General features: G+C 72.3%; 49 protein-coding genes, 1 pseudogene and 1 riboswitch (1 of these 51 running past the window's edge). Of the genes and pseudogenes, 12 read left to right on the top strand and 38 right to left on the bottom strand.

Translation table 11 applies throughout. From position 1 onward, the window contains the following. The 5 genes from ACZ5NW_RS03940 to ACZ5NW_RS03920 form a co-directional block, all read right to left on the bottom strand. On the bottom strand, positions 1-1109 hold the 5' portion of the coding sequence (locus tag ACZ5NW_RS03940) for a glycine C-acetyltransferase (protein WP_468742107.1). 85 nt of this gene lie to the left of the window's left edge; 1109 of the gene's 1194 nt are visible here — the first part of the coding sequence; its start codon is at positions 1107-1109; its stop codon lies beyond the left edge, outside the window. A gap of 57 nt (positions 1110-1166) precedes the next feature. Then, positions 1167-2195, bottom strand: a complete 1029-nt coding sequence (tdh, locus tag ACZ5NW_RS03935; RefSeq protein ID WP_468742106.1) for an L-threonine 3-dehydrogenase — start codon at positions 2193-2195, stop codon at positions 1167-1169. Between the two features lie 185 nt (positions 2196-2380). Beyond that, positions 2381-2767: an SgcJ/EcaC family oxidoreductase gene (locus ACZ5NW_RS03930; RefSeq protein ID WP_468742105.1), complete on the bottom strand. Its 387-nt coding sequence runs from the start codon at positions 2765-2767 to the stop codon at positions 2381-2383. Between the two features lie 82 nt (positions 2768-2849). Then, the gene (locus ACZ5NW_RS03925; protein WP_468742104.1) at positions 2850-3587 is read right to left on the bottom strand and encodes an SDR family NAD(P)-dependent oxidoreductase; all 738 of its coding nucleotides are present in this window, start codon (positions 3585-3587) and stop codon (positions 2850-2852) included. 139 nt (positions 3588-3726) lie between these two features. Continuing rightward, on the bottom strand, positions 3727-4647 hold the full coding sequence (locus ACZ5NW_RS03920) for a LysR family transcriptional regulator (RefSeq protein WP_468742103.1): 921 nt from the start codon (positions 4645-4647) through the stop codon (positions 3727-3729). Positions 4648-4885: 238 nt separating this feature from the next. Between ACZ5NW_RS03920 and ACZ5NW_RS03915 the strand changes: the two genes are divergently transcribed. Further along, on the top strand, positions 4886-5515 hold the full coding sequence (locus ACZ5NW_RS03915; RefSeq protein WP_468742102.1) for a GOLPH3/VPS74 family protein: 630 nt from the start codon (positions 4886-4888) through the stop codon (positions 5513-5515). A gap of 16 nt (positions 5516-5531) precedes the next feature. On the opposite strand, the pseudogene ACZ5NW_RS03910 reads toward ACZ5NW_RS03915, so the two are convergent. From ACZ5NW_RS03910 to ACZ5NW_RS03880, 7 genes and pseudogenes are all read right to left on the bottom strand, one after another. After that, a pseudogene (locus tag ACZ5NW_RS03910) lies at positions 5532-6127 on the bottom strand (TetR family transcriptional regulator). A gap of 63 nt (positions 6128-6190) precedes the next feature. Then, a complete protein-coding gene (locus ACZ5NW_RS03905) occupies positions 6191-6757 on the bottom strand; it encodes a GAF domain-containing protein (RefSeq protein ID WP_468742101.1) in 567 nt (188 codons plus the stop codon). Positions 6758-6817: 60 nt separating this feature from the next. Further along, positions 6818-7450, bottom strand: coding sequence for a GTP-binding protein (locus tag ACZ5NW_RS03900; RefSeq protein WP_468742100.1), 633 nt, complete (start codon positions 7448-7450; stop codon positions 6818-6820). After that, the gene (locus ACZ5NW_RS03895; protein ID WP_468742979.1) at positions 7428-7799 is read right to left on the bottom strand and encodes a DUF742 domain-containing protein; all 372 of its coding nucleotides are present in this window, start codon (positions 7797-7799) and stop codon (positions 7428-7430) included. Before ACZ5NW_RS03895 ends, ACZ5NW_RS03900 begins: the two co-directional genes overlap by 23 nt. A gap of 2 nt (positions 7800-7801) precedes the next feature. Continuing rightward, positions 7802-8236 carry a roadblock/LC7 domain-containing protein gene (locus ACZ5NW_RS03890; RefSeq protein ID WP_468742099.1) on the bottom strand — a complete coding sequence of 145 codons (435 nt, stop codon included), beginning with the start codon at positions 8234-8236 and terminating at the stop codon, positions 7802-7804. 56 nt (positions 8237-8292) lie between these two features. Beyond that, positions 8293-10353: a sensor histidine kinase gene (locus ACZ5NW_RS03885; protein ID WP_468742098.1), complete on the bottom strand. Its 2061-nt coding sequence runs from the start codon at positions 10351-10353 to the stop codon at positions 8293-8295. Between the two features lie 391 nt (positions 10354-10744). After that, positions 10745-11932, bottom strand: coding sequence for an MBL fold metallo-hydrolase (locus ACZ5NW_RS03880; protein ID WP_468742097.1), 1188 nt, complete (start codon positions 11930-11932; stop codon positions 10745-10747). A gap of 187 nt (positions 11933-12119) precedes the next feature. Here ACZ5NW_RS03880 and ACZ5NW_RS03875 point away from each other — a divergent pair, with 187 nt between their 5' ends. Both ACZ5NW_RS03875 and ACZ5NW_RS03870 read left to right on the top strand, forming a co-directional pair. Then, positions 12120-13298, top strand: coding sequence for a Glu/Leu/Phe/Val dehydrogenase dimerization domain-containing protein (locus tag ACZ5NW_RS03875; protein ID WP_468742096.1), 1179 nt, complete (start codon positions 12120-12122; stop codon positions 13296-13298). Between the two features lie 30 nt (positions 13299-13328). After that, positions 13329-13949: a TetR family transcriptional regulator C-terminal domain-containing protein gene (locus ACZ5NW_RS03870; protein ID WP_468742095.1), complete on the top strand. Its 621-nt coding sequence runs from the start codon at positions 13329-13331 to the stop codon at positions 13947-13949. A 578-nt stretch (positions 13950-14527) separates the two neighbouring features. Here the strand turns inward: ACZ5NW_RS03870 and ACZ5NW_RS03865 are convergent. The 3 genes from ACZ5NW_RS03865 to ACZ5NW_RS03855 form a co-directional block, all read right to left on the bottom strand. Next, a complete protein-coding gene (locus ACZ5NW_RS03865) occupies positions 14528-15313 on the bottom strand; it encodes an SGNH/GDSL hydrolase family protein (protein WP_468742094.1) in 786 nt (261 codons plus the stop codon). 211 nt (positions 15314-15524) lie between these two features. Next, the gene (locus tag ACZ5NW_RS03860; protein ID WP_468742093.1) at positions 15525-16448 is read right to left on the bottom strand and encodes a M23 family metallopeptidase; all 924 of its coding nucleotides are present in this window, start codon (positions 16446-16448) and stop codon (positions 15525-15527) included. 4 nt (positions 16449-16452) lie between these two features. Next, positions 16453-16610, bottom strand: a riboswitch (cyclic di-AMP (ydaO/yuaA leader). A 318-nt stretch (positions 16611-16928) separates the two neighbouring features. Next, a complete protein-coding gene (locus tag ACZ5NW_RS03855) occupies positions 16929-19001 on the bottom strand; it encodes an alpha-galactosidase (RefSeq protein ID WP_468742092.1) in 2073 nt (690 codons plus the stop codon). 230 nt (positions 19002-19231) lie between these two features. Between ACZ5NW_RS03855 and ACZ5NW_RS03850 the strand changes: the two genes are divergently transcribed. Then, positions 19232-20029, top strand: a complete 798-nt coding sequence (locus ACZ5NW_RS03850; protein WP_468742091.1) for a tyrosine-protein phosphatase — start codon at positions 19232-19234, stop codon at positions 20027-20029. A gap of 27 nt (positions 20030-20056) precedes the next feature. On the opposite strand, the gene ACZ5NW_RS03845 is transcribed toward ACZ5NW_RS03850, so the two are convergent. From ACZ5NW_RS03845 to ACZ5NW_RS03750, 20 genes are all read right to left on the bottom strand, one after another. Next, entirely contained in the window at positions 20057-20179 is a 123-nt protein-coding gene (locus tag ACZ5NW_RS03845; protein WP_468742090.1) for a DUF6126 family protein, read from the bottom strand. Next, positions 20176-20808: a helix-turn-helix domain-containing protein gene (locus tag ACZ5NW_RS03840; protein ID WP_468742089.1), complete on the bottom strand. Its 633-nt coding sequence runs from the start codon at positions 20806-20808 to the stop codon at positions 20176-20178. Before ACZ5NW_RS03840 ends, ACZ5NW_RS03845 begins: the two co-directional genes overlap by 4 nt. A gap of 73 nt (positions 20809-20881) precedes the next feature. Then, a complete protein-coding gene (locus ACZ5NW_RS03835) occupies positions 20882-22267 on the bottom strand; it encodes an aspartate aminotransferase family protein (protein ID WP_468742088.1) in 1386 nt (461 codons plus the stop codon). Continuing rightward, on the bottom strand, positions 22264-24165 hold the full coding sequence (gene dxs / locus ACZ5NW_RS03830; protein WP_468742087.1) for a 1-deoxy-D-xylulose-5-phosphate synthase: 1902 nt from the start codon (positions 24163-24165) through the stop codon (positions 22264-22266). The genes ACZ5NW_RS03835 and dxs overlap by 4 nt, the downstream gene beginning before the upstream one ends. Positions 24166-24202: 37 nt before the next feature. Further along, entirely contained in the window at positions 24203-25336 is a 1134-nt protein-coding gene (gene ispG, locus ACZ5NW_RS03825; protein ID WP_468742086.1) for a flavodoxin-dependent (E)-4-hydroxy-3-methylbut-2-enyl-diphosphate synthase, read from the bottom strand. 4 nt (positions 25337-25340) lie between these two features. Further along, on the bottom strand, positions 25341-26363 hold the full coding sequence (gene hpnH / locus ACZ5NW_RS03820) for an adenosyl-hopene transferase HpnH (protein ID WP_468742085.1): 1023 nt from the start codon (positions 26361-26363) through the stop codon (positions 25341-25343). Positions 26364-26368: 5 nt separating this feature from the next. Next, on the bottom strand, positions 26369-27013 hold the full coding sequence (locus ACZ5NW_RS03815; RefSeq protein WP_468742084.1) for a phosphorylase family protein: 645 nt from the start codon (positions 27011-27013) through the stop codon (positions 26369-26371). Then, entirely contained in the window at positions 27013-29094 is a 2082-nt protein-coding gene (gene shc / locus ACZ5NW_RS03810; protein WP_468742083.1) for a squalene--hopene cyclase, read from the bottom strand. Before shc ends, ACZ5NW_RS03815 begins: the two co-directional genes overlap by 1 nt. A 119-nt stretch (positions 29095-29213) precedes the next feature. Further along, positions 29214-30278 carry a polyprenyl synthetase family protein gene (locus ACZ5NW_RS03805; protein WP_468742978.1) on the bottom strand — a complete coding sequence of 355 codons (1065 nt, stop codon included), beginning with the start codon at positions 30276-30278 and terminating at the stop codon, positions 29214-29216. 68 nt (positions 30279-30346) lie between these two features. Further along, on the bottom strand, positions 30347-31777 hold the full coding sequence (gene hpnE, locus ACZ5NW_RS03800; RefSeq protein ID WP_468742082.1) for a hydroxysqualene dehydroxylase HpnE: 1431 nt from the start codon (positions 31775-31777) through the stop codon (positions 30347-30349). Next, positions 31774-31926 (bottom strand): DUF6380 family protein, encoded by a 153-nt coding sequence (locus tag ACZ5NW_RS03795; protein ID WP_468742081.1) that lies wholly within the window; start codon positions 31924-31926, stop codon positions 31774-31776. Before ACZ5NW_RS03795 ends, hpnE begins: the two co-directional genes overlap by 4 nt. Then, positions 31926-32876 (bottom strand): presqualene diphosphate synthase HpnD, encoded by a 951-nt coding sequence (gene hpnD, locus ACZ5NW_RS03790; RefSeq protein ID WP_468742080.1) that lies wholly within the window; start codon positions 32874-32876, stop codon positions 31926-31928. The genes ACZ5NW_RS03795 and hpnD overlap by 1 nt, the downstream gene beginning before the upstream one ends. Next, positions 32873-33775, bottom strand: a complete 903-nt coding sequence (gene hpnC / locus ACZ5NW_RS03785) for a squalene synthase HpnC (RefSeq protein ID WP_468742079.1) — start codon at positions 33773-33775, stop codon at positions 32873-32875. The genes hpnD and hpnC overlap by 4 nt, the downstream gene beginning before the upstream one ends. A gap of 377 nt (positions 33776-34152) precedes the next feature. Then, positions 34153-34941, bottom strand: coding sequence for an ABC transporter ATP-binding protein (locus ACZ5NW_RS03780; RefSeq protein WP_468742078.1), 789 nt, complete (start codon positions 34939-34941; stop codon positions 34153-34155). Then, positions 34934-35863, bottom strand: a complete 930-nt coding sequence (locus ACZ5NW_RS03775) for an ABC transporter permease (protein WP_468742077.1) — start codon at positions 35861-35863, stop codon at positions 34934-34936. The genes ACZ5NW_RS03780 and ACZ5NW_RS03775 overlap by 8 nt, the downstream gene beginning before the upstream one ends. 96 nt (positions 35864-35959) lie before the next feature. Then, the gene (locus ACZ5NW_RS03770) at positions 35960-36832 is read right to left on the bottom strand and encodes a glycosyltransferase family 2 protein (RefSeq protein WP_468742977.1); all 873 of its coding nucleotides are present in this window, start codon (positions 36830-36832) and stop codon (positions 35960-35962) included. Positions 36833-36840: 8 nt separating this feature from the next. Further along, complete coding sequence (locus ACZ5NW_RS03765; RefSeq protein ID WP_468742076.1) at positions 36841-37620, bottom strand: CDP-alcohol phosphatidyltransferase family protein; 780 nt, start codon at positions 37618-37620, stop codon at positions 36841-36843. Continuing rightward, positions 37598-38659 carry an iron-containing alcohol dehydrogenase family protein gene (locus ACZ5NW_RS03760; protein WP_468742075.1) on the bottom strand — a complete coding sequence of 354 codons (1062 nt, stop codon included), beginning with the start codon at positions 38657-38659 and terminating at the stop codon, positions 37598-37600. Before ACZ5NW_RS03760 ends, ACZ5NW_RS03765 begins: the two co-directional genes overlap by 23 nt. Further along, positions 38647-39399, bottom strand: a complete 753-nt coding sequence (locus tag ACZ5NW_RS03755; RefSeq protein ID WP_468742074.1) for a phosphocholine cytidylyltransferase family protein — start codon at positions 39397-39399, stop codon at positions 38647-38649. Before ACZ5NW_RS03755 ends, ACZ5NW_RS03760 begins: the two co-directional genes overlap by 13 nt. Continuing rightward, complete coding sequence (locus tag ACZ5NW_RS03750) at positions 39396-41189, bottom strand: DUF5941 domain-containing protein (RefSeq protein ID WP_468742073.1); 1794 nt, start codon at positions 41187-41189, stop codon at positions 39396-39398. Before ACZ5NW_RS03750 ends, ACZ5NW_RS03755 begins: the two co-directional genes overlap by 4 nt. Before the next feature lie 302 nt (positions 41190-41491). On the opposite strand from ACZ5NW_RS03750, the gene galE reads away from it, so the two are divergent. From galE to idi, 3 genes are all read left to right on the top strand, one after another. Further along, a complete protein-coding gene (galE, locus tag ACZ5NW_RS03745; protein WP_468742072.1) occupies positions 41492-42457 on the top strand; it encodes a UDP-glucose 4-epimerase GalE in 966 nt (321 codons plus the stop codon). Between the two features lie 168 nt (positions 42458-42625). Further along, entirely contained in the window at positions 42626-43567 is a 942-nt protein-coding gene (locus ACZ5NW_RS03740) for a cation diffusion facilitator family transporter (RefSeq protein WP_468742071.1), read from the top strand. A 191-nt stretch (positions 43568-43758) separates the two neighbouring features. Next, positions 43759-44352, top strand: a complete 594-nt coding sequence (idi, locus tag ACZ5NW_RS03735) for an isopentenyl-diphosphate Delta-isomerase (protein ID WP_468742070.1) — start codon at positions 43759-43761, stop codon at positions 44350-44352. Between the two features lie 6 nt (positions 44353-44358). On the opposite strand, the gene ACZ5NW_RS03730 is transcribed toward idi, so the two are convergent. After that, entirely contained in the window at positions 44359-44877 is a 519-nt protein-coding gene (locus ACZ5NW_RS03730; protein WP_468742976.1) for an ATP-binding protein, read from the bottom strand. A 268-nt stretch (positions 44878-45145) separates the two neighbouring features. Between ACZ5NW_RS03730 and ACZ5NW_RS03725 the strand changes: the two genes are divergently transcribed. The 3 genes from ACZ5NW_RS03725 to ACZ5NW_RS03715 all read left to right on the top strand — a co-directional run bounded on the left by ACZ5NW_RS03725 (position 45146) and on the right by ACZ5NW_RS03715 (position 49743). Continuing rightward, positions 45146-45901: an enoyl-CoA hydratase/isomerase family protein gene (locus ACZ5NW_RS03725; RefSeq protein ID WP_468742069.1), complete on the top strand. Its 756-nt coding sequence runs from the start codon at positions 45146-45148 to the stop codon at positions 45899-45901. A 129-nt stretch (positions 45902-46030) separates the two neighbouring features. Further along, on the top strand, positions 46031-48391 hold the full coding sequence (locus ACZ5NW_RS03720) for a Tex family protein (RefSeq protein ID WP_468742068.1): 2361 nt from the start codon (positions 46031-46033) through the stop codon (positions 48389-48391). 164 nt (positions 48392-48555) lie between these two features. Next, on the top strand, positions 48556-49743 hold the full coding sequence (locus ACZ5NW_RS03715; RefSeq protein WP_468742067.1) for a serine hydrolase domain-containing protein: 1188 nt from the start codon (positions 48556-48558) through the stop codon (positions 49741-49743). Here ACZ5NW_RS03715 and ACZ5NW_RS03710 read toward each other — a convergent pair. Beyond that, positions 49740-51380 carry an ABC-F family ATP-binding cassette domain-containing protein gene (locus tag ACZ5NW_RS03710; protein WP_468742066.1) on the bottom strand — a complete coding sequence of 547 codons (1641 nt, stop codon included), beginning with the start codon at positions 51378-51380 and terminating at the stop codon, positions 49740-49742. The genes ACZ5NW_RS03715 and ACZ5NW_RS03710 overlap by 4 nt on opposite strands. A 72-nt stretch (positions 51381-51452) precedes the next feature. On the opposite strand from ACZ5NW_RS03710, the gene ACZ5NW_RS03705 reads away from it, so the two are divergent. Then, a complete protein-coding gene (locus ACZ5NW_RS03705) occupies positions 51453-52418 on the top strand; it encodes an FAD-dependent oxidoreductase (RefSeq protein WP_468742065.1) in 966 nt (321 codons plus the stop codon). A gap of 13 nt (positions 52419-52431) precedes the next feature. Here ACZ5NW_RS03705 and ACZ5NW_RS03700 read toward each other — a convergent pair whose 3' ends face one another. Next, the gene (locus ACZ5NW_RS03700; RefSeq protein WP_468742064.1) at positions 52432-54375 is read right to left on the bottom strand and encodes a Xaa-Pro dipeptidyl-peptidase; all 1944 of its coding nucleotides are present in this window, start codon (positions 54373-54375) and stop codon (positions 52432-52434) included. A 199-nt stretch (positions 54376-54574) separates the two neighbouring features. Here ACZ5NW_RS03700 and ACZ5NW_RS03695 point away from each other — a divergent pair, with 199 nt between their 5' ends. Beyond that, positions 54575-56086 carry a M1 family metallopeptidase gene (locus tag ACZ5NW_RS03695; RefSeq protein WP_468742063.1) on the top strand — a complete coding sequence of 504 codons (1512 nt, stop codon included), beginning with the start codon at positions 54575-54577 and terminating at the stop codon, positions 56084-56086. The last annotated feature ends 111 nt before the right edge of the window (positions 56087-56197 follow it).

The following is a 56197-nucleotide window of genomic DNA, read 5'->3' as shown; positions in this document are numbered from 1 at the left end:
ACGCGGATGCGGGCCTGGCCCTGCGGGACGACCGGATAGGAGAAGCCGATCACGTAGACGCCGCGCTCCAGCAGCAGTTCCGCCATCCGGCCCGCCTTCGCCGCGTCACCGATCATGACGGGGGCGATCGCGTGGTCGCCGGGGAGGATGTCGAAGCCCTCCTCGGTCATCCGGCGGCGGAAGAGCGCCGTGTTCTCCCGGAGCCGGACGCGCAGGTCGTCGGCGGACTCCAGCAGGTCGAGGACCTTCAGGGAGGCGGCCGCGATCACCGGGGCGAGGGTGTTGGAGAACAGGTACGGGCGGGAGCGCTGGCGCAGCAGGGCGACGATCTCCGCACGGGCCGCCACATAGCCGCCGGACGCGCCGCCGAGCGCCTTGCCCAGCGTGCCGGTGATGATGTCGACGCGGTCCATCACGCCGTGCAGCTCGGGGGTGCCGCGGCCGCCGGGGCCGACGAAACCGACGGCGTGCGAGTCGTCGACCATGACCATCGCGTCGTAGCGGTCGGCGAGGTCGCAGATCTCCCGCAGCGGAGCGACGTAGCCGTCCATCGAGAAGACGCCGTCGGTGACGATCAGGCGGCGGCGCGCGTCGGACGCGTCCTTCAACTGCCGCTCCAGGTCCTCCAGATCACGGTTGGCGTACCGGAAGCGGCGGGCCTTGGACAGGCGGATGCCGTCGATGATGGAGGCGTGGTTGAGGGCGTCGGAGATCACCGCGTCCTCGGGGCCGAGCAGCGTCTCGAAGACACCGCCGTTGGCGTCGAAGCAGGAGGAGTACAGGATCGTGTCCTCCTGGCCGAGGAACGCCGAGAGCCGCGCCTCCAGTTCCTTGTGCACCTCCTGCGTGCCGCAGATGAAGCGCACGGACGCCATGCCGTAGCCCCAGCGGTCCAGGGCGGCGTGGGCGGCGGCGATCACCTCGGGGTGATCGGCGAGACCGAGGTAGTTGTTGGCGCAGAAGTTGAGGACCTCGCCCGGGCGGCCGCCCGCGGTGACGGCGACGGTCGCGGACTGCGGGGTGCCGATGACCCGCTCGGGCTTGTGCAGGCCGGCGGCGCGGATCTCGTCGAGGGTGGCGCGCAGGTCGTCGCGCACGGAGTCGAACATTCCAGAAGCTCCTCGGAGTGCGGAGTGCGGATACGGAAGGTGGCGGACGCGGTCGTCCTACGCGGTCCAGTCCAGGATGACCTTGCCGCCCTTGCCGCTCGCGGCGTCGGCGAACGCCGCCTCGAAGTCGCGGTAGCCGTACCGGCCGGTGATCACGGGGGCGAGGTCGAGGCCGCCCTCCAGCAGCACCGACATCGCGTACCAGGTCTCGAACATCTCGCGGCCGTAGATGCCCTTGATGGTGATCATCGAGGTGACGATCCGGGCCCAGTCCACCGGGAACTCCTGGGCGGGCAGACCGAGCATGGCGATCTTGCCGCCGTGCGTCATGTTGGCGATCATGTCGCGCATCGCGGTGGGGTTGCCGGACATCTCCAGGCCCACGTCGAAGCCCTCGCGCAGGCCCAGCTCGCGCTGGCCGTCGGCGATCGAAGAGCGGGAGACGTCGAGCGCGAGGCTGACGCCGATCTTGCGGGCCAGCTCCAGCCGCTCCTCGCTGACGTCGGTGACCACGACGTTGCGGGCGCCCGCGTGCCGGGCCACGGCGGCGGCCATCAGGCCGATCGGTCCGGCGCCGGTGATCAGGACGTCCTCACCGACCAGCGGGAAGGACAGCGCGGTGTGCACGGCGTTGCCGAACGGGTCGAAGATCGCGGCCACATCGAGGTCGACGGGGACGCGGTGCACCCAGACGTTGGACGCGGGCAGGGCGACGAACTCGGCGAAGGCACCGTCGCGGCCCACGCCCAGGCCGACCGTCGCACGGCACAGGTGGCGGCGCCCGGCGAGGCAGTTGCGGCACTTGCCGCACACCAGATGGCCCTCGCCGCTGACCCGGTCGCCGACGGCGATGTCGGACACGTCACGGCCGGTCTCGACGACCTCGCCGACGAACTCGTGGCCGAGCACGAGCGGGGTGGTGATCGTCTGCTGCGCCCAGCCGTCCCAGGACCGGATGTGCAGGTCGGTGCCGCAGATGCCGGTGCGCAGCACCTTGATCAGCACGTCACCGGGGCCGATCTCCGGCTCGGGGACGTCCGTGAGCCAGAGCCCCGGCTCCGCCTTCTCCTTGACCAGCGCCTTCAACGCTACGGCTCCCGTGGTGAGGTCCCGGGCGCGGGCAGGCCGAAGCGGCCCGCAGCCGGAAAGAGGGGTGGATTCGGGAGCAATCTTGCGCACCCGGTCCACCCCGGTCCATCGAGGATTTCTTAAGCCGCGCCGCAGCTTTCCTTCACACCCCCCGTAACCACCCCCGCAACTCCCGCCGCACCTCAGGCCGTAGAGGGCTGGTCGGGGCGGGAGACCTGGTAGTGGCGGATGAGCCAGTCGTCCCCCGTACGGCCCACCAGCACGGCGAGTCGGGCGTCCAGCGGGGGCCGGTCGGTGAACGAGAAGGTGACGTCGAGATAGCCGAGGACGAGGTCGTCGGCCAGGCGTCGGGTCTCCAGGAAGCGGTAGGCGACGGTCAGGCCGAGCGGCTGGGCGTCGTAGTAGGCGGCGACACCCGCCCGGCCCACGCTGTAGGGGCGCAGGCCCTGGAAGACGGCGTCCTCGGCGAAGACTGCGGCGATGTCCTCCGGCCGGTGTGCGGCGATACCGGCCTGCCAGCGGTCCAGGACGCCGCGCAGGATCTTCTCGTCGTCGGTGGTGGTGGTCATGAGTGCTCCTCGGGTGGTGCGGTGATGAGGGCGGGCCGGGCCAAGGGGCGACGGGTTGCCGATGTCCGGAGGTGACGGGGCGTCAATGTCCGGCGCTCATACCGCCGTCGACGTGCAGGATCTCCCCGGTGACGAAGGGGGCCGTCTCCAGGAAGAGCACCGCGTCGACGATGTCGCTCACCTCGCCCATGCGGCGGACCGGGTGCAGGGCGGCGAGGAACTCATGGGTCTCCTCGGGGTGCATGGGGGTCTTGACGGTGCCCGGCGACACCGCGTTGACCCGGATGCCGCGGGTGGCGTACTCGATGGCGAGGGACTTGGTGGCGGACTGGACGCCGCCCTTGGTCAGCGAGGCCAGTACGGACGGGACGTGGGAGTCCGCGTGGTCGACCAGGCTGGTGGTGATGCTGACGATGTGCCCGCCGCCCTGGGCGAGCAGGTGCGGGACGGCCCGCTGGGTCAGCTGGAAGACGCCGGCCAGGTTGACGCCCGTCACGGCGGCGTAGTCGTCGGACGTGTAGTCGGTGAAGGGCTTGGCGATGAAGATGCCCGCGTTGTTGACCACGGTGTCGATCCGGCCGAACCGCTCCACGGCCGCGGTGACCACCCGCTCGGCGGTGGCCGGGTCGGCGATGTCGCCCTGGACGGCCAGGACATCGGCGTCCTCGGCGGGGGCGATCGTGCGCGAGGTGGCGACGACGGCGTGACCGAGCTTGCGGTAGCCGTCGACGAGGGCGGCGCCGATGCCCTGTGAGGCGCCGGTGATGATCGCGACCTTCTGGCTCGGCGTGTTGATGCCCTGAGTGCTCTGGGTGCTCATGGTGGTGCCCTTCTCTCAAGGAGGTGCCGGTCGAGCTACTAGCCGACCGGTCGACTATGAGAGGACGCTAGGTCGGCCGGGCCCGGCGGCGCCAGGATCTGCTTCCTTACGTCTGGGAGGTCCCGGCTCCCAGCGCAGGTCAGCCGTGGAGTGCGTGCGGGTCGTCGGCGGGCAGCCAGGCGCCCGGGTCGTTGACGCAGAGATCCCCCACGCCCGCGCAGAGGGCGTCGACCACCGCGAGGACGCCGGCGCGCCCCTCGCTCTCGCGCCACACCAGCGACCAGGTCCAGTAGGTCTTCGGCGCGACGATCTCGCGCCGGACGAGGTCGGGCGGCAGCGGACTGGTCTGCCCCTTGGGGCAGTTGACGATGGGCCGTCCGCCGCGGCGGACGTGGTCGAAGAAGGCGGGGCCGGTGACACCGCCGTCTGAGATCCGCTCGGCGCGGGAGCCGGTGGCCTCGGAGAACTCCTCTGCGTACACGTTCCAGGACCACCAGGAGGTGGTGTCGCCGTCGAGGAGGATCGCGGTGTCCCGGGCCGCGACGGGGCCGGTGTCGGGTCCCTTGGCCACGGCGTACAGCCGGTCGGCGCCGAGGAGCCCGGCCCGCAGCCCGTGGCGCTTCAGATCCTCCGTGCGCACCCAGCACACAGCGAGGTCCAGGCTGCCGTCGGCGACTCGGGCGGCCTGTGTGTGGGAGGGCGCCACCCAGGCGTCGAGGTGCACCTGGGCGATCGCCGCGGTGCGCGAACTCAGGTCCGGGGGAAGCCAGTTGACGTAGCCGAGCCGTACGGTCTCCGAGCCCGAGAGCCGTCCGGCGCGGCGCCGCAGGTCGTCGGCCCGGTCCAGCAGGGCCCGGGCGTGCGGGAGCAGGTCGGCGCCGGCCGGGGTGAGGGAGACCGAGTGGCGGTCGCGCTCGAACAACCGCACCCCCAGGTCCCGTTCGAGCGCCTTGATCTGCTGGGAGAGCGAGGGCCCGGCGATCAGGAGCCGCCGGGCGGCCCTGCCGAAGTTCAGCTCCTCGGCGACGGCGACGAAGTACCGCAGTTGGCGCAGCTCCACGCGGCCATGCTACGCACGTGAGAGGCCGCGCCCATCAGCACCGGGAGGCACGGACCGGCACACGGACGCCGCCCGCCCATCGACACCGCAGACACGGACGGAACGCCCATCGGCACGAACAGGCCCCGTCGGACAGCGCCGGTGCCTCATGACCGTAAAACGCGGCGCCGGGCGCGAACCGCGGCGAGAATCGATCAGGGGCGCGTATCGCGCCCGGACGAGGGACAGGGAGCCGCTCATGAACACCGCACGGGATCTCGCGATCGTCGCCCTGGACGCGGCGCCCGACCACCCGCTGGAGCACGGCGATCTCTCGCTCGCCCTCGCGGGCGCCGAGGTGCTGGACCTCGTCGACGCCCGGGCGGTCTTCGTGGACGGCGACCGGGTGGTGCCCGCCGCGCAGTCGGCGACGGGCGACCGGCTCCTGGACGAGGCCGCGGCATCGGTCGTACGCGAGGAGCCGTACGAGTCGGTCGAGGACTGGCTGTGGCGCAGGGGTCGCGGGCTGTCCTCGGCCTACACCGCGGACATGGAGCGGGAGGGACTGACGGCCCGGCCGCGCGGCCGCCGGATCCCGCTGCGGACCGGCCGGGCCGTCCCGGTCGACTCGCCCGCCCGGCAACGCGCCGAGGACCGCTGGGCCGCCGGCGAGCCCGTCCTCGCGGCCCTGGCCGACGCCGCCGGGATCCACGGCGGCCCGAGCGGGACCGACGCCGACGCCGAGGCCGACGCCGTCCCGGGCGAGATCGACGAGACCGTCACGACCGTGCTGGCCGCGGTCGGCCACGCGGTGATGGAACTGGAGGCCGTGCGCCAGCGACGCGCCATCGAACAGGCCGCCTTCGACAACGTCTGGCGGGGCTACTAGGGGCAGGGCCTCGCCGTCAGCGGGCGCCCAGCAGGGCGCGGCAGTTGTCCCACAGCGGGCTGAGCCGCTCGGTGGTGTTGTAGAGCTTGGCGAACATCACCTGGCCCTCCAGCTGGGCCACCACGGCCCGGGCGGCCTCCCGCGGGTCGGTGACGGTGACGTCACCGCGCTCCCGGGCCTCGCGGACGACCGCCTCGACCATGTCCACCTGGGCGTCGAAGATCTCCTTCAGCCGCGCGCGGACGGCCTCCGTCTGGTTGCTCAGCTCCAGGGCGAGGTTGCCGAACAGACAGCCCGACACCGTGCCGCAGTCCTGCCGGCCGAGGAGCTGGGCCGCCTCCGTCTCCTCGAAGAGCTGCCGCAGCCGCTGCAAGGGTTGCGCGGTGCCGCCCAGGACCCGGCCCCAGTCGCCGCGCTGGGCGGCCCAGTGTGCTCGTCGACGACGGCGAGCGCGAGGGCCTCCTTGGACTCGAAGAAGTAGTAGAAACTCCCCTTCGGCACGCCCGCCGCCTTGCAGATCTCCGCCACGCCGAGGGCCGAGTAGCCGCGCCCCTCGATGAGGGTCCGCGCGGCGGCGAGAATCCGCTCCCTGGCGTCACTGGTGCGTCCCATGCGGCCAGTGTACGGAGGTACTAGACCGGTCGGCCGAGAAAGCGGCCCCAGGGAAACCCGCCGTCACAACGCCGGAAGTCCGTCCGCCTCGCGGCGTTCGAGGCGGCGCGCCAGCTCCGCCGCCGACGCCTTGATCGCCTCCAGCCCGGCCTTCCCCCAGGGCCGGGGTGCGAGGTCCGCGGCGCAGACGGTGCCCAGCACCATGCCCCCGCTGTCGACGAGCGGGGCGCCGAGGTAGGAGCGGATGCCGTACTCGTCGACGATCGGGTTGCCGGCGAAGCGCGGATAGTCGCCCACGTCCTCCAGGACGAGGGCCCGGCGGCGCACCACGACATGCGGGCAGTAGCCGTGGTCGCGCGGCAGCGAGCGCCCCACCTCGGGCTTGCCGCGGCGCGCGGCGGGGGCCGCGGTGTGCAGTCCGGCGAAGAACTGCCGTTCCTCATCGATGAAGTTGACCATGGCGTAGGGCGCCCCGGTGAGCTCGGCGACCCGGTCGGCGAAGATGTCGAGGGCGGGCTCCGGCTGGTCCCCGAGGCCGAGTCGGCGCAGCCTCAGGGCGCGGGCGGGAGCGTCCTTGTCCTCCGGGGTGAGCAGCAGCCGACCGGCCGGGCGCGGCGGGTCGTAGCTCATGTCCGGGCTCCTGCCCTGTGGTCGTGGGTCATGTGCGGCTCCATGAACGGTGGTCGGTGGTCACATATGGGCGCCGCGGCTCGGCTGGACCGCGGCCGGCGCGTGCGCGATGAGATGGCGGACGAGGGTGAGCAGGGTCTGCACGCCGGAGGCGGAGATCCGGGCGTCGCAGCGCACCACCGGGATCGCCGGGTCGAGGTCGATGGCGGACCGCACCTCCTCGGGGTCGTAGCGGTGGGAGCCGTCGAACTCGTTGATGGCGACGATGAATCCGAGGCCGCGCTCCTCGAAGAAGTCGACGGCGGCGAAGCACTCCTCCAGGCGCCGGGTGTCGGCGAGGATGACCGCGCCGAGCGCGCCCTCGCACAGCTCGTCCCACATGAACCAGAACCGCTCCTGCCCGGGCGTGCCGAACAGGTACAGCACATGGCGCGGGTCGAGGGTGATCCGGCCGAAGTCCATCGCGACGGTCGTCTCGACCTTGTTCTCGATGCCGTCGAGGCTGTCGGTGGCGGCACTGACCGTGGTGAGCAGCTCCTCGGTGCTGAGCGGGGCGATCTCGCTGACGGCACCGACGAAGGTGGTCTTGCCCACGCCGAAGCCCCCGGCCACGAGGATCTTCAGGGCGGTTGGGAAGGGGTCGGAGCCGCCCTCGTCGTGCTCGCCGTACTCAGAGCTGTCGTCGTAGTCCATCGAGTACTGCCTCCAGTAGCGCCCGATCGGTGGGGTTGTGGTGGAACACGGGGGGCTTGGTGGTGAGCGCCCCGCAGTCGACGAGGTCGGACAGCAGCACCTTGGTGACCGCCGCCGGCAGCTTCAGGTGGGCGGCCACCTCGGCGACCGATACGGGAGCGCGGCACAGGTCCAGGGCCTGCGCGTGTTCCGGGCCGAGATAGCCGAGGGGGGTCACCCCGGTGGCCATCACCTGCGACATCAGGTCGAGGGCGACGCTGGGCTCGGTGCGTCCGTTGCTGACGGTGAAGGGGCGCACAAGGCGTCCGGCCGCGTCGTCCAGCCAGGGTCCGTCGCCGGCCGCCGCCACGCTCAAGGCCTCATCACCGGGGGTTCGACGGCGTGCTGCCGGGGCGCGGTCACCAGATAGGGGCGCACGCTCTTGACCAGCATCGCCATCTCGTAGCCGAGGACGGCGGCGTCGGCCTCGCGGCCCGCGAGCACGGCGAGGCAGGTGCCCGATCCGGCGGTGGTGACGAACAGCAGGGTCGAGTCCAGTTCGACGACGACCTGCCGGACGTCGCCGCCGTCGCCGAAGCGGACGCCGGCGCTGCGGCCGAGGGAGTACAGGCCGGAGGCCAGCGCGGCCATGTGGTCGGCGCTGTCGGGGTCGAGGCCGTGGACGGACTTGACCAGGCCGTCGCAGGAGAGGAGGACCGCGCTGGACGTGTGCGGTACGCGCTGCACGAGGCCGCTCATCAGCCAGTCGAGATCGGATACATGGCCGGTCGGCGCATCGCTCGCCATGGTGGATCGACTCCTTGGGGTACGAAGGTCAGCGGGAGCGCTGGGGGGTGGGGTGGTCATCCGGCGGGTGCGCTCCCGTCCTGCCGGGCGGTGGGACGGTCGGTGCCGGGCGCGGCCGGCAGATCGCGCGCGCCGTACGTCCCGTTGGGCGCGGGCGGGTGCGCGGAGTGCGGCTCACCTATGCGGGAGGGGTCCGCGACCGGCGGGGGCGCCGGGAACGCGGCGGGCGGGTCGAGTGAGGTGAGCGGGTCGAGCGGGTCGGCTTCCAGGCTCTGCTGGGCCTCGGCGAGCCCGACGCCCCGCTGGAAGGCGGCCATGAGGCCGGGGTCGTGCCCGACGGGCTGCTCGGCGGCGTCGTGGCGGGGCAGCGGACCGCCGCGCAGCTGGGGTGCGATGTGCTCCTGGGCGCGTCGGCGCGGCAGTTGCGGCTTGCCCATGGTCCCGCGCACGGCACTCGCCCGCGGCACGGGCGTCTGTCCCGCCCGCTCCTCGACCAACTTCCGTTCGTCGGCCCGGATCCCGGGCAGGGCGTCGGCGGGATTGGGCCGCTCCTGATGCGCCCCGCGCACCGGCAGCGGCGCGGGCCGCCCCGCGCCCGGGGCCGTCTCGTGCGCGCCGGTTCGATCCTGCGCGTGCTCCGCTACGACGGTCCCGTGCGCGCTGGCCGAGTCGTGCGCCCCCGCGGGATCCTGGGGGTGCGGCGGTACGGCGGTCCCCCGCACGTCGGTCGCACCCTGGACGTGCGCCCGTACGGCGGTCCCGCGCGCCGGTGTCGTGTCCCGGCCCCGCTCCGTTCGGGGCGGTGGTACGGGCGCCGGGGCCGGGGTGCTGGGGGCCTGCGGTGCGGTGGCGGGGGTCGCGGTCTGCGGCACGCCCGGTGCCGAGCCCAGCACGGCCTGTGGCACGCCCGGTGCCGAGCCCAGCACGGCCTGCGGGACGACGAGTACGGCCTGGACGCCGCCGTAGATGTTGGTCTGGAGGCGGACCCGGATGCCGTGCCGGCGGGCGAGCTGGGAGACCACGAAGAGGCCGATGCGGCCGTCGGCGAGCAGCCGGCCGACGTTGACCTGGTCGGGGTCGGCGAGCAGGGCGTTCATCCGCTGCTGTTCGTCGACGGGCAGGCCGAGCCCGCGGTCCTCGACCTCGACGGCGAGCCCGGAGGTGACCAGGTTGGCGCGCAGCAGCACCTGGGTGTGCGGGGCGGAGAACACCGTGGCGTTCTCGATGAGTTCGGCGAGGAGGTGGATCACGTCGGCGACCGCGTGACCGCGCAGCTCCCCGTCGATCGGCGGCACCAGCTTGACCCGGGAGTACTGCTCGACCTCGGCGATGGCGGAGCGCAGCACCTCGGTCATGGAGACGGGGTTGCTCCACTGCCGACGGGAGACGGCCCCGCCGAGCACGGCGAGGTTCTCGGCGTGGCGGCGGATGCGGGTGGCGAGGTGGTCGACGTGGAAGAGGCCCTTGAGCAGTTCGGGGTCCTCGATCTCGTTCTCCAGCTCGTCGAGGATGGAGATCTCGCGGTGCACCAGCGACTGGAGGCGGCGCGCGAGGTTGACGAACACCTCGAGCTTCTGTTCGCTGCCGGCCTGGCTGGAGAGCTGTGCGGCGCGGACGACCGCGGCGACGGCCCCGTCGTGGGCGCGGGACAGATCGGCGGCGAGGAGTTCGAAGTCGTCGGCGTTTCCGGGCGGTCCGCCGCGCGTGGGGCGCGGGGGCGGCGCCTCGCCGCGCCGCAGCGCCTCGACGAGGGCCCTCAGCTCGGTCTCGCCGCGCGCACTGCCGCGGCGCAGCGCGTGGATGCGGTCGCTCACCGAGCGGGCGGCGCGGTCGGCGGCCACGGCGGCGATGACGATGCCCGCGCCGGTGACGACGACCGTGCCGGTCAGCACGGCGTACAGGGTGAGGCTGGGGCGGACGCCGGTGGAGCGGAGGGTGAACAGGACGGCGGCGCAGGCGCCGAGGGCGACGGCGACGGGCGGGAGCACGGCGAGCCTCAGCAGCTGAGGCCGTATGTGTGTCTCGGCCGGCGCGGGGGCGGTGCGGGCGACCGGTCGCCCGTGCCGCCCGCCCTCGCGGCGGTCTGCGCGTGCGGCCGGTGCGCGGAGGTGAGACATCGGTGTCCTCGTACTGGATCCGTCGGGCCTGGCTGCTCACGCGTGGGGCGCGAGCGACGGACACTCACAGTAGTCGCCAACCCATCATGTGCGGTGGGCAGTTGACAAAGTCACCCGGCGAGCGTCCCGCTCTGGTATGAGGCCTCGTACGACAGACCGATAAGGCGGTGGACTGCACGACCGGAAACCGAAAGAGATCGATCGGACCTGCTCAGAGGCGGTCACGTGGCACGGCGTGAGGGCGCGCGAAACGGCGCGAGGGCCGGGGAGTCCACGCTCCCCGGCCCTCGTCACGTCGGTCCGGCCGCCCCGCCGGAACGGCCGCCGGCGCCTCGGCGCCCGCCGCCCCTACCGCCGGAACATCACTCAGCGTATCGGCTTTGGCCCCGGCTCAGTGCTCCCCCGCCAGGTCCAGGTCCTCCTGGACGGGCGGCACGGCCTCCGGCCTCGGGGTCGCGCGCCAGGGGTGCGCGAGCGGCGCGGACACCGGCCGCCACCACGGCTCCGCGGGCAGCTTCCCGGCCGGCTCGAAGGGCTCGCCGGGCCGGGGGAAGGCGACGGCCTGACCGGCCTCCTCCGCCACGTCCTTGGTCCACTCGCCGGGCTCCGCCCACGGGTGCGGCGCCAGATTGAAGGTGGCCCAGTGGATCGGCAGCAGCACGCCGCCGGGCCCGCCCTGGAGGTCGAGGTGGGCGCGCAATGCCTCCTCCGGCGTCATGTGGATGTCGGGCCAGAACTCGCTGTACGCGCCGAGCTGGATCATCGTGGCGTCGAACGGCCCGTGCTCGGCGCCGATGTCCCGGAAGCCCTCGAAGTACCCCGTGTCTCCGCTGTGGTAGATCCGGTGCTCCTCGCCCGCGACGACCCAGGACGCCCAGAGCGTGTGCTGGGTGTTGCGCAGGCCGCGGCCGCAGAAGTGGCGGGCCGGGGTCGCGGTGAGGGTGAGGCCGCCGACCTTCGTCGCCTCGTTCCAGTCCAGCTCGCGCAGCCGGCTCTCGGACACGCCCCAGTGCTCCAGATGGGCGCCGACGCCGAGCGGGACGGCGAACACGGTGTCGGTGCCGGCCAGCTCCTTGATCGTGGGCAGGTCCAGATGGTCGTAGTGGTCGTGGGAGATGACGACGACGTCGACCGGGCCGAGCGCGGCCAGCGGCAGCGGGGCGGGGTGCAGCCGCTTGGGCCCGACGAAGGCGAAGGGCGAGCAGCGCGACCCCCAGACCGGGTCGAACAGCACCCGCCGCCCGTCCATCTCGGCGAGCACGCTGGAGTGGCCCATCCAGGTCAGCCGCAGGCCCGTCGCGGGCGGCTTGGCGAGGTCGGCGAGGGTGGTGGCGTGCACCGGGACCGTGCCGGTGGGGGTGCGGCGGAGCCGGGATTCCTTGTCGAGGAACGTCCTGGCCAGTTCGCCCGCGGAGCCCGAGGGCCGGGTCCGCGCCGAACCGCCGGGGTTCCGGAAGACCCCGTCCTTGAAGTGGGGGGATCTGCGGATGCGCGCGAGGCGCTCGCCGCTCGGGTCCGCGCCGAAGGCCTCGGGCTGCAGCGCGCGGAGCCCGGGGCTCAGGGAACGGGATCCGGCCACGGTACCTCCAGGTGGAGTCGTCGAGGCATTCCATTATGGTCGGCCCGCCCGACAATCGGGTTTCACCCGTCGTCCGGCCGGGCGTGCGGCTCCGCCGGTTACTGACCCGCCGTTCAGTAGGCGATACTGATTGCCCTGTTCAGCGCCGAGGGGGCCGCCCGCTCCCGTCCGCCCCCGAGGAGCCCGTATGACCGCGCCGCTGCTGTCGCTCACCTGGACCGACCATGTCACCGGCCGCCGGGGCTACCTCGTCGTCGACACGCTCGTACGGGGCGTGTGCAGCGGCGGGCTGCGGATGCGGGAGGGCTGCACCGCGGAGGAGGTCGCGGGCCTGGCGCGCGGCATGAGCATGAAAGAGGCGCTGCACTACGACCCCGAGGCGCGCTACGTCCCCCTGGGCGGGGCCAAGGGCGGCATCGACTGCGACCCCCGGGACCCGGAGGCGTACGGGCTGCTGGTGCGCTATCTGCGGGCCGTGCGGCCGTACGTCGAGAGCTGCTGGACCACCGGCGAGGACCTGGGGCTGACCCAGGACCTGGTCGACCGGGCGGCCGCCGAGGCGGGGCTGGTGTCGTCGATCCAGGCGGTCTATCCGCTGCTCGACGACGAGGCGGCGGCCCGCGCGAGGCTCGCGGACGCCTTCGCGGTCGAGGTGGCCGGGATCGGTCTGGACGAGCTGGTCGGCGGCTGCGGGGTGGCCGAATCGGTACTGACGGCCCTCGACCGGGCGGGGGTGCCGTACGCCGGGACGCGGGTCGCGGTGCAGGGCCTGGGCACGATGGGCGGGGCCACCGCCCGCTTCCTCGCGCGCGCGGGCCTCACGGTCGTGGCCGTGGCGGACGTCAAGGGCACGATCGCCAACCCGGCCGGTCTCGACGTGGAGGCGCTGCTCGCCGCCCGCGACGGGCACGGGACGGTGGATCGCTCGGTGCTGCGGTCCGGGGACCGGGAACTGCCCGGGGACGCGTGGTCGGCGGTGGACGCGGAGGTCCTCGTCCCGGCGGCCGTGTCGTACGCGATCGGCGTGGCGGAGCAGGGGCGGATACGCGCGCGGTGGATCGCCGAGGCGGCCAACATCCCGGTCCTGCCGGAGGCGGAGGCGCTGCTGCACGCGCGCGGGGTGCGGGTGCTGCCCGACGTGGTGGTCAACTCCGGGACGAACGCCTGGTGGTGGTGGACCCTGTTCGGCGACATCGGCCCCGCCGCGGACGAGGCGTTCGCGCAGGTCCGCCGGTCGATGCGGGCGCTGGTGGAGCGGGTGCTGGACCGCTCCGAGGCCGACGGGACGACGCCCCGGGCGGCCGCGCACGCCCTCGCCGCGGAGCGGCTGCCGGTGATCGCGGAGCGGTTCGGCCGGTACCGGTGACCTGTTGGGGGCCGCTGTTAGGGTGACGGCGTGGCGAGGGTCCGGTTGAGTGTGGCCGAGCGGCGCGAGGAGCTGCTGCGGGCGGCCATCGAGCAGATCGAGGCGCGCGGTGCGGCGGCGGTCCGCGTCGCCGACGTGGCCGCCGCGCTCGGCGTCAGCAGCGCGCTGGTCCTCTACCACTTCTCGACGAAGGAGAAGCTGGTCGCCGCCGCGTTCGCCCACGCCGCCGAGGACGACCTCGCGCATCTGCGCCGTCTGCTGGGCCGCCGTACGTCCGCGGAGCGCCGGCTGCGGTCCGCGGTGCGCTGGTACGCGCCCACCGGGCAGGCCAAGGGCTGGCGGCTGTGGATCGAGGGGTGGGCGGTGTCGCTGCGCGAGCCCGCGCTGCGGGAGGTCGCCCGCGACCTGGACCGGGAGTGGAAGGCGGCGCTCGCCGGGGTCATCGCCGAGGGCGTGGCGGCGGGCGAGTTCCAGTGCCCGGACCCGGACGGCACGGCACTGCGCCTGACGGCGCTGCTCGACGGTCTGGCCGTGCAGCTGACGTCCTACGCGGGCACGGTGCCGCGCACGCGCGCCCAGGCGTGGGTGGACGAGGCCCTGAACCGGGAACTCGGGCTGGCCGCCGGAGGGTCGACCGCACGGGAGAGCTGAGCGGGCCGCCGGACCGAAACCCGGCGGCACCCCTCCTGTGCGGCCGCCCTACGCGCGCGGTCGCCGTTCCCGTGCGGTCGCCCCCACCCGTGTGGTCGCCCCACATGCTCGGTCGCCCAAGCTGCGCGGTCACCCCGCGTGCCCGGTCGCCATTCCCGTGCGGTCGCCCCACCTGCCCGGTCGGCCCCACGTGCCCGATCGCCCAAGCTGCGCGGTCACCCCAGCCGCCCGGTCGGCCCACCTGCCCGGTCGCCTCTCCCGTGTGGTCGCCCCACGTGCCCGGTCGCCCAAGCTGCGCGGTCACCCCAGCCGCCCGGTCGGCCCACCTGCCCGGTCGCCTCTCCCGTGCGGTCGCCTCACCTGCCCGGTCGGTCCCACGTGCCCGATCGCCCAAGCTGCGCGGTCACCCCAGCCGCCCGGTCGGCCCACCTGCCCGGTCGCCTCTCCCGTGCGGTCGCCCCACCTGCGTGGTCGCCCCACATGCCCGGTCGGCCCCACCTGCGCGGTCGCCGTTCCCGTGCGGTCGCCCCATCTGCCCGGTCGGCCCCACCCGTGTGGTGGCCGGAGGCCGGGTGTGCTCAGGCCACTGCCGCGATCCGCATCTTGATGTCGTCCGGGGACAGTGCGCCCTTGGCGGTCACATGGTCGCCGGAGGACTCCCCACGCAGCCGGCGCCCGATCCACGGCACCAGGTATTCGCGCGCCCAGTGCACGTCGTCCTTGCGGACCTCCAGGGTGCCGCGCGGCGGGAGCGGCGGCCAGGGCTGCTCGGGGTCGGCCGGGACCTCCAGGCCGAGGGCCTGGCCGGCGCGCAGCGCCACGCGCGTGTGCCCCTCCGGGGAGAGGTGCAGGCGGTCGTCGTCCCAGGCCCGGCGGTCCTGGACGGACTTCAGGGACCACAGGTCCAGGACGGGACAGCCGTACCGGTCGGCGATGGCGCGGACGTGCCCGTTGTAGGTGGCGATCCGGCCGCGCAGGTGCTTGAGCACGGGGACGCCACGGGTGTCGAAGCCGGTGGTCACCAGGACCGTGCCGGCCACCTCGGTCAGGGACGCGATCGCGCGCTCGAAGCGCTCGGCGACCTCGTCGGGGTCGGTGCCGGGACGGATGATGTCGTTGCCGCCCGCGCAGAAGGACACGAGGTCCGGCGCGAGTTCGAGCGCGCGCGGGAGCTGGTCGGCCATGATCTGGTCGAGCAGCTTCCCGCGCACGGCGAGATTGATGTATTGGAAGTCGCCTTCGGGCCGCCGGTCGGCGAGAAGCACCGCGAGCCGGTCGGCCCAGCCGACGAACGCCCCGTCGGGGCCGGGGTCGCCGACGCCCTCGGTGAAGCTGTCCCCCACCGCCACGTACGACCCGATCACTGATCTGTTGTCACTCTTCGAATCGTCTGCCACAGCGGTTCATGATTCCCCTTCGAATGTGACCTACGCGACCGTAGGCGAGGGTTGACGGACGGTGAGATAGGCCACTGCCAAAGAGTTGCCAAGGGGGGAATACACCGAAGGCCGGACCCAGGGGATGGAGTCCGGCCTTCGGTGGCGTGGGTCGGGCCCGAGCGGCCCGGGGGGTGGGTCAGCCGACGCTGACGCCGTGCGCGCGGAGGTAGGCGACCGGGTCGACGTCGGAGCCGTAGTCGGGGGTCGTACGGATCTCGAAGTGCAGGTGCGGGCCGGTCACGTTGCCGGTCGCGCCGGACAGGCCGACCTGCTGGCCCGCGCTGACCGTCTGGCCGGCCGAGACGGAGAGCTGCGAGAGGTGGGCGTACTGCGCGTAGTAGCCGTCGGCGAGCTTGATGACGACCTGGTTGCCGTACGCGCCGCCCCAGCCCGCGGAGACGACCGTGCCCGCGCCGACCGCCTTGAGGGAGGTGCCGGTCGGGACGACGAAGTCGACGCCGGTGTGGTAGCCGCTGGCCCACATGCTGCCCGGGGTGCGGTAGGCGGTGCCGACGGTGGCGCCGGAGACGGGGGCGGTGAACCCGTTGGAGACGGTTTCGGCCGCCGCGGCCCGGGCGGTCGTCGACTGCTGCGCCGACTTCTGCGCCTTCTTCGCGGAGGACTTCGCCGTGGACGCCGAGGTGTGGGAGGTCTTCGCGGTGGAGCCGGCGGCCTTCTTGCCGAGCGACAGCTTGAGGCCGGGGTGGATCAGCGAGGGGTCGTTGCCGACGACCTCGCGGTTGTCCCGGTACAGCTTCTGCCAGCCGCCGCTCACATGCTGCTCGTCGGCGATCTTCGAGAGGTAGTCGCCGGAGCGGACGGTGTAGGTCCGCGCGACGGCCTTCTTCTCGGTGCTCTTCTTCTCCGCCTTCTGCGCGGCCGGAGCGGCCTGGACGGCCTTCGCCGCTACGGAGGAGACCGGCTGCGCGGCCGGCGCGGCCTGGGCGCCGGTGGCCCCGATGAGCGGAAGGGCGAGCGCGGCGCCGCCGGTTCCGGCGACGGCGAGAGTACGGGTGAAGCGCAGGGACTTCGGACGGCGGTGCTTACCCTTCGCGGGCATGGCGAATTCCTCTCCGGCGCCTGCGAGGTGAGCTGTCGGGTGCGGGCTGGAGATGCCCGGCCGTGCCATGGCACGACTTGACCCCTAGCCGTTCCGGAGACCGGAACAGGCGGTTGTACCTGTGGGTCCCCCGCTCCTGCCGGGCACGGGTGAGTGTGTGCGGATTCCGGACAGCGGCAGGATTCGGCGTTCCGTCCGGATTGGTGGCGAACGTAAGCGACCAAGACGCACGGAAACAAGCAGAGGTTGCACGGGCCGGGCTTTTCTCTTGATCAGCTGGGAGAATTCCCGGTCACCCTGCGTCAATCAGAGGGAATGCGCTCGCGCCAAATACCTTGGAAAGAAACATGAATTACGTGAACATGACGCGCGACGCTGGGTCACGGATATGACGATGCTCACGTGACACCGCTCCAGATGCCCCTATTCCAGAGCGACTTGGAATAAGGGCATCGATTTCGGCTAATACGGACAGAAGTCTCAGATGCGGCGCAGTCGGAGAACCGTCGCATCGAGATCACCGCGCAGCCCGGTCCGCAGTCCGTGATGCAGCAAAAGCGCACCTCGATGCACTTCGCCCGTTTCGAGGCATTCGTACGACGCCGTCGGGTCCAGGCCCTTCAGTCGCAGCGCCGGCACCGGCTCGCCGTAGCGCTGGGCCTCCAGCCAGGCGAGGACGACGGCGTCGCCCCCGCGCACGTACTGCACGGCGCTCAGCCCGCCCTGCGGAGGCCGCAGCCGGTAGAGGTCGCCGTGCTGCACCAGGGGCCGGATCTCCTTGTAGAGGGCCACCCACTCCCCGGCCTCGGCGAGCTCCTCCTCGCTCCACTCGGCGAGGTCGCCACCGACTCCGAGCACCCCGGCCATCGCGCTGACGAAGCGGAAGCGCAGCGAGCTCACCCTGCCGTTGAGCTGGGTGTTCGGGCTGTCGGTGACCCAGGCGGCCATGACCCGGGCGGGGTGGATCTGGCTGAAGCCGTGCTGGATGGCGAGCCGGTCGAGCGGGTCGGTGTTGTCGGAGGTCCACACCTGGTCCGTGCGGCTCATGATCCCGAGGTCGATCCGTCCGCCGCCGCCCGAGCACGACTCGAAGGCGACGCCGGGGTGGGCCTGCCGGAGCCGGTCCAGCAGGGCGTACAGCGCGCGGACATGGTCGATCCACAGGCGCTGCGGGTAGGGGTCGCCCGGCCAGCCGGCGTCGGTGAAGCAGCGGTTGAAGTCCCACTTCACATAGTCGATCGGAGCGCTGGAGAGCAGGGTGTCGAGCCGCTCCCAGAGGTACTCCTGGACGTCCTCGCGCGCGAGGTTGAGCACGAGCTGATTGCGGAACTCCGTCCGCTTTCGTCCCGGTTGGTACTGCACCCAGTCGGGGTGCGCCCGGTACAGATCGCTGTCCGGGTTGACCATCTCGGGCTCGACCCAGATGCCGAACCGCATGCCGAGCGCGTGCACATAGTCCGCGAGCGGCTTGAGGCCGGAGGGGAAGCGGTCGGGGTTGGGAGTCCAGTCACCGAGGCCGGCGCGGTCGCTGGTGCGGGCGCCGAACCAGCCGTCGTCGACGACGAACAGCTCCACGCCGATCGCCGCGGCCCGGCGGGCGAGCGTGGCCTGCTGTTCCTCGGAGATGTCGAAGGTCGTGGCCTCCCAGGAGTTGAACAGCACCGGCCGGTCCTGGTCGGCGTCCGGGATGACATGGGCGCGCTGATAGGCGTGCCAGGCGCGGCTCGCCCCGCCGAAGCCGGCGTCGCTCCACAGTCCGGCGAAGACGGGCGTGGTGAAGGACTCCCCGGGCGTGAGACGCAGCAGACCCGAGTCGTCGTACCCGGCGCCGCCGGTGATCTGTACGCGCGCGTCGGGGAGTTGGGCGACGGCGATCCGCCAGGAGCCGGACCAGCCGAGCGCGCAGCCGTAGACCTCGCCGCGCTCCTCGGTGGCGTCGGTGTCCAGGGCGACCCAGGGCAGGTGCTGGTGGCCGGTGTGACCGCGCCGGCTGCCGATGACCTTCTCGCCGTAGGTGAGGGGTGCCCGGGTGAGCCGGGACTCCGCGGCCCAGCGTCCGTGCAGCTGGGACAGCCGCCAGTCGGCGCGCTCGGGCAGTGTCCAGGTGGCGGAGTCGGCCCGCAGCAGCTCCAGGGGCCGTTCCCCGTCGTTGGCGAGCGTCACCCACCGCTCCACGACGTCCTCGCGCATCCGGTAGTGCAGGGTGACCGCGAGTCCCGCGTCCCGGAAGCGCAGGCGCAGTTCGTCACCCTCGGTCTCGTGCCCCTCGTAGCGCCACTCGGTGCCGCGGCGTTCCCCGGTCCGCACGGACAGGGCCGGGCGGACGAAGCGGGGGCCGCCCTCCACCGGGTACTCCTCGTGTCCGTCGAGGGCGGATTCGAAGGGCCGCTCGTCGGGCAGCGGGCGCGCGGCCAGGGCCTCGGCGTCGGCCGCGGTGATGCGCGGGCCCCAGTGCAGGTGCACGAGCACGTCGTCTCCGGTGACATGGAGCGCGTAGCTGCTCGTGGGCCCCGACAGGAGCCAGGTACGGCCGTTCGCGACGGTCTCGGGCATGGAACCCCCACTGATCCGAACAGGTGCGATCAAACTCCAACATCATCGAGCGTGGGGGGCCCGCACGGCAACGCCTGTGGACAACTCTTCATCCGGTTTGAACCCGATGTCGGACATCCGTTCTCCGACACAGGGACAAACGTTGCCTCAGGAAGCCATGTCGTATGGTCGAGGGGGTCGCGTCGGCCACCTGAGCCGCGCCGGCCGCGACCGACTGGGAGGGAGACCCCGTGACGCAGCAGATCCCCTCGACCGAGCCCGAACTGGCAGGCGTGCGCAACTTCCGTGACGTGGGCGGCCTGCCGACCGTGGACGGACGGCGGGTGCGGCACGGCGTGCTGTTCCGCAGCGGCCACCTCGCGCACGCGACCGAGGACGACGCCGCCTTCCTGTCGTCGCTGGGGCTGCACACGATCTTCGACTTCCGCAACGCGGCGGACCAGAAGCTGGAGGGCCCGGACGTCGAGCTGCCGGGCGTGCGCAATGTGAACCTGCCGCTGTCCGACCCGGCGGACGGCGCGGAGTTCTGGAAGATGGTCCGCGACGGCGACATCGACCAGCTGCGCGCGCTCCTCGGCGACGGCAAGGCCGCGAACCGGATGATCGCCTCCTACCGCATGATCATCAAGGAGCGCACGGCCGAGCACACGCGCGTGCTGCACGCGCTCGCCGAGGACAGCGTCCCGGCTCTGATGCACTGCGCGGCCGGCAAGGACCGCGCGGGTCTGTCCATCGCGGTGACGCTGCTCGCGCTCGACGTGGAGCGCGAGGCGATCATCGCCGACTACCTGGAGTCCAACGCCAAGCACCGCCGCTACAAGGTGCGCCGCAGCGCCACCGGCGCCGACGCCTACTCCCCCGAGGTCATGGAACTGCTCGGCCCGCTCTTCGACGCGCGCGCGGAGTATCTGACGGCGGCCTTCGACACGATCGAGGAGACCTGGGGCGGCGTCGGCGCCTATCTGGAGCAAGGCCTGGGGCTCACCCCGGAGCGCCGGGAGCGGCTGCGCGAGCGCCTGCTCGACTGACCCGCGAAGGGCCGGATCCCGCCGAGGTCACTGCTGGGCGCCGAGCTCGAACAGCAGCCAGATGAAGGCGGCGAAGAGGTGCCCCACCGCGATGTAGATGATGAGCCGCACCCACAGGGCGCGCGGGAACTTCTCCTCCAGGTCGCTCATGGCGTCTCTCGCATCTCTCCAGGGGTCGGCCCCAGGCACAGCGCGGCCGTGGGGCTCTGCAACAGGGTGTGAACGAACAGCAGCTCGACCCCGTCGGGGTCCTGAGCCGCGATGCGGTGCGGGGTCAGCGAGTCGAAGTGCGCGCTGTCCCCCGGACCGAGCCGGTGCGCGGCGTCCCCGAGGCGCAGGTCGAGGCGACCCTTGAGGACGTACAGCCACTCCTCGCCGGGATGCACGCGCACCATGTCGCCCTGCGCGCCGTACGGCACCCGTACGCGCAGGGCCTGCATCCCGCGCCCGGGCGCGCCGGCCTGCCAGTACGTCCAGCCGCCGGCCTCGGTGGGTTCCATGGCGGCGGCGCGCACTACGGCGTCCCGGTCGGCGACCGTCTCGCCCAGCAGCTCCGAAACAGTCGTACCGTAGATGCGAGCGAGGGCGAGCAGCATCGGCAGGGAGGGCTGGCGCTGCCCGGTCTCCAGACGGGAGAGATGGGCGGGCGACAGCCCGGCCTCGCGGGCCGCGGCCTCCAGGGTGAGGGCGGCGCGGCGGCGCAGGGCACGCAGCTGCGGGGCCATGGCGGGCAGGACACCCCCGGCTTCCGCCGAGGGCTCCCTCGCGGAGGAGTTCATGCCTCCATTCAGCCGCACGCTTACCTCTGGGGCAAATTACTTGCCTCAGAGGCAAAAGGGTCGGCCGGCACCGTCAGCGGTTGGCGACCGCCTGCTTGATCAGCGTCTTGCCGAAGTCCCACATCAGCCCGCCGCCGCTGTGCGCGTCGTCCATCACCTCGGTGAACGCGTCGACGAACCGGTCCACGTCCGCCTCACCGATGATCAGGGGCGGGATCAGCTTGATCACCTCCAGGTGGTCGCCGGAGACCTGGGTGAGGATCCGGTGCCGCTGGAGCAGCGGGACGACCACCATCTGGGCGAACAGTCCCTTGCGGGCGGCCTGCAGCATGGCCCAGCGGCTGCGCAGCCTCAGCGAGGCCGGCTTGCCGAACTCGATGCCGATCATCAGACCGCGGCCCCGGACGTCGGCGAGCAGCTCGTACTTCCCGGTCAGCGCGGCGAGCCGGGACCTCAGCCGCTCCCCGGTGGCCCGGACGCCCGCGACGATCTGGTCGTTCTCCATGACCGACAGCACCGCGAGCCCGGCCGCCATGGCCTGCGCGTTGGAGCCGAAGCTGGCCGAGTGGACCAGCACCCGGTCCATGGACGAGTAGACCTTCTTGAAGATCCAGTCCTTGCCGAGGGTCGCGCCCACCGGCACATAGCCGCCGGAGAGCGCCTTGGCCACGCACACCAGATCGGGCTCCACGCCGTCCTCGTGCTGGTAGGCGTAGAAGTCGCCGGTGCGGCCGAGGCCGGTCTGCACCTCGTCGGCGATGAGCAGCGCCTTGTGCCGGTGCAGCAGCTCCTGGGCCGCGCGCAGATAGCCTGGCGGCGCCTCGTGCACGCCCTTGCCCTGGATCGGCTCGACGATCAGGGCGGCCACGTCGCCCTTCTTCACCTCCCGCGCCAGCGCGTCGAGGTCGCCGAGCGGTACGGCCGTGTCGGGCAGGAGGGGCGCGAAGCCGTCCCGGAAGCCGCTCTCGCCGTTGACCGAGAGCGAGCCGGTGGTCAGCCCGTGGAAGGCGTGGTCGCAGTAGAGGACGCGGGGCTTGCCGGTGGCGTACCGGGCGAACTTCAGCGCGGTCTCGACCGCCTCCGTCCCGCTGTTGCCGAAGAACACCCGGTCCAGGTGTGGGCTGTGGGCGAGCAGCTTCTCGGCGAGCAGCCCGGGCAGCGGCTGGCAGTCGAAGCGGGTGAGGTCGGGGAGGTCGAGGTCGAGGACGTCGTGCAGGGCCTTGCGGACGACCGGGTGGTGGCGGCCCAGGCCCATGACCCCGAACCCGGCGAGCATGTCCAGGTAGTCGTTGCCGTCGGCGTCCCAGAAGTGGGCGCCCTCGGCCCGCTCGTAGACCTTGTCGAAGCCGATGGTGTGCAGCATGCGCGGCAGTTGGTGGTTGAGGTATCTGCCGTGCAGCTCGTAGCGCTCGGCTCCGCGCTCGGCGAGCAGCGCGCCGAGGTCGAACTCGCTGGTCATTCCTTCTCCTTGACGGTACCGCCGGCCGGATCCCGGAGCGCGGGACTCGAACCGATGGCCCCCGCGATCTCCACGGGTGTGAGGCCGATGTCGGCCAGGACCTCGCCGCGTTTGGCGTGGGCGAGGAACTGCTCCGGGATGCCGAACCGCCGTACGGGCACGTCCACGTCGGCGTCGCCCAGCGCGAGGGCCACGGCGGACCCGACGCCGGCCGCCCTGCTGTTGTCCTCCACGACGGCCACCAGGCGGTGCTCGGCGGCCAGACCCGGCAGGGCCGGATCGACCGGCTTCACCCAGCGGGGGTCGACGACGGTGCAGCCGATGCCGCGCGCCGTCAGCAGCTCGGCGGCCTGAAGGCACACCGGGGCCATGACGCCGACGGCCACCAGCAGGACGTCCGGCCGCTCGCCCCGGTGCAGCACGTCCATGCCGCCGACCCGGTCGAGGGCGGGGATGTCCGGGCCGACCGACTCCTTGGGGAAGCGGATCAGGGTCGGCGCGTCGTCCACGGCGACCGCCTCGCGCAGCTGGGCGCGCAACTGGTCGGCGTCGCGCGGCGCGGCGATCCTCAGGCCGGGCACGACCTGGAGGATCGACATGTCCCACATGCCGTTGTGGGAGGGCCCGTCGACGCCGGTCACCCCGGCCCGGTCCAGGACGAAGGTCACCCCGCAGCGGTGCAGGGCCACGTCCATCAGCAGCTGGTCGAAGGCGCGGTTGAGGAAGGTGGCGTAGACGGCGACGACGGGGTGCAGCCCGCCGGTGGCGAGGCCGGCCGCGCTGACCGTCGCGTGCTGTTCGGCGATGCCGACGTCCCAGACCCGCCCCGGGAAGCGGGCGGCGAACTTGCCGAGGCCGACCGGGTGCAGCATGGCCGCCGTGATCGCCACGACGTCGTCGCGCTCCTCGCCGATCCGGACGATCTCGTCGCCGAACACCGACGTCCAGGACGGACCGCTGGACGGGGTGAGCGGCTCGCAGGTCACCGGGTCCATCACGCCGACGGCGTGGAAGTGGTCCTCCTCGTGCGCGAGGGCGGGTTCATAGCCGCGCCCCTTGGTCGTGAGGCAGTGCACCAGGACCGGTCCGTGGAAGCGCTTGGCGCGCCGCAGCGCGGACTCCACGGCCTTGATGTCGTGGCCGTCGATCGGGCCGACGTACTTCAGGCCGAGGTCCTCGAACATGCCCTGCGGGGCGAAGGCGTCCTTGAAGCCCTTCTTCGCGCCGTGCAGCGACTCGTAGATCGTGTGGCCGACGACCGGGGTGCGCAGCAGCACGTCCTTGCCCCAGGCGAGGACCTTCTCGTAGCTGTCGGTGGTGCGCAGGGTCGCGAGGTGGTTCGCGAGCCCTCCGATGGTGGGCGCGTACGAGCGTTCGTTGTCGTTGACGACGACGATCAGCGGCCGGTCCTTGGCCGCCGCGATGTTGTTCAGGGCCTCCCACGCCATGCCGCCGGTGAGCGCCCCGTCGCCGATGACCGCGACGACATGGCCCTTCTCCCCCTGCACCTGGTGCGCCTTGGCGAGTCCGTCGGCCCAGCCGAGGGCGGTGGAGGCGTGGCTGTTCTCGATGACGTCGTGCTCGGACTCCTCGCGGGAGGGGTAGCCGGACAGTCCGCCCTTGCCGCGCAGCTTGGAGAAGTCCTGACGGCCTGTCAGAAGCTTGTGGACATAGCTCTGGTGGCCGGTGTCCCACAGGATGCGGTCGACCGGTGACTCGAAGACCCGGTGGAGCGCGATGGTCAGTTCCACCACCCCCAGATTGGGCCCGAGGTGGCCCCCGGTCCTGGCCACCGCGTGCACCAGGAACTCCCTGATCTCTTCGGACAGTTCGCGAAGTTCCGCCTCGGCCAGCGCCTTCAGGTCGCGTGGTCCCCGGATGCTCTCCAGAATCGTCACGCTCGGGCCCCCTCTCGGTCCGTGCCTCGTTCTCGGTTCACTCCGACCGCTGCGCCGGCTCCGACTGCTCCGCCAGCCTCATGGCCTCCTCGATCAGCGTCTCGACGATCTTCGACTCGGGCACGGTCCTGACGACCTCGCCCTTGACGAAGATCTGACCCTTGCCGTTGCCGGAGGCGACGCCGAGGTCGGCCTCGCGGGCCTCCCCCGGCCCGTTGACGACACAGCCCATGACCGCGACGCGCAGCGGCACCTCCATGCCGTCCAGGCCCGCGGTGACCTCGTCGGCGAGCTTGTAGACGTCGACCTGGGCGCGCCCGCAGGACGGGCAGGAGACGATCTCCAGCCGCCGCTGCCTGAGGCCCAGGGACTCCAGGATCTGGATGCCGACCTTGACCTCCTCGGCGGGCGGCGCGGACAGCGACACCCGGATCGTGTCGCCGATGCCCCGGCTGAGCAGCGCGCCGAAGGCCACGGCCGACTTGATCGTGCCCTGGAAGGCCGGGCCGGCCTCGGTGACGCCGAGGTGGAGGGGGTAGTCGCACTCCTCCGCGAGCTGCCGGTACGCCTCGATCATCACGACCGGGTCGTTGTGCTTGACCGAGATCTTGATGTCCCGGAAGCCGTGCTCCTCGAAGAGGGACGCCTCCCACAGCGCGCTCTCGACCAGCGCCTCCGGCGTCGCCCGGCCGTACTTCTGGAGCAGCCGCCGGTCCAGGGAGCCGGCGTTGACGCCGATGCGGATCGGGGTGCCGTGGTCGCGTGCGGCGCGCGCGATCTCCTTCACCTGGTCGTCGAACTTCTTGATGTTGCCCGGGTTCACGCGCACCGCCGCGCAGCCCGCCTCGATCGCCGCGAACACGTACTTCGGCTGGAAGTGGATGTCCGCGATCACCGGGATCTGCGATTTGCGGGCGATGGTCGCCAGGACGTCCGCGTCGTCCTGCGTGGGGCAGGCGACGCGGACGATCTGGCAGCCGGACGCGGTGAGTTCGGCGATCTGCTGCAAGGTGGCGCCGACGTCCGAGGTACGGGTGGTGGTCATCGACTGCACCGATACGGGGGCCCCGCCCCCGACGGCCACCGGGCCGACATGGATCTGCCGCGCGACACGCCGCTCGGCGATCGGCCGGGCCGGTACCTCGGGAACGCCCAAGGGGACGGCCGTCATCGCGTCACTCCCGGTTCCCGTTGACCGTCTCGCGCAGCGCCCGCAGGGACTCCTTCAGCGACCCCATGGTGGCGAGGACGGCGGTGGGCTCGTAGCCGCAGTGGGCCATGCAGTTGTCGCAGCGCGGGTCCTTGCCGCGGCCGTACTTGTCCCAGTCGGTGTCCTCGACGAGTTCGCGGTACGTGGGCACGTAGCCGTCGCTCATCAGGTAGCAGGGGCGCTGCCAGCCGAACAGCGAGTAGTTGGGGATCGCCCAGGCCGTGCAGGGGAAGTCGACCTTGCCCTCCAGGAAGTCCAGGAAGAGCGGGGAGTGGTTGAGCCGCCAGCGGCGCCGGTTGCCGCCCGCGAAGGACTTCTTGAACAGCTCGCGGGTCTGCTCGACCCCGAGGAAGTGCTCCTGGTCGGGCGCCTTCTCGTAGGCGTAGGCGGGCGAGATCATCATCTCGTCGACCTCCAGGTCGTCGTTGAGGTAGTCGAGGACCTCGACGACGGTCTGGGGGGTGTCGGTGTTGAAGAAGGTGGAGTTGGTGGTCACCCGGAAACCGCGCCGCTTGGCCTCCTTGATGGCCTCCACCGCCTCGTCGAACACGCCCTCCTTCGCCACCGACTCGTCGTGCCGCTCCCGCAGCCCGTCGATGTGCACGGTGAACGCGAAGTACGGCGAGGGCGTGAACCGGTCGAGCTTCTTGCGCAGCAGCAGGGCATTGGTGCACAGGAAGACGAACTTCTTGCGCGCCACCAACTGCCGTACGATCTCGTCGATCTGAGGGTGCATCAGCGGCTCGCCGCCCGCGATCGACACCATCGGCGCCCCGGACTCCAGGACCGCTCCCACGGCCTGCGCCACCGGCATGCGCTGCTTCAGCACCCCCGCCGGGTGCTGGATCTTTCCGCAGCCCTCACACTTCAGGTTGCAGGCGAAAAGAGGTTCAAGCTCGACGATCAGCGGAAACTTGTCCCGCCTGCGGAGCTTCTGTTCGGCCAAGTAAGTCGCGACCTTGATGGACTGACGCAGCGGCATGGCCATCTGGCTCACCTCCTGGGGAGCAACACATTACGGTGCCATTCGAAGAAAGCAGGCAGGACGGATCGAAGAACGCGGAATGCCGATATTCCACCGCGCACCGTGCCGATCCGGACAAGTTCATGTTCTGGAGCGTCCACGACCACCCGCACGGCCGCAACCGGGCGCTCGCCTGCGCGAACGGCGCTCAGAAGCGTGGCCGCGGACTCCATGTCCACGGCGATCGCGCCGGTCGCCAGCAGGTCGGACCGCTCGGGTCCGCGCACCACGTGGTCGGAACCGGTCAGGGGACCGGTGTGGACCGTGCGCCCCGGCAGGGTGCGCACGAGTTCCTTGACGAGCAGCTCGGTGCCGACGCACGGCACGGTGCCGCGCGGATCCCGGGTCTCCTCGGCGACGACCAGGTCGCCGGGGTGCATGCCGGGGGCCAGCCCCGCGCAGAAGCCGGTGGCGAGCACCACCGCTCCGGCCAGCGCCGGATCGGCCAGCACCCGGGTCACCGAGCGTTCGGCCGCCCGGGGCCCCATCCCGGTGCGCAGGACGGTGACGGGCCCGCCGGCGCCGTCGCGGTCGCCGGTGCGCAGGGCGAGGTGCTCGATGCCGAGCGCGCAGGCGATCAGCAACGGCGGGACCGGGGCGGGCTGCGCGCTCATCAGCCCCCCTGGGCCTCTGCGGAGACCGGCTCGGCGGACCCGGCCTCCGCGGAGAGGGGCTCGGCGGAGACACCCCGGGCGAGGGGCGCCCCGTCGCCGGTCCGCTGGGCGAACGGCTCCCCGTTCACGTACCGGCCCAGGGCCGTCAGCGGGAAGACCTGGCGGTAGAGGTGGTAGTTGATGGAGAAGTCCCAGGGGAAACCCGTGCCGGTGAAGTACGGCTCGTCCCAGGTGCCGTCCTCGCGCTGGGTCTCCGCCAGCCACTGGACGCCGCGCTCGACGGCCTTGGACTCCCGCTCCCCCGCCGACAGCAGCGCGAGCAGCGCCCACGCCGTCTGCGAGGCGGTGGAGGCGCCCCGGCCGCTCCACTTGGTGGAGTCCTTGTAGGAGCGCAGGTCCTCCCCCCAGCCCCCGTCGTCGTTCTGCACACGCTCCAGCCAGGCCACCGCCCGCCGGATCGCGGGGTGCTGGCCGGGCAGTCCGGCGGCGGCCAGCGCGGGCACCACCGAGCCGGTGCCGTAGATGTAGTTGACGCCCCAGCGCCCGAACCACGAGCCGTCCGGCTCCTGTTCGGACAGCAGCCAGGCGATGCCCCGCCGGGTGCGCGGATCGTGGGAGAGCCCCTCGACGGCGAGCATCTCCACGACGTGCGCGGTGACATCGGCGGACGGCGGGTCGATGACCTCGCCGAAGTCGCAGAACGGCATGCGGTTGGGGAAGGGGCTGGTGTTGTCGACGTCGAAGGCCCCCCAGGCGCCGTTCCTCGACTGCATCCCGAGGTTCCAGCGCACCCCGCGCGCGATCGCGTTCTCCATCCGCTCCGGGTCGTGGTGCCGCACCCGGCGCAGCGCCAGGACGACCTCGGCGGTGTCGTCGATGTCGGGGTAGTTGTCGTTGTGGAACTCGAACGCCCAGCCGCCCGGCGGCAGCCCCGGCCGGCGCACGGACCAGTCGCCGGGCCGCACGATCTGCTCGCCGAGCATCCAGTCGGCCGCCTTGACCAGCTGCGGATGGTCGGCGGGCACCCCCGCGTCGGCGAGCGCGATGGTCGCCAGGCAGGTGTCCCACACCGGCGACTGGCACGCCTCGATCATCCGCGACCCGTCCTCGCGCCACACCGCGTACCGGTCGAGGGACGCGAGGCCGGCGCGCATCACGGGGTGTTCGAGGTCGTAGCCGAGCAGGTGCAGCGCGATCACCGAGTACACGGCGGGCGGCTGGATGCCGCCCCAGCAGCCGTCGTTCTCCTGGCGCTCGATGATCCAGCGGGCGGCGGAGTTCAGCGCGGCCTTGCGCAGCCGGCGCACCGCGACGGACCGGTAGCCGCGCACGACCTTGTCGAGCCGTTGGAAGAGACCGTCCCAACTCCCCACCGGGGCCAGCGGCTTGGGCGGATTGGGCACGGCGGGGTCGGTGTGCAGCTCGTCCAGCGCGAAGGGGGCGGGGCGCACCGGGCGCTTGGCGGAGACGACGGTCAGCGGGACGATCGTCTGCCGCGCCCAGCAGCCGAAGTTGTAGATGCTGAGCGGGAACCACTTGGGGAAGTAGAGGAGTTCCGGCGGGAGTTCGGGCAGGTCCTCCCACTTCCACCAGCCGAACAGGGCCAGCCAGATCCGGGTGAAGACCCGCGCGGAGGCGATCCCGCCCCGGTCGCGGACCCAGGCGGACGCCCTCGCCATGTGGGGGTCGTCGGGAGCGTCACCGGCCAGCCGCAGCGCGACGTACGCCTCGATGGTGGCGGAGAGTTCGCCCGGCCCGCCGTAGAAGGTGGCCCAGGCGCCGTCCTCGCGCTGCTGTCCGCGGATGAAGAGCGCGGCCGCCCGGGTGGTCGACTCGTCGCGGATGCCCAGGAACTGACGGAGCAGCAGGTCCTCGGCGTCCATGGTGACGTTCGTCTCCAGGTCGCCCTTCCACCAGCCCTCGGCGTCCTGCTGGGCGAGCAGGTGATCGGTGGCGCGTCGCATCGCGCGCCGGGCGGCTTCGTGCACCCCGGCCGCCACGGGGGTGGTGATGTCGGTTTCGCTGGCCGAGGCAGCGCGGGGCTGGAGGGCCCCGGTGCTTCCGTCGGTCGTCGCTGTCATGGCTTCCCCTTCGTGCAGTCGTGCAAGTCGTGCTGCTGTGGGTCCGCCGTCGGCCGGTGCGCATCGGGTGCCCGGGGCACCGGCCGGCGACTACGCGAGGGCTATTCGACCGATAGTGATCATCTCTTTCGTACGACGACGAAGTCGGCGAGCGCCGTGAACCGCGCCCGCACCTGCTCGGGCATGTCGACGGCGTCGAGGGCTTCCAGGGCGATGGTGTGCTGACGGCGTGCCTCTTCGGCGGTCCACTCCCGGCCGCCCGCCTCCTCGATCAGGGCGGCGCGGGCGGCGAACTCCTCCTCGGAGAAGTTCTCGAAGTCGCTGCTCTTGGCGTCGGCGGCGAGGATCTCGCCGAGCCGCTCGGAGGCGTCGCCGCCCGCCGCGAGCGCGGCCACCACCGGGAGGGACTTCTTGCGCTGGCGCAGATCGCTCCAGGTCTGCTTGCCGGTGGCCTCCGGGTCGCCCCAGATGCCGAGGAGGTCGTCGACGGCCTGGAAGGCGAGGCCGAGGTGGTAGCCGTACTTCTCCAGCGCCTCGGCGGTGCGCTCGTCGGCGCCGCCGAGGACCGCGCCGATGGAACTGGCGCAGGCCAGCAGGGCGCCCGTCTTGTTGCCCTCCATCTCCAGGCACTCCTCGACGCTGACCCGGTCGCGGTGCTCGTAGGAGATGTCCTGTGCCTGACCGTCGATCAGGGCGCGGGTGGCGGCGGTCAGCCGGCGCGCGGCGCGTCCGGCCTCGGCCGAGCCGAGTTCCAGCAGCACCTCGTAGGCCAGGGCGAACAGGGCGTCGCCGACCAGGATGGCCTGGGCGGGGCCGTGCACCTTCCACACCGTGTCGCGGTGGCGGCGCTGCTCGTCGCCGTCCATCAGGTCGTCGTGCAGCAGCGAGAAGTTGTGGACCAGCTCGACCGCGACCGCGCCGGGGACACCGGTCTCCGGGGTGGCCCCGGTGACCTCCGCGGACAGCACGGCCAGGGCGGGGCGCACCGCCTTGCCGCCGTCGCCGGCGGTGGGGTTGCCGTGGGCGTCGATCCAGCCGAAGTGGTAGGCGGCGACCGTGTCCATGGGTGGGGCCAGGCGATCGACGGCCGCCCGCAGCACCGGTGTGGCCAGGGTCCGGCCACGCTCCAGGAGCGCGGACACGTCCACCGCGTTCCTTCGAGCGGCCGCGGAGGCCGGGGGCACAGTGGGCACAGTTTCTCCTCTTGTTGCGATACCGGAGGTGCGGGAGCCGGCCCCACCGAGATCGGTGCTCACGCCGCCTCCCCGAAGAAGTCCGGGAGACGGTCACGGGACCGGCCCAGGGCGCCGAGCGCCGCCTCGGCCGCGCTCACACCGCTGCGGACCGCACTCTCCATGGTCGCGGGCCACCCGGTGGCGGTCCACGCTCCGGCCAGGTACAGGCCGGGGGCCTTGGTGCGGGCGCCGGGCCGCAGACGCCCGACGCCGGGGGCGGGAGCGAACGTGGCGGTGCGCTCCCGGGTGACGAAGAAGTCCTTCACCCCGGCGCCGCGGGCGCGCGGCAGCAGCTTCTCCAGCTCGGGCAGATAGCGCTCGCGCAGCGCGGCGACGGGCGCCTCGATGTCGTCGTGCGCGGCGGACTGCGACAGGGCGAGGTACTGTCCGGCGCTCAGCCCGGAGGCGTCGGTGCGGTCGAAGACCCACTGGACCGGGGTGCCGAGGGCGGCGAGGAAGGGGGCGTCGAGGACCTTGCGGTCGTAGACGACGTGCACGTTGAGGATCGGCGCGGTGCCGATCTCCAGGAGTTTCCCGGGGGCGTCGAGGGCGCCGGCGGGCAGCAGGTCGTACGCCTCGCGCTGGGGTACGGCGAGGACGACGGCGTCGGCGCGGAGCGTCTCGCCGGGAACCTGAACATTCCACGTCCCGTTCTCGTCAGTAGAGATGGAGGTGACGCGTGTACGGATCTCGGTGCGCACGCCCGCGGAGTCGAGCGCCTTGCGGGCCAGCCGGTCGTGCAGTTCGCCCAGCGGGACGCGCGCCCAGCCGATGTCGGCCGCGCCCGGGTCGGACAGCAGACCCGTCTTGAACACCATCGCGGCGAGCCCCAGCGAGGAGTCGCCCGCGACCGCGTTAAGGGTGGCGACCCCCACCAGGTCCCACAGAGCCTCGACGGCACGCGCCGACTGACCGTGCGCGGCCAGCCAGCTGCCGAAGTCCTGGGTGTCCAGGGCCGGGTCGGTGAGGTCGAGCCCCTTGAGCGCGAGCGCGGCACGGCCCACCCGGGCGCGTTCGGCGAGCGAGAGATGGGGGTAGGTGGCGAGGCTGCGTCCCAGGTGGAGGGGGACCGGCAGCGCGTCGCGCCGCAGCCGTCCCAGCCGCCGTCCCTCGGGCTTGGCGACATCGACGACGGGCACGTCGAGACGATCCTGCAGCGGTGCCAGCGCGCTGCCCTCGACCCGGTCGAGGAACCAGCGGTAGGCGGTGCAGCAGCGCAGATACACGTGCTGGCCGTTGTCGACGGTGAGGTCGCCGCGCTGGAAGGAGAAGGCCAGGCCGCCGAGTCTCGGCCTGCCCTCCAGCAGGGTGACGCGCACACCGGCGTCGGCGAGGGCGAGCGCCGCGGTGATGCCGGCCAGTCCGCCGCCGATCACGACGGCGTCCCGCCCGGGCCCGGCCGGGGAGATGCCGTCCGGCGCGCCGGACGGTCGCGTCCCGTCGCTCATCGTGCGTCCTCCCCTGGGTGCCCGCCGTGGTGCTTGAATCCCGCACGACCGGCGGTTGCCCTCAGGGACGCCGTGCCGCACCGGAGGGTTGCGTGCCGCTTTTCGCCGGTGACATCACTTTGGTCCACTTTGTCATCTGCCGCACCCATCAGCCCCGCCTCCTGACGGCCTGACGGGACACATGCCGGGTGTCCAGGCCCGACAGTCCGCGTACGGCGACGTACGCCTTCTCCCGGCCGGGCAGCGAGACCCGGCCGCGCAGCACCGCCTCGGGGTCGCGCTCGATGCGGTCCAGCAGCCGGCGGTAGATGCCGGCCATGGCGGCGACACAGGCGCCGCTGCGGCGGTCGAGCATGGGGAGCAGCCGGTAGCCCTCGGCGAAAAGGGCGCGGGCCCGTCGCACTTCGAAGTGCACGAGGCCCGCGAAGTCGGAGCCCTCCGGTGGGGTGGCCCGGTCGAACCCGGCCGAGCAGCCGAATTTCGCGAGGTCGTCGGCGGGCAGGTAGGTGCGTCCGCCCTGCGCGTCCTCGCGGACGTCCCGCAGGATGTTGGTGAGCTGGAGGGCGAGCCCGAGGGTGTCGGCGTACTCCGGTGCGCGCTCGGCGCCGCGCGCACCCGGTTCGGTGCCGAAGACGCCGAGCGAGAGCCGGCCGATGGCGCCGGCCACACAGCGGCAGTACGTCTTCAGGTCGTCCCAGGTCTCGTAGGTCTCGCCGCGCACGTCCATCAGGACGCCGTCGATCAGCTCGTCGAGGCCGTCCAGCGGGATCGGGAAGGCACGTGAGGCGTGCGCGAGGGCGACCGCGACGGGGTCGGTGTCGTCCTCGCCGACCTCACCCTCGCGGACCCGGCCGAGCACCGCCCGGGTGTCCTCCAGGCGCGCGATCTTGACCTCGTCGGCCAGCGAGCCGTCACCGATGTCGTCGACGCGCCGCGAGAACGCGTACAGCGCCGACATCGCCCGGCGCTTGGCCGTCGGCAGCAGCCTGATGCCGTAGGCGAAATTACGGGCCTGCTGTCCGGTGACGGCCTCACAGTAGCTGTAGGCGGCGAGTACCGGTGCGGACGCGTGTGCCGGAGACTCCACGGTCCGGATCACCCCTCTCCTCGCAGAGTCACGCCCACCTCGCGCAGCAGCCGGAGCTTGCCGGGCCGGGGCGGGCCGGGAAGTACGTCGTATTCGGCGGCGGCGATCGCGTGGATCGCCGCCCTTCCCCCCGCCACGAACCCTGCGAGCAGCAGCCTCAGCCTGCCGGTGACGCTACCCACCAGAGGGGCGCCTTCATTCAGGAGATCGCGGGCGCGTTGCGCTTCGCATGCAACCAGAGCGCGCACCGACGCGCTCGCGGTTTTCGCGGCGAGATCCGCCTCCCCGACGTGGAACCGCTTCATGTCCGCGGCGGGCAGGTAGACCCGGTCGCGGCCGAGGTCCTCGGTCACGTCCTGGAGGTGTTCGACGATCTGCAGCGCCGTGCAGATCGCGTCGGAGCGGCGGACCCGCTCGGGGGTCGAGGTGCCGGTGACGGCGAGGACGAGGCGGCCGACGGGGTTGGCGGACAGCTCGCAGTACGCCAGCAGGTCGTCGTAGGTCTCGTAGCGGGAGATCAGCTGGTCCTGGCGGTTGGCCGCGATCAGGCCGAGGAAGGGCTCGGGGGTGAGGGCGCGGCGGCGGACGGTGGGCTGGAGGCGGCGCAGCAGCGGGTGGCGCGGGGTGCCGTCGAAGACGCGGCGCAGGTCCGCCTCGAACGCGTCGAGCAGGACGAGGCGGTCGTCGGCGTCCTCGGGCGACACGCCGAGCAGCCGGGCGTCGGCGCCACCGGGGGCGAGGTCGCCGTCGCCGATGTCGTCGACGAGGCGGGCGAAGCCGTAGACCGCCATGAGGTCGTCGCGCCAGGCGCGCGGCAGGAAGAAGGGGGCCACGGGGAAGTTCTCGTCCGCGGCCTTGTCGAGCGTGCCGCGCTCGGGGTCGCCGGTGTGCGGCGCGGTGGTCCGGGTCATCGTTCGCTGTCCGCAGCGGGGACGGCACATGTCGCGTTGAGCTGGGGAGTTTCCGTAGCCATTGCCGTCACATCTCCCGTTCTACACTGCCGACCCAATACGCACTATTTCGGACACGCCGCCCGGTCGCACCGCGACAGCCCTGACCGGGGGTGTCGCGCATTATCGCCCTACTTGCCGCCTTTCGGGACCGGTACAGCTTACGTTGTACAACGCAGCACGGTTCGCGGGGGTGTCCTGCACATCACAACAACACACCGATTGCTGTCAAGATTCCTAAGGCGGGCCGGAGTTGACGTTTCCTTTGCAGACGCGGGGCCCCGCCGGACAGTTCCGGCCAGGCCCCGGCGGGCCCGGGCGCGTCGCCGGGGGCTCGGTCATCTGCCGGAGAACTTCTCGTACTGCTTGAGCACCTCGTCGGTCGGGCCGTCCATGCGCAGCTCGCCGCGCTCCAGCCACAGCACCCGGTCGCAGGTGTCGCGGATGGACTGGTTGCTGTGGCTGACCAGGAACACCGTGCCGGCGTGCTCGCGCAGCTCCCGCACCCGCTGCTCGGAGCGCGTGCGGAACTTCGCGTCGCCGGTGGCGAGGGCCTCGTCGATCAGGAGGACGTCGTGGTCCTTGGCCGCGGCGATGGAGAAACGCAGCCGGGCCTGCATGCCGGAGGAGTAGGTGCGCATCGGCAGGGAGATGAAGTCGCCCTTCTCGTTGATGCCGGAGAAGTCGACGATCTCCTGGTAGCGCTCCTTGATCTCCTCGCGGGACATGCCCATCGCGAGGCCGCCGAGGATGACGTTGCGCTCGCCGGTCAGGTCGCCCATCAGCGCCGCGTTCACGCCGAGGAGGGAGGGCTGGCCGTCGGTGTAGACCTTGCCGCTCTCGGGCGGCAGCAGTCCGGCGATGGCCCGCAGCAGGGTGGACTTGCCGGAGCCGTTGGAGCCGATCAGGCCGATGGCCTCGCCCCGGTGGGCGACGAAGGAGACGCCCCGTACGGCGTGCACCAGGCGCACGCCCCGCTCGGAGTCGCCGGAGCCCCGCTTGAGGATCTTGCTCAGCGCGGCCGTGGCGCTGCCCTTGCCGCCGCCGACGCCGTGCACCCGGTACACGATGTGGACGTCCTCGGCTATGACGGCGGGAATCCGCTCGCCGCTCGCGGTCTCAGCCACGGCCGTACCTCTCCTCCGCCTGCCAGAAATACACGAAACCGCCCGTCGCGAAGAGCAGGGCCCAGCCGCCCGCGACCGCCCAGACGTGGTCGGGCAGGTTGTGGGCGCCGTACCCCTCGATGAGGGCGAAGCGCATCAGGTCCATGTAGATCGCCGCCGGATTCCACTGCAGGACGTTCTCGATCCACTGCGGCTTGTCGGCCAGGAACACCGGGATGGAGAACATCACGCCGGACGCGTACATCCAGGTGCGCATCACGAACGGCATCAGCTGGGCGAGGTCCGGTACCCGCGCGCCGGCCCGGGCGAACATCAGCGCCAGGCCCGCGTTGAAGAGGAACTGCAGGGTCAGCACCGGGACGACCAGCGTCCAGGACAGGTCCGGGTAGCTGCCGAAGGCCACGGCGACCAGGACCAGGACGATCATCGAGTACAGCAGCTGCTGGAGCTGCTGGAGGGCGAAGGAGATCGGCAGCGCGGCCCTCGGGAAGTGCAGGGCCCGCACCAGGCCGAGGTTGCCGGAGATCGCGCGCACGCCGCTCATCACCGAGCTCTGGGTGAACATGAAGACGAAGACGCCGGTGACCAGGAACGGGATGTACACGTCCTTCGGCATCCCGCGGCCGGCGCCCAGGATCACCCCGAAGATCATGAAGTAGACGGCCGCGTTCAGCAGCGGCGTGGCCACCTGCCACAGCTGGCCCAGCTTCGCCTGGCTGTACTGGGCGGCCACCTTCGCCGTCGAGAAGGCCAGGATGAAGTGGCGCCGGTCCCACAGCCGGCGGACGTACTCCGGCAGGGACGGCCGGGCGCCGCTCACGGACAGCCCGTACTTCGCGGCGAGCTGCGCCGCCGTGAGGCCCTCGTCGGACGGCGGGGGCGCGCTCCTCACCGCCCCGCCGTCCTGCGTTGTGTCACTCACCAGTGGAAACCTTCGCCTTCGGGTCGCCCGGCCGGGTTGGCGGCCGGACCTTGCCGGGCCGTCGTACGGCCCGAGGTGCCCTTGGGGACGAGCTTGTCAGATGACCGGGGGCCGGCCCAGTCGGGTCAGGCGCCACACGGTGCGCCACCGCATGGGCCGGCGCGGGCCGCACGGCGTGGTCCAGCCCTCGCGGAAACCGCCGAACCACGCCTTGAGCGCGGACCGGGAGGGGCGGCGCAGCAGGGTGAGCAGCAGCCACACCCCGAGGTAGACCGGGACCAGGGGGGCGGGCAGGTTGCGGCGGGCCAGCCAGACACGGTTGCGGGCCACCATGCGGTGGTAGACGGCGTGCCGGGAGGGCGCGGTCGTCGGGTGGTACAGCACCATGTCGGACCGGTAGTCGATCATCCAGCCGGCGTCGAGGGCGCGCCAGGCGAGGTCGGTCTCCTCGTGCGCGTAGAAGAACTCGTCGGGCAGGCTGCCGACCTCGGCGAAGACCTGGGTGCGGACGGCGTTGGCGCCGCCCAGGAAGGTGGTGACCCGGGAGGAGCGCATCGGGTCGGAGGCGCGCAGCCGGGGGACGTGCCGGCGCTGGGTGACGCCCGTCTCCGGGTCGGCGATGCGGAAGCTGACGATGCCGAGCTTCGGGTCGGCCTCGAAGGCGGCGCGGCACAGCTCGGCGGTGTCGCGCCGGGCGAGCAGGCCGTCGTCGTCGAGGAAGAGCAATATGTCGACATCGCGGCCGCTGGGCCCGAAGGCCTCGATGCCGACGTTGCGGCCGCCGGGGATGCCGAGGTTCTCGGGCAGCTCGACGGTCCGCACGCCCTCGGGGACCTCCGGGACGGGCGAGCCGTTGCCGACCACGACGACCTCGACGCGGTCGCCGTCCTGCTGGGCGACCGAGTCGATCAGGGCGCGCAGTTCGTCGGGGCGGTTGCCCATGGTGATGATCACCGCGCCCACCTTCATGCCCGAGCTCACTTCAGCCTGCTGGAGGCGAGGATGGACACCAGGTGCAGCAGGGTCTGCAGCAGCGCGATACCGGCCAGCACCGCGACGCCGAGCCGGGAGAAGAACAGGTCGCCGCGGACCTGGTCGGCGATCGCGAGGACCAGGATCAGCAGGGACGCCTCGATACCGAGGATCAGCCGGTGGAACTTCAGCATGGCGGCGGCCCGGCGGGCCAGGGCCATGCCGGAGGAGCGCATCTCGGAGGCCGACTCCTGCACCGGCGGCTTCCCGGCCTGGTGGCGGGCGACGCCGACGAGGTCGGTCTCGGCCTTGATGAGAATCGCGCCGAGCGCGGCCAGCGTGCCGAGGAAGGCCCAGAGCCAGTCGATACGGCCGCTGCCCCACAGGTCGGCGGCGCGCAGCCCGAAGCCGACCAGGACGGCGGCGTCGGTGAGGTAGGCGCCGACGCGGTCCAGGTAGACGCCGTTCAGCGAGTACTGCTTCTTCCAGCGCGCGATCTCGCCGTCGACGCAGTCCAGCAGCAGGTACATCTGGACGCACACGACACCGAGCACGGCGCCCGGGATCCCCGGCACCAGCAGCGCGGGGGCCGCCAGGACACCGAAGACGGTCATCAGGTACGTGAGCTGGTTGGGCGTGACCCTGGTGTTGACCAGATAGCGGTCGACCCGCAGGGACACCTCACGCATGTAGAGGCGTCCCATCCAGTGCTCACCGCTGCGCCGGTCCTTCACCCCCGCGGGGTGGACGACCGGACGGAGTTCAGCTACCGATGGCCTTGACATAGTCGGCGTAGATGTCCTTGATCTGTTCGGTTTTGAGGTCGAGGTGTTCGAGGATCGTGTAGCGGCCGGGCCGGGTCTCGGGGGCGTACTCCACGACCCGCACGAACTCCTCGGGGGTGAAGCCGATCTCCTCCGGGAGCACCGGCAGGCCGTGGCGCCTGAGCACCCCGGCCATGTACGCCGCCTCCTCATGGGCTCCGCGCAGGTACATCGCGAAGGCCGCGCCCAGTCCGCACTGCTCGCCATGGGCGGCCGCGCGCTGCGGGAACAGCAGGTCGAAGGCGTGGTTGATCTCGTGGCAGGCGCCCGAGGACGGGCGGGAGTCGCCCGAGACCGACATGGCGATGCCGGTCAGCACCAGGGACTCGGCGAGCACCTGGAGGAAGCCGTCGTCGCCGACGCCGCCGGGGTGGCGCAGCACGGCCTCGCCGGCCTGCCGGGCCATGGCCGCGGCGAGACCGTCGATCTTCTCCCCGTTGACGCGGTGGGACAGCTCCCAGTCCGCGACGGCGGAGATGTTGGAGATGACGTCACCGATCCCGGAGCGCACGTAGCGGACGGGCGCCTCGCGGATCACGTTGAGGTCGATGACGACCGCGATCGGGTTCGGCACGCCGTACGAGCCGCGGCCCGCGTCGTTGTCGAGGGTCGCGACCGGTGAGCACAGGCCGTCGTGCGCCAGGTTGGTGGCGACGGCGACCAGGGGCAGGCCGACCCGGGCGGCGGCGAACTTGGCGCAGTCGATGATCTTCCCGCCGCCGAGGCCGACGACCGCGTCGTAGTGGCCGGCCTTTATGTCGCCGGCCAGCCGGACCGCGTCGTCGATGGTGCCGCCGCCGACCTCGTACCAGGTGGCGCCGGGGAGGGAGGGGGCGAGCCGTTCGCGCAGCCGGGCGCCGGAACCGCCGCTGACCGCGACGGCGAGCTTGCCCGACTGCGAGATGCGCTCGTCGGCGAGCACCCAGGCCAGGTCGTCGAGGGCACCCGGGCGGATGTCCACGACCACGGGCGAGGGGATGAGCCGGGTCAGTACTGGCACGCGATCTCCCGTCCGCGGGCCAGATCGTCGTGGTTGTCGATCTCGACCCACTGGACGTCGCCGATCGGCGCGACATCGATCCGGAAGCCGCGGTTCACCAGTTCCTGGTACCCGTGCTCGTAGAACTGCTGCGGGTCGGTCTCCCACACGGTCTTCAGAGCGTCCGCGAGTTCCGGGGCGGCGTCGCCCTCGATGAGGGTGACGCCGATGTACTCGCCGGTGGCCTCGGCGGGGTCCATCAGCTTGGTGATCCTCGTCATGCCCTTCTCGGGGTCGACGACGACCTTCATCTCCTCGTCGGCGAGGGACTTCACCGTGTCCACGGCGAGGATGATCCGCTTGCCGTCGCCGCGAGCGGCGAGCAGCGTCTTCTCGACGGAGACCGGGTGCACGGTGTCGCCGTTGGCGAGGATCACGCCGTCCTTGAGGGCGTCACGGCCGCACCACAGGGAGTAGGCGTTGTTCCACTCCTCGGCCTTGTCGTTGTCGATGAGGGTGAGCTTGAGGCCGTACTTCGCCTCCAGGGCCGCCTTGCGCTCGTACACGGCCTCCTTGCGGTAGCCGACGATGACCGCGACCTCGGTCAGGCCGATCTCCGCGAAGTTGGCGAGGGTGAGGTCGAGAACCGTGGGTTCGCCCTCTATGCCCGCGGGGCCCACCGGCACCAGCGCCTTGGGCAGGCTGTCGGTGTAGGGGCGCAGACGGCGTCCGGCGCCGGCCGCCAGCACGAGGCCGATCATGCGGGTTCTCCTTCATCGTGTACGGCGGGCGCCCCTGCGGACACCCAGAAGCGGATGCTCTCGACGAGCACCAGCAGGGCGACGGCCACGGCCAGGACCGTGAGCGCGACCGTGAACTGCGAGCCGGTGAGCAGCGCGGCCAGCACCGCGACGAGCAGCGTCCGCCCCTCCTGCCCCCCGACGGCGCGCACCAGCCAGGCCGGCGGCGCTCCGGCGCTGCCGCGGATGCGGTACACCGTGTCGTAGTGATGGTAGGCGACGGCCGACACCAGTCCGAAGGCCGCCGGAAGCGCCCCGTGCACGTCCGACTTCGCCGCGAGGAGCAGGACGGTGAGGTATTCACCGGCGCGGAAGAGCGGGGGGACGAGCCAGTCGAGGGCGCCCTTGAGGGGGCGGGAGACGGCCTCGGCGGACAGCAGGACGTACAGGCCGGCCAGCAGGACGACCCACCAGCTGGGCCCCCACGCCCAGGCGGCGGTCGCGACCAGGGCGGCCCCCAGGGCGGCCCCGGCCCAGGCCAGGTGCGGACCCTTGCCGCGCACGACCGGCGCGAGCGCCTGGACGAGCGGGCCGCTGTCGGCGAGGTCCGCGAGGGCCTCGGCCGCCCGGTCGGTGCGCTCGGCCCGGCGGGTCAGCGACCGCAGCACCCGGCCCGCGGTGGTGTAGGTCGCCGCGAAGGCGCAGCCGACGAGCAGTGCGTAGAAGGTGACGCGCGGGGTGGTGGCCGCGGTCAGGACGGCGATCATGGCCCATCGTTCGCCGATGGGCAGCACTATCATCCGGCGCACCCAGACCGTCCAGCCGACGCTGTCGAGCTTGTCGGAGAGGGCGGCGGTGGGGCTGGTGTTGGCGGTGGCGTCGTGGTTGGCCTCGTTGAAGGAGAAGTCCACGACGTGCCGGCAGGTCTGCAGGATCATCGCGCCCAGCGCCAGCGCCCAGACGTCGTCGCCGCCCCGGGCGGCTCCCAGGGCGAGACCGGCGTAGTAGGCGTACTCCTTGGCCCGGTCGAAGGTGGCGTCGAGCCAGGCGCCGAGCGTGGAGTACTGCAGGGAGTAGCGGGCGAGCTGGCCGTCGGTGCAGTCCAGCACGAAGGACGCTATGAGCAGCACGCCGGCCGCGATGAAGCCGGCCCGGGTGCCCGTGGCCGCGCAGCCCGCCGCGATCAGGGCGGTGAGCAGGGAGGCGGTGGTGACCTGGTTGGGAGTGAGGCCCCGGCGGGCGCACCAGCGGGCGATGTACCGCGAGTAGGGGCTGATGAAGAAGGTGGTGAAGAAGCCGTCGCGGGCCTTCACGGCCGACTTCAGGCGTACGGCCTCGTCGTCGACGGCGGCGACGGCCTGCCGTGCCTCGTTGCGGGCCTGGGGGTCGGCGGGGACGGCGGCGACCAGGGTGCCGAGCTCGGGCCGGTGCACCGCGGTGCCGTCGGCGTCGAGGGCGGTGACCAGGCGGTCGGCGAGATTGTCCACGGCGAGGGCCGTGCCGCCGCCGGCGGAGGTCTCCCGGGCCAGCGCGCGGGTCAGGGCCTCGCGGGCGTCCGGCTGGGCGGTGACGGCGCCGGGGATCGCGGCGAGCGGAAAGCGCGGGTCGGTCAGGCCGAGGCGCAGCGCGTGCGGGTGGCCGACGAAGCGCGCGTCGACGAGGGCGACGCGCTCCCCGCCCGGCACCGCGGCGAGCTGGGCCTCCGCGTCGGCCGGATCGGAGGCGAGCCGTACGTCGAAGCCGAGGTCCCGCAGGTCCGACTCGATCGACGATCCGGGGACCGACTGACCGGTGAGGATGGCGGTCGACAACCGAACTCACTCCCTGGGGTCCGGCGCGGGGGCGCCGGTGGTCTGTGTGCGTGGGGGCGCCCCTGGGCTGCTCCCGGCGGCGGCATGTCGGCAGAGGCTATCGGATGCCGGGAAGGCCGCGTTCACCGCCCGTTCAGGCCCGTTCCGGACCGCCTGCACCGGCCTGTGCCGAGATCATCATGGGCGATCGGCCCCCCGCCCCACAAACCCGGGTGCCGGTGACGCCTCGGGGGCCGGGGCGGGAGGACCGCGGCCAGGCGGGGCTGTCCCGGCCGCGTCGGGCGCGCATAGGGTGGGATGTCATGACGTGGCTGATCACCGGCGGAGCCGGTTACATAGGCGCGCACGTGGCGCGGGCGATGACGGGGGCCGGGGAGCGGGTCGTCGTGCTGGACGACCTGACGGCGGGGGTGCCCGGCCGGCTCCCGGCGGACGTCCCGCTGGTGCGGGGCTCGCTGCTGGACGCGGAGGTCCTCAAGCGGGTCCTCGCCGAGCACGCGGTGACCGGTGTGGTGCATCTCGCCGCGCGCAAGCAGGTCGGCGAGTCGGTGGCACAGCCGACCCGCTACTACCGGGAGAACCTGGGCGGTCTGGCGACCCTGCTGGACGCGACGGCCGAGGCCGGGGTGGGCCGGTTCCTGTTCTCCTCGTCCGCGGCCGTCTACGGCAACCCGGACGTGGACCTCATCACCGAGGACACCCCGTGCGCCCCGGTGAACCCGTACGGCGAGACCAAGCTGGCCGGGGAGTGGCTGGTGCGGGCGGCCGGACAGGCGCACGGGATCGCCACGACCTGCCTGCGCTACTTCAACGTCGCGGGTGCCGCCGCCCCCGAACTGGCGGACACGGGTGTCTTCAACATCGTCCCCATGGTCTTCGACCGGCTCACCCGGGACGAGGCCCCGCGGATCTTCGGCGACGACTATCCGACGCCGGACGGCACCTGCGTGCGGGACTACATCCACGTGGCCGACCTGGCCGAGGCCCATCTGGCGGCGGCCCGCCGGCTCGCGGACGCGTCCGGGGACCTGACCGTGAACATCGGCCGGGGCGAGGGCGTGTCCGTACGGGAGCTGGTCACGCTGATCGGCGAGGTGACCGGCGACACCCGCGCGCCGGTCGTCGAGGGCCGGCGGCCCGGGGACGCGCCGCGGGCCGTGGCGTCGGCGGAGCGGGCGGCGCGGGAGCTGGGCTGGACCGCGCGGCGCGGGGTGCGCGAGATGGTCGAGTCGGCGTGGCAGGGCTGGGTGTCGCATCGCGCCGAGTGAGCTGGGGGCGCCCTGACCTGCGGTTCGTCCCACGGTTCGTTTACGCAGGTCAGGGCACATGACAACGGTGTTCAGTGCCGCGTTGCCCGATACCCCCCACCCGTAGTTCACTGAAGGCGCGGAGGGCATCGCCCACCGCGCCGGGCGAGCGATGGAGGGCGGGTTCTCATGGGGGCAGGGCACGACCACGGGCACGGCCACGGGCACGCGCCGCCCACCGGCACGGCGGCGGCCGCCTACGTGGGCCGGCTGCGCATCGCCCTGGGGATCACGCTCACGGTGATGGTCGTCGAGATCGCCGGCGGGCTGCTCGCGGACTCGCTGGCGCTGATCGCGGACGCCGCGCACATGGCGACCGACGCGCTGGGCCTCGGCATGGCGCTGCTCGCCATCCACTTCGCGAGCCGCCCGGCGAGCGCCCACCGCACCTTCGGCTACGCCCGCGCGGAGATCCTGGCCGCGCTCGCCAACTGCCTGCTGCTGCTCGGCGTCGGCGGCTACGTCCTGTACGAGGCGGTCAACCGGTTCTTCACGCCGGCCGACACCGCGGGCGGACTGATGATCGTCTTCGGCGGGATCGGCCTGGTCGCCAACATGATCTCGCTCACGCTCCTGATGCGCGGGCAGAGCGAGAGCCTGAACGTGCGCGGGGCGTTCCTGGAGGTCGCGGCCGACGCGCTGGGCTCGGTGGCCGTGATGCTCTCGGCGCTGATCATCCTGGTCACCGGCTGGCAGGCCGCCGACCCGATCGCGTCACTGGCGATCGGCCTGATGATCGTGCCGCGGACGCTGAAGCTGCTGCGCGAGACCCTGGACGTGCTGCTGGAGTCGGCGCCCAAGGGCGTCGACATGGCCGAGGTCCGCGAGCACATCCTCGCCCTGGCGGACGTGGAGGACGTCCACGACCTGCACGCGTGGACGATCACCTCGGGCATGCCGGTGCTCTCGGCGCACGTGGTGGTCCGCTCGGACGCGCTGAACGCGATCGACCACGAGAAGATGCTGCACGAGCTCCAGGGCTGCCTCGGCGACCACTTCGACGTGGAGCACTGCACCTTCCAGCTGGAGCCGAGCGGTCACGCGGAGCACGAGGCCCGGCTCTGCCACTGATCCCCGGCCGGCTCCCGCAGGTGTCCCGGGGGCGTGCGGCGCGCGCTCCCGCACTACCCGTCCCGCGCGGTTCCCGTCCGCGGTGCCGGGCAAGATCACCCATCGGGCACCTTTCCGGCACCGCGCGGCACCGGCAGCGCCGGTCGCGTACGGCAGACTGGGGGGCGCGAGGACCGATGCTAAGGATGGGTATGCCGATCACACCTGCCACCGAGCCGCACAGCTCGTCGAAGGACACCGCGGACGCGATTCTGCTGGAACTGGTCGACGAGAACGGCGTGACGATCGGCACCGCGGAGAAGCTCGCCGCCCATCAACCGCCGGGACGGCTGCACCGGGCGTTCTCGGTGTTCCTCTTCGACGAGCGCGGCCGGCTGCTGCTGCAGCAGCGGGCGCTGGGCAAGTACCACTCCCCCGGCGTGTGGTCCAACACCTGCTGCGGTCACCCCTACCCCGGCGAGTCCCCGTTCGCGGCGGCGGCGCGGCGCACGTTCGAGGAGCTCGGCGCCTCCCCGGCGCTGCTGGCCGAGGCGGGCACCGTGCGCTACAACCACCCGGACCCGGACTCCGGCCTGGTGGAGCAGGAGTACAACCACCTCTTCGTCGGCCTGGTGCGCGCCCCGCTGCGGCCGGACCCGGAGGAGATCGGCGACACGGCCTTCGTGACCGCCGCCGAACTGGCCGAGCGGCACGCGAAGGACCCCTTCTCCTCCTGGTTCATGACCGTGCTGGACGCCGCCCGGCCCGCGATCAGGGAGCTGACGGGGGACTCCGGGGGCTGGTGAGCCCGGTCAGGGGAGCCGGGCGGGCTTGAGCGGCAGTGCCGCCCAGATGACCTTCCCGCCGCTCGCCGTGTGCTCCACGTCGCACACCCCGCCCGCCTCCCTGGTGATCTCCCGGACCAGCAGCAGTCCCCGGCCGCCGGTCGGGCTGTGGGGGTTCTCCAGGGCGGTGGGGCGATAGGGGTGGTTGTCCTCCACGGACACCCGCACCCACTCGGCCCCGACGGCCACCTCCACGGCGAGCATCGGCGACAGCAGCGCCGCGTGCTTGACGGCGTTGGTCACCAGCTCGGAGACGATCAGCAGCAGCCCCTGCACCAGATCGTCCGGAGCGGGCACGCCCTGTCGGTACAGCAGGTCCCGTACGGCGTGCCGCGCCTGCGGGACCGAGGCGTCCTGGGCGGGGGCGGTGAACCGCCAGACACCCTCGTACGGCAGCGGCTGCGGGATCGGGGCCCCCGGGGGGTCGTACGCTGTGCCCGCAGCGTCCTCTGGGCGTGGGCCGGACCCGCGCCCGTGGTCGTCCATCGTCCGGTCGCCACCCTCGCGCTCGATTGTCACCACGCATCGAGTGTTGGTAACCGGGGACTCCGCCCCGCTGACCTGTCCACAAGTGAGCGGGTATCGAGCGCTTCCGACCGCTCGCGCCTGATCTCGTCGGCTACGGGACCGCTCCTGGCCCGACCGGGCCGACTTCGCGAACTCTTCGGGTTGTACGGGTTTGCCGCCCCCGCGCCCGGGACGTCCCCGCGGGCCGCCGATCATGCGCCCGGCGCGGGCGGATAGCATCCGGCTCATGGAGCCCCAGTTGCTGCACGACGTCACCGACTCGGTCGCCACCGTCGTCATCCACCATCCGGCCAAGCGCAACGCCATGACCGCCGAGATGTGGCGGGCACTGCCTCCGCTGCTGGCCCGGCTCGGCGCCGATCCGGACGTACGGGCGCTGGTCCTCACCGGCGAGGGCACCACCTTCTGCGCGGGCGCCGACATCTCCACGCTGCGCGAGCGACCCGAGGAGCCGCAGCGGCTGGCGGTGGCCGCGGAGGTGGCGCTGGCCGCGTTCCCCAAGCCGACGCTCGCGGCGATCCGGGGTCACTGCGTGGGCGGCGGGGCGCAGTTGGCGGCGGCCTGCGATCTGCGGTTCGCCGAGGAGGGCGCGCTGTTCGGGGTGACCCCCGCGAAGCTCGGCATCGTGTACCCGGCGGCGACCACCCGGCGGCTGGTGTCGCTGGTGGGTCCGGCGACCGCCAAGTACCTGCTGTACTCGGGCGAGTTGATCGACGGCGAGCGGGCGCTGCGCACCGGGCTGGTCGACGAGTTGCTGCCGGAGGGCGAACTGGGCAAGCGGGTCGCCGAGTTCACCCGGATCCTGGTCTCCCGCTCGCAGTTGACGCAGGCCGCGGCGAAGGAGTTCGCGAACGGCCGTACGGACCGCGACGGCCACTGGTCGGAGCAGGCGGCGGGCAGCGACGATCTCGCGGAGGGCGTCGCCGCGTTCCTGGAGCGCCGGCAGCCCCGCTTCACCTGGACGGTGCCTACGTCGGGATGAGCCTTCCGCGGGGACCCCGCGTCCCCGCCTTTCCCGCCGTGCCGCGCCAGAACGGTGGGGCGCTGGGCGCTGTCGGTGCCACCTGCCACAATTGCCGCGCAACCTCAGTGGAGAAGGCGGTACGGGATCGTGACGACACCCGGATCCAACGCAGTAGGGTCCATCGAAGGCAGGATCGCCGAGGAGCTCGGCGTACGGGAGCGGCAGGTCAGAGCCGCCGTGGAGCTGCTCGACGGCGGTTCGACGGTGCCCTTCGTCGCGCGCTACCGCAAGGAAGCGACCGAGATGCTCGACGACGCGCAGCTGCGCACGATCGAGGAGCGGCTGCGCTATCTGCGGGAGCTGGAGGAGCGGCGGACCGCGGTCCTGGAGTCGGTGCGCGAGCAGGGCAAGCTCACCGACGAGCTGGAGGCGCGGATCCGGGGTGCCGAGACCAAGGCGCGCCTGGAGGACATCTACCTGCCGTACAAGCCGAAGCGGCGCACCAAGGCGCAGATCGCGCGCGAGGCGGGTCTGGAGCCGCTGGCCGAGGGGCTGCTCGCCGACCCGACGGTCGAGCCGCTGGCCGCTGCCGCCGCCTTCGTGGACGCCGACAAGGGCGTCGCCGATCCGCAGGCCGCCCTCGACGGCGCCCGGGCGATCCTCACCGAGCGCTTCTCGGAGGACGCCGACCTGATCGGCGAGCTGCGCGAGCGCATGTGGGTGCGCGGGCGGCTGGCCGCCAAGGTGCGCGAGGGCAAGGAGGAGGCCGGCGCCAAGTTCGCCGACTACTTCGACTTCGCCGAGCCGTTCACGGAGCTTCCCTCGCACCGGATCCTCGCGATGCTGCGCGGTGAGAAGGAAGAGGTCCTGGATCTCGTTCTGGAGCCGGAGGAGCCGACCGACGGGCCCTCGTCGTACGAGGGGATCGTCGCCGCGAGGTTCGGTATCGCCGAGCGTGGCCGCCCCGCCGACAAGTGGCTGACGGACACCGTCCGCTGGGCCTGGCGGACGCGGATCCTGGTCCACCTCGGCATCGACCTGCGGCTGCGGCTGCGTACGGCCGCCGAGGACGAGGCGGTCGACGTGTTCGCCGCCAACCTGCGCGACCTGCTGCTCGCCGCCCCGGCCGGCACGCGCGCGACGCTGGGCCTCGACCCCGGCTTCCGTACGGGCGTGAAGGTCGCCGTGGTCGACGCGACCGGCAAGGTCGTCGCCACCGACGTGATCTACCCGCACGTCCCGGCCAACAAGTGGGACGAGGCCATCGCCAAGCTGGCGCGGCTGGCGAAGGAGCACGCGGTCGAGCTGATCGCGATCGGCAACGGCACGGCGTCCCGCGAGACCGACAAGCTCGCCGGTGAGCTGATCACCAAGCACCCGGAGCTGAAGCTCACCAAGGTGATGGTGTCCGAGGCCGGCGCCTCCGTGTACTCGGCGTCCGCGTTCGCCTCGCAGGAGCTGCCCGACATGGACGTGTCGCTGCGCGGCGCGGTCTCCATCGCTCGCCGGCTCCAGGACCCGCTGGCCGAGCTGGTGAAGATCGACCCGAAGTCGATCGGCGTCGGCCAGTACCAGCACGACCTGTCCGAGGTGAAGCTGTCGCGCTCGCTGGACGCCGTGGTGGAGGACTGTGTGAACGGCGTCGGGGTGGACGTGAACACCGCGTCCGCGCCGCTCCTCGCGCGTGTGTCCGGCATCACCTCGGGCCTCGCCGAGAACATCGTGGCGCACCGCGACGCCAACGGGCCGTTCACCTCCCGCGCGGAGCTGAAGAAGGTGTCCCGGCTCGGTCCGAAGGCGTACGAGCAGTGTGCGGGCTTCCTGCGCATCCGCGGCGGCGTCGACCCGCTGGACGCGTCCAGCGTGCACCCGGAGGCGTACCCGGTCGTCCGGCGGATGGTGAAGACCAGCGGCCAGGAGGTCGCCTCGCTGATCGGCAACACGGGCGTGCTGCGCTCCTTGAGGCCGGGCGACTTCGTGGACGAGACGTTCGGACTGCCGACCGTCACCGACATCCTCAAGGAGCTGGAGAAGCCGGGCCGCGACCCGCGTCCGGCCTTCAAGACGGCCACCTTCAAGGAGGGGGTGGAGAAGATCTCCGACCTGTCCCCGGGGATGGTTCTGGAGGGCGTGGTCACGAACGTGGCGGCCTTCGGCGCGTTCGTCGACGTCGGGGTCCACCAGGACGGTCTGGTGCATGTCTCCGCGATGTCGAAGACCTTCGTCAAGGATCCCCGGGACGTGGTGAAGCCGGGTGACATCGTCAAGGTGAAGGTCCTCGACGTGGACATCCCGCGCAAGCGGATCTCGCTGACGCTGCGGCTCGACGAGGAGGTGGCCGCGCCGGGCGGCCGACAGGGTGAGTCCGGCGAGCGCCGGCAGCGGGGCGGGCGTCCGCCTCAGCAGCGGCAGCAGCGCCAGCCGCAGCGGCAGGGTCCGCCTCCGGCCAACAGTGCGATGGCCGATGCTCTGCGCAAGGCCGGGCTGGTGGATCCGAAGAACCGGTAGGTGGCGAGGGGCGTGGGGAGGTGCGGGTCCGTTGTGGCTGGTCGCGCGGTTCCCCGCGCCCCTTTCGGGGCGCTTTCCCTTCGGCCGGATGCAGCAGTACCGGCGGCTGGGGGGATCGGGCGGGGTGACGCTGGTTGCCCCGTCCGTTTTCTCCCGGAGCAGCCATGCCTCTTCGTGTTCCCCGTCGCCCGTTCCGGTCCCGCCTCGGGGCCGTCTCCCTCGTCGCCGTCTGTCTTGCCGCGCTGTCGCCGGGCGTTGCCGGCGCCGCCACGCCGCCGCACCCCGATGCCGCCCTGCAGCGGCTCCTCGACGATCTCGTCCGGCGGCCCGGTGGGCCTCCCGGGGTGATCGCCGTCCTGCGCGACGGCAAGCACACCCGGGTCGTACGGGCCGGTGTCGCGGATCTGGAGACCGGGCGGCCGCCCGAGGTGAACGACCACATGCGCATCGCCAGTACGGCCAAGGCGTTCAGCGGCGCCGTCGCGCTGTCCCTCGTCGACCTGGGCGACCTGCGGCTGGACGACACGATCGGCACGGTGCTGCCCCGGCTGCCCAAGGCCTGGCACGCGGTGACGCTGCGCCAGCTGCTGAACCACACCAGCGGCCTGCCCGACTACTCGCAGAGCCCCGCGTTCCGCGAGATCCTGCTCGCCGTCCCGCACCATGTCTTCGACTCGCGCCGGCTGCTCGACTATGTCGCCGATCAGCCGCTGCGGTTCACGCCGGGCAGCCGGTACCAGTACTCCAACTCCGACAACATCGCCGTCGCGCTCATGGCGGAGGCCGTCACCCGTACCCCGTACGAGCAGCTGCTGCGCGAACTGGTGTACCGGCCGCTGGGGCTGCGCAGCACCAGCCTGCCGCAGGGCTACCGGATGCCGACGCCCTATCTGCACGGCTACGACGTGAGCCCGCCCGCGCCGCCGGTGGACGTCAGTGAACTCGTCGGCATGTCCGGGGTGTGGGCCTCGGGCGGCATCGTCTCCACGCCCGCCGACATGACCCGCTTCGTGCGCGGCTACGCGGGAGGCGCGCTGTACGGCCGTCAGGTGGTCCGGGAGCAGCGCCGCTGGGTCGCCGGCGGGGCGTCCGAGCCCGCCGGGCCCGGGCGCAACGACGCCGGACTGGCCATCTTCCGGTACACCACCCGGTGCGGTGTGGTGCTCGGCCACACCGGGAACACCCCCGGCTACACCCAGCTGATCGCGGCGACCCCGGACGGCCGCCGGTCCCTGACCTTCTCCACCACCACGCAGATCAACGAGACCCTCAAGCCCGACCTGCTGCGCCGGCTGCGGGCCGTGGAGGAGGACTTCGTCTGCGCGCTGCTGAGGCGGCCGGACAGGTCCTAGCGTTCGGTCACCTTGCCGTCGGCCACTTCCAGGCGACGGGTGACGTGTACGGCGTCCAGCATGCGGCGGTCGTGGGTGACCAGGAGCAGAGTGCCCTCGTAGGAGTCGAGGGCCGTCTCCAGTTGCTCGATGGCGGGCAGGTCGAGGTGGTTGGTCGGCTCGTCGAGGACCAGGAGGTTGACGCCACGGCCCTGGAGCAACGCCAGGGCGGCGCGGGTGCGTTCGCCGGGTGAGAGGGTCGCGGCGGGGCGCAGCACGTGGTCCGCCTTGAGGCCGAACTTGGCCAGCAGGGTGCGCACCTCGACCGGCTCGGTGTCGGGGACGGCCGCGCAGAACGCGTCCAGCAGCGACTCGGAGCCGTGGAACAGCTTGCGGGCCTGGTCGACCTCGCCGACCAGGACTCCGGAGCCGAGGGCCGCGTGCCCGGAGTGCAGCGGGACCCGGCCCAGCAGGGCGCCGAGCAGGGTCGACTTGCCCGCGCCGTTCGCGCCGGTCACGGCGACCCGGTCGGCCCAGTCGATCTGCAGCGACACCGGCCCGAACGTGAAGTCGCCGCGCCGCACCTCCGCGTCCCGCAGGGTCGCCACGACCGCGCCGGAGCGCGGGGCGGCCGCGATCTCCATGCGCAGCTCCCACTCCTTGCGGGGCTCCTCGACGACCTCCAGGCGCTCGATCATGCGCTGGGTCTGGCGGGCCTTGGCGGCCTGCTTCTCGCTGGCCTCGCTGCGGAACTTGCGGCCGATCTTGTCGTTGTCGTTGCCGGCCTTGCGGCGGGCGTTCTTGACGCCCTTGTCCATCCAGGAGCGCTGTGTCTGCGCCCGGTCCTGGAGAGCGGCCTTCTTGTCGGCGTACTCCTCGAAGTCGTCGCGGGCGTGCCGGCGGGCGACCTCGCGCTCCTCCAGGTAGGCCGCGTAGCCGCCGCCGTAGAGGTTGATCTGCCCCTGGGCCAGGTCGAGTTCGAGGACCTTGGTGACCGTGCGGGTGAGGAACTCGCGGTCGTGGCTGACGACGACCGTGCCGGCGCGCAGGCCGGTCACGAAGCGCTCCAGGCGTTCGAGGCCGTCCAGGTCGAGGTCGTTGGTCGGCTCGTCGAGGAGGAAGACGTCATAGCGGGAGAGCAGCAGCGAGGCGAGGCCCGCGCGCGCCGCCTGACCGCCGGACAGGGAGGTCATCGGCTGGTCCAGGTCCACGCCGAGGCCGAGGGAGTCGGCGATCTCCTCGGCCCGCTCGTCGAGGTCGGCGCCGCCGAGGCCGAGCCAGCGCTCCAGGCTCGCCGCGTACGCGTCGTCGGCGCCGGGCGCGCCGTCGACCAGGCCCTGCGTGGCCTCGTCCATCGCGCGCTGGGCCTCGGCGACGCCGGTGCGGCGGGCGAGGAAGGCACGCACGGTCTCCCCCGGGCGGCGCTCCGGTTCCTGCGGCAGATGGCCGACGGTCGCGGTCGGCGGGGAGAGCCGCAGCTCGCCCTGCTCGGGCGCGGTCAGGCCGGCGAGCAGCGTGAGCAGCGTGGACTTTCCGGCGCCGTTGGCTCCGACGAGGCCGATCACGTCTCCCGGGGCGACGACGAGGTCGAGCCCCGAGAAGAGGGAGCGGTCGCCGTGGCCGGCGGCGAGGTTCTTGGCGACGAGGGTGGCAGTCATCAGGGCCGCGATTCTAGTCGGCGGCCGCGGGCCCTGGTGTGCTCGCGGTGGGCGCTCGGTTAGCGTGCCGGTATGGGCGAGGGAACGCGGGGCGACGTCATCGTGGTCGGCGGCGGGGTCATCGGGCTGACGACGGCCCTGGTCCTCGTCGAACGGGGGCTGCGGGTCCGGGTGTGGGCGCGGGAGCCCGCCGAGCGGACCACCTCGGCCGTGGCCGGCGGGCTGTGGTGGCCGTATCACATCGAGCCGGTCGCCTCGGCGCGGGCGTGGGCGCTGCGCTCCCTGACGGTGTACGAGTGGCTGGCCGCGCGTCCGGAGGAGACCGGTGTGCGGCTGGTCGGGGGTGTGCAGGGCGAGGTGGATCTGGACGCGGTGGCGCGGTGGACGGCCGGGCGGCTGGCCGGGCTGCGGTGGGCGACGGCCGAGGAGTACCCCGTCGGCCGGGGCGTGCGGGCGCGGCTGCCGTTGGTCGACATGGCGGTTCATCTGCCGTGGCTGCGCGAGCGGTTGCTGCGGGCGGGCGGGGCCGTGGAGGAGCGGACGGTGACCGATCTGGCGGAGGTGCCGGCGCCCGTCGTCGTCAACTGCACCGGGCTGGGCGCCCGGGACCTGGTGGGGGACACCGAAGTACGGCCCGTGCGGGGGCAGTTGGTCGTCGTGGAGAACCCCGGGGTCCGCGGCTGGCTCGTATCGACGACCCCGGATGGCGCGTTGGCGTATCTCCTGCCCCAGCCGGGGCGGCTGCTGCTGGGCGGCACGGCCGAGGAGGACGCGTGGTCCCTGGAGCCGGATCCGGACGTGGCGGAGGCGATCGTACGGCGGTGCGCGGCGCTGCGGCCCGAGGTGGCGGGGGCGCGGGTGCTGGAACACCGGGTGGGCCTGCGGCCGGCGCGGCCCGCGGTACGGCTGGAGCGCGAGACGGGCGCGGACGGCCGGGTGCTCGTCCACCACTACGGGCACGGCGGCGCCGGGGTGACGGTGGCCTGGGGCTGCGCGGAGGAGGCGGCCGACCTGGTGACCGGGGTCGCCTCCTCCTGAGCCGGGGTGCCCGTTACGGAACGCGGTGCGCGGTCCGGGGGGCCCGTACGCCGTCCAGCGGGGCGGGGCCGGACGCCGGCGCGGGTTTGCCCGAGATGGCGTGGGCGAAGGCGGCCGTGCCGCCGACCACGGGGACGCGGGCGGTGGTGCGGGACAGGTCCAGGGTGAGGGTGGGGCGGTCGGCGGGCGGGTCGATGAGGTCCTTGTCGGTGCCGCCGACGATCAGCGCGAGGCGGTGGCCGCGCGGGACGACGTGGTCGGTGGCCGCGAGGTCGACGGTCAGGGTGTACGCGCGGCCCGGGGTGAGCGGGCCGCCCTTGCCGGGGTCGGCGTAGGTGCCGAGGTCGGCCCAGCCTCGGCTGACGATCGTGTAGTCGACGGCCGTCGTCTTCGCGGCGGTCTCCTTGAAGCAGGCGCTGTCGCCCGGGGTGCTCGCGCCCCAGCAGGTGCGGTCGGTGAGGGTGGTGATGCCCTCGCCGCTCGCCGCGTAGTCGCGGATGGTGTCGGGGCCGAGGTCCACGAGGACGGCGGTGACATGGGCCGTCGGGGTGGTGGGCGTGGCGGTGACGGTGACCCGGGAGGAGCCGGACAGGCGCAGGTCGCGGGTGAGCGGCCCGGTGACGAAGCCGGCCTTCTCCGGGGTGGGTCGGTCGAGGTGCGCGGCCCAGTCGGTCTCGCCGAGCTGCGGGTCGTCGGTGAGGCTCTCGGTGCCGGTACCGGCGGTCAGGCCGAGTGTGCCGACGCCGGCCTCGGTGCCCGGGCCGGGGTGCAGGCGGACGGTCGCGGTGCCGCGCGGCGGCCAGGTCGTGGACGTCGTCCACTGGTCGGGGTGGCGTTCGATGTCGGCCATCGGCTCGCGGTCGATGCCGTTGTCGTAGCCGAGGAGTTCGTGGTCGAACCAGCGGTGCAGGGTGTCGACCCAGGTGGCGCGCCGGAAGTCGAAGGGGTCGACGTGGCCGGTCTGGGAGAGCCAGATCTTGCGCTCGACGCCGTTCTTCGCGAGGGCGTTCCACCACTGGCCGAGGTGCTTCATCCGGACGTTGAGGTCCTGCTGGCCGTGGACGAGGAAGACGCTGGCCCTGACCTTGGCCGCGTCCTTGACGTAGTCGCGCTCGGTCCACAGGCCGGTCCAGTCGCCGGTGCGGGGCGCCTCGTCGACGAGCTTTTGCTGGACGGCGGCGCACTTGGCGCGGGCGTCGGGGCTGTCGACGTAGTCGGAGAGCCACTCGGGGCCGGAGTCGTAGAGGGGGGCGCCCTGCTGGAAGTAGTAGTCGTACCAGGAGGAGATGGCGCTGATCGGCACGACGGTCCTCAGGCCGCGGACTCCGGTGGCCGCGACGCCGTTGGCGATGGTGCCGTCCCAGCTCTTGCCGATCATGCCGGTCCGGCCGTTGGTCCAGCCCGCTGTGGTCCTCGTGTCGCCGGTGCGGGTGGTGTACGCCGTGGCGCGGCCGTTCAGCCAGTCGACGACGGCCTTCGCCGATAGGATGTCGGAGCGGCCGCCGATGTCGGCGCAGCCGTCGGAGCGATTGGTACCGGCCAGGTCCACGCCGACGAAGGCGTAGCCGCGGGGCACGAAGTAGTTGTCGTAGAACAGCGGCATCTGGACGACGCGGCCGTCGGCGTCGTACGTCTTCTTCTGGCTCTCGTTGCCGCGTCCGCAGCAGGAGTAGTAGGGGCTGGCGTCCATGATGACGGGCACCTTGCGGCCGCGCGCCGCGGGTTCGCGGGGGCGGACGATGTCGACGGCGACGCGGTCGTGCCGCCCGTCGCCGTCGCCGTCGAGGCCGGTGTCCACCCAGACGGCCTCGCGGATCGCGTTCTCGTACGAGTAGACGGGCAGGCTCTCGCGCGGGGCGGCGCCCGCGGTGGCCGGGGTGAGGAAGGCCGCCAGGAGGAGGGTGACGGCGGCGGTCGCGAGCGGTCTCCAGATCGTGAAGCGCGTGCGTGTCGACATGCGCGGGACGCTACCCGTGTCAACTCCCGTACAGAAGGGGGCAGCTGTGCGGCGGTTGTGGCCGGATCGCACCCCTGGGGCGGTTCGGTCATGACGGCCGAATGGCGATCGTGTGACAGGGGAGGCCGTGGACACCATCCGTTGCCCGGGACTGAATAGGCTCCGAAATGACCTCGTGCTCCTACGACTTGGAGTTTTCGTGCACCGCAGACTGATCGCGCCGGGCGCGCTCGCGACGGCCTCCCTGCTGCTGGCGATCCCGGCATCGGCCGCGAGCTTCTCCCCCGGCGCCCCGGGTATCGGCGACCCCTACTACCCGGCCTACGGCAACGGCGGATACGACGTCTCGCACTACGACCTCCGGCTCAAGTACCAGCCCGCGACGGATGAGTTGGAGGGTACGGCGACGATCCTCGCGAGGACGACCCAGGACCTGTCCCGCTTCGACCTGGACTTCCTGCTGGACGTCAGCGAGGTGCGGGTCAACGGCGCCAAGGCCTCCTTCGCGAGCTCGGGCGAGCACGAGCTCGTGGTCACGCCGAAGACGCCGCTGGCCAAGGGCACGCCGATCACCGTGGTCGTCCGCTACAGCGGGGTGCCGTCCACGAAGAGCGCGTACGGCTTCACCACCTGGCACCGCACGCCGGACGGGGCCATCGCGGCCGACGAGCCCGAGGCGGCCTGGTGGTGGTTCCCCAGCAACGACCACCCGAGCGACAAGGCCACCTACGACGTGTCGGTGCTGGTGCCGGACGGCACCCAGGCGATCTCCAACGGGACGCTGCAGTCGACGAGTTCACGCCTGGGCTGGACCCGCTACAACTGGCGGGAGAACAAGCCGCAGGCGACCTATCTGGCCACCCTCGCGCTCGGCAGGTTCGACATCACGACCGGCACCTCCGAGGGCGGTGTCCCGGTCGTCAACGCCTACAGCAAGGACCTCGGCGACAACGACGGGGCGGCGCGGGCGAGCGTCGAGCGCACCGGGGAGATCGTCGACTGGCTGAGCGGCTACTTCGGGCCGTATCCCTTCAGCTCGGCCGGCGGGTATGTGCCGAACACGACCACCGGCTACGCGCTGGAGACGCAGACCCGCGTGTACTACAGCCCGCGGCAGTTCGCGAACGGCTCCAACGCGTCGGTCGTGGTGCACGAGCTGGCCCACCAGTGGTACGGCGACTCCGTGTCCCTCAAGGGCTGGAAGGACATCTGGATCAACGAGGGCTTCGCGCGGTACGCGCAGTGGCTGTGGTCCGAGCACGAGGACGAGGGCACCACGCAGGAGCTCGCGGACTACGTGTACGCCACGCATCCGGCGGACGACGCCTTCTGGACGGTCAAGCCCGGTGACCCGGGTGCGGACAACCAGTTCGACATCGCCGTCTACGACCGGGGTGCGCTGGCCGTGCAGGCGCTGCGCAACGAGGTGGGGGACGAGGCGTTCTTCGCCATCCTGAAGGGCTGGCCGCAGGAGCACGCGTACGGCAACGCCTCCGTCGCCGACTTCGAGGCGTACGCCGAGAAGGTGTCCGGGAAGTCCCTGTCCGCGCTCTTCGACACATGGCTGTTCCAGCCGACGAAGCCCGCGAAGCCAACGGCTCCGGCGGCGCGTTCCGCTTCGCTCGCGAAGGCGTCGGCGGCTCCGGCGGCTCCGGTGCGGCCGAAGTCGTGGAAGAAGATCGAGGCGACGAACGACGTCCACGCGCACTGACGATCGCGCGGGTCAACTGGCGTGGGGGGGGGGGGGGGGGGGCCGGGGGGGGGGGGGGGGGGTTTCTGAAAGGTTCGCTAACTCCCGCCCGGTGTGTGGGTTTTGTTTGGG

It is taken from the genome of Streptomyces sp. NPDC032126 (genome assembly GCF_055580085.1).
This window is presented reverse-complemented; position numbering and strand designations above follow the sequence as displayed.

What these genes read in the sequence shown, in the direction of transcription:
- ACZ5NW_RS03875 (WP_468742096.1), top strand. Translation starts at nt 12,120, where the DNA reads ATGACCGCGCCGCTGCTGTCGCTCACCTGGACCGACCATGTCACCGGC.
- ACZ5NW_RS03905 (WP_468742101.1), bottom strand. Translation starts at nt 6,757, where the DNA reads ATGAGCTACGACCCGCCGCGCCCGGCCGGTCGGCTGCTGCTCACCCCG.
- ACZ5NW_RS03725 (WP_468742069.1), top strand. Translation starts at nt 45,146, where the DNA reads ATGGAGCCCCAGTTGCTGCACGACGTCACCGACTCGGTCGCCACCGTC.
- ACZ5NW_RS03915 (WP_468742102.1), top strand. Translation starts at nt 4,886, where the DNA reads ATGAACACCGCACGGGATCTCGCGATCGTCGCCCTGGACGCGGCGCCC.
- ACZ5NW_RS03715 (WP_468742067.1), top strand. Translation starts at nt 48,556, where the DNA reads ATGCCTCTTCGTGTTCCCCGTCGCCCGTTCCGGTCCCGCCTCGGGGCC.
- ACZ5NW_RS03770 (WP_468742977.1), bottom strand. Translation starts at nt 36,832, where the DNA reads ATGAAGGTGGGCGCGGTGATCATCACCATGGGCAACCGCCCCGACGAA.
- ACZ5NW_RS03840 (WP_468742089.1), bottom strand. Translation starts at nt 20,808, where the DNA reads ATGAACTCCTCCGCGAGGGAGCCCTCGGCGGAAGCCGGGGGTGTCCTG.
- shc (WP_468742083.1), bottom strand. Translation starts at nt 29,094, where the DNA reads ATGACAGCGACGACCGACGGAAGCACCGGGGCCCTCCAGCCCCGCGCT.
- hpnE (WP_468742082.1), bottom strand. Translation starts at nt 31,777, where the DNA reads ATGAGCGACGGGACGCGACCGTCCGGCGCGCCGGACGGCATCTCCCCG.
- hpnH (WP_468742085.1), bottom strand. Translation starts at nt 26,363, where the DNA reads ATGGCCATGCCGCTGCGTCAGTCCATCAAGGTCGCGACTTACTTGGCC.
- ispG (WP_468742086.1), bottom strand. Translation starts at nt 25,336, where the DNA reads ATGACGGCCGTCCCCTTGGGCGTTCCCGAGGTACCGGCCCGGCCGATC.
- ACZ5NW_RS03890 (WP_468742099.1), bottom strand. Translation starts at nt 8,236, where the DNA reads ATGGCGAGCGATGCGCCGACCGGCCATGTATCCGATCTCGACTGGCTG.
- ACZ5NW_RS03835 (WP_468742088.1), bottom strand. Translation starts at nt 22,267, where the DNA reads ATGACCAGCGAGTTCGACCTCGGCGCGCTGCTCGCCGAGCGCGGAGCC.
- galE (WP_468742072.1), top strand. Translation starts at nt 41,492, where the DNA reads ATGACGTGGCTGATCACCGGCGGAGCCGGTTACATAGGCGCGCACGTG.
- ACZ5NW_RS03700 (WP_468742064.1), bottom strand. Translation starts at nt 54,375, where the DNA reads ATGTCGACACGCACGCGCTTCACGATCTGGAGACCGCTCGCGACCGCC.
- ACZ5NW_RS03855 (WP_468742092.1), bottom strand. Translation starts at nt 19,001, where the DNA reads ATGCCCGAGACCGTCGCGAACGGCCGTACCTGGCTCCTGTCGGGGCCC.
- ACZ5NW_RS03795 (WP_468742081.1), bottom strand. Translation starts at nt 31,926, where the DNA reads ATGGGTGCGGCAGATGACAAAGTGGACCAAAGTGATGTCACCGGCGAA.
- ACZ5NW_RS03930 (WP_468742105.1), bottom strand. Translation starts at nt 2,767, where the DNA reads ATGACCACCACCACCGACGACGAGAAGATCCTGCGCGGCGTCCTGGAC.
- ACZ5NW_RS03845 (WP_468742090.1), bottom strand. Translation starts at nt 20,179, where the DNA reads ATGAGCGACCTGGAGGAGAAGTTCCCGCGCGCCCTGTGGGTGCGGCTC.
- hpnC (WP_468742079.1), bottom strand. Translation starts at nt 33,775, where the DNA reads ATGACCCGGACCACCGCGCCGCACACCGGCGACCCCGAGCGCGGCACG.
- ACZ5NW_RS03730 (WP_468742976.1), bottom strand. Translation starts at nt 44,877, where the DNA reads ATGGACGACCACGGGCGCGGGTCCGGCCCACGCCCAGAGGACGCTGCG.
- ACZ5NW_RS03860 (WP_468742093.1), bottom strand. Translation starts at nt 16,448, where the DNA reads ATGCCCGCGAAGGGTAAGCACCGCCGTCCGAAGTCCCTGCGCTTCACC.
- ACZ5NW_RS03900 (WP_468742100.1), bottom strand. Translation starts at nt 7,450, where the DNA reads ATGGACTACGACGACAGCTCTGAGTACGGCGAGCACGACGAGGGCGGC.
- ACZ5NW_RS03885 (WP_468742098.1), bottom strand. Translation starts at nt 10,353, where the DNA reads ATGTCTCACCTCCGCGCACCGGCCGCACGCGCAGACCGCCGCGAGGGC.
- ACZ5NW_RS03740 (WP_468742071.1), top strand. Translation starts at nt 42,626, where the DNA reads ATGGGGGCAGGGCACGACCACGGGCACGGCCACGGGCACGCGCCGCCC.
- ACZ5NW_RS03925 (WP_468742104.1), bottom strand. Translation starts at nt 3,587, where the DNA reads ATGAGCACCCAGAGCACTCAGGGCATCAACACGCCGAGCCAGAAGGTC.
- ACZ5NW_RS03755 (WP_468742074.1), bottom strand. Translation starts at nt 39,399, where the DNA reads ATGATCGGCCTCGTGCTGGCGGCCGGCGCCGGACGCCGTCTGCGCCCC.
- ACZ5NW_RS03765 (WP_468742076.1), bottom strand. Translation starts at nt 37,620, where the DNA reads ATGTCAAGGCCATCGGTAGCTGAACTCCGTCCGGTCGTCCACCCCGCG.
- ACZ5NW_RS03710 (WP_468742066.1), bottom strand. Translation starts at nt 51,380, where the DNA reads ATGACTGCCACCCTCGTCGCCAAGAACCTCGCCGCCGGCCACGGCGAC.
- idi (WP_468742070.1), top strand. Translation starts at nt 43,759, where the DNA reads ATGCCGATCACACCTGCCACCGAGCCGCACAGCTCGTCGAAGGACACC.
- ACZ5NW_RS03705 (WP_468742065.1), top strand. Translation starts at nt 51,453, where the DNA reads ATGGGCGAGGGAACGCGGGGCGACGTCATCGTGGTCGGCGGCGGGGTC.
- ACZ5NW_RS03815 (WP_468742084.1), bottom strand. Translation starts at nt 27,013, where the DNA reads ATGAGCGCGCAGCCCGCCCCGGTCCCGCCGTTGCTGATCGCCTGCGCG.